54 protein-coding genes and 1 pseudogene (2 of these 55 only partly in view) are annotated in these 57,514 nt (G+C 59.1%); 36 read left to right on the top strand and 19 right to left on the bottom strand.

Annotated elements, in window-relative coordinates; translation table 11 throughout:
• The 11 genes and pseudogenes from HBN61_RS22530 to HBN61_RS00655 form a co-directional block, all read left to right on the top strand.
• Positions 1-4, top strand: a pseudogene (locus HBN61_RS22530) (type II toxin-antitoxin system RelE/ParE family toxin); it begins 298 nt to the left of the window's first position.
• A 3-nt stretch (positions 5-7) separates the two neighbouring features.
• Positions 8-298 (top strand): addiction module antidote protein, encoded by a 291-nt coding sequence (locus tag HBN61_RS00700; protein WP_170045970.1) that lies wholly within the window; start codon positions 8-10, stop codon positions 296-298.
• A gap of 107 nt (positions 299-405) precedes the next feature.
• Positions 406-804: a DUF2946 domain-containing protein gene (locus HBN61_RS00695; RefSeq protein ID WP_169963773.1), complete on the top strand. Its 399-nt coding sequence runs from the start codon at positions 406-408 to the stop codon at positions 802-804.
• Between the two features lie 48 nt (positions 805-852).
• Entirely contained in the window at positions 853-1,347 is a 495-nt protein-coding gene (locus tag HBN61_RS00690) for a copper chaperone PCu(A)C (RefSeq protein WP_524539057.1), read from the top strand.
• Between the two features lie 21 nt (positions 1,348-1,368).
• Positions 1,369-1,764: a DUF2946 domain-containing protein gene (locus HBN61_RS00685; protein WP_346010206.1), complete on the top strand. Its 396-nt coding sequence runs from the start codon at positions 1,369-1,371 to the stop codon at positions 1,762-1,764.
• 100 nt (positions 1,765-1,864) lie between these two features.
• Positions 1,865-3,955 carry a TonB-dependent copper receptor gene (locus tag HBN61_RS00680; RefSeq protein WP_170045969.1) on the top strand — a complete coding sequence of 697 codons (2,091 nt, stop codon included), beginning with the start codon at positions 1,865-1,867 and terminating at the stop codon, positions 3,953-3,955.
• Positions 3,956-4,047: 92 nt separating this feature from the next.
• The gene (locus HBN61_RS00675; RefSeq protein WP_170045968.1) at positions 4,048-5,424 is read left to right on the top strand and encodes a PepSY-associated TM helix domain-containing protein; all 1,377 of its coding nucleotides are present in this window, start codon (positions 4,048-4,050) and stop codon (positions 5,422-5,424) included.
• A 163-nt stretch (positions 5,425-5,587) separates the two neighbouring features.
• Complete coding sequence (locus HBN61_RS00670; protein ID WP_170045967.1) at positions 5,588-7,714, top strand: TonB-dependent receptor; 2,127 nt, start codon at positions 5,588-5,590, stop codon at positions 7,712-7,714.
• A gap of 18 nt (positions 7,715-7,732) precedes the next feature.
• Positions 7,733-8,521 carry an ABC transporter ATP-binding protein gene (locus HBN61_RS00665; protein WP_094992013.1) on the top strand — a complete coding sequence of 263 codons (789 nt, stop codon included), beginning with the start codon at positions 7,733-7,735 and terminating at the stop codon, positions 8,519-8,521.
• A complete protein-coding gene (locus HBN61_RS00660; RefSeq protein ID WP_094992012.1) occupies positions 8,518-9,468 on the top strand; it encodes an ABC transporter substrate-binding protein in 951 nt (316 codons plus the stop codon). Before HBN61_RS00665 ends, HBN61_RS00660 begins: the two co-directional genes overlap by 4 nt.
• Positions 9,465-10,475, top strand: a complete 1,011-nt coding sequence (locus tag HBN61_RS00655) for a FecCD family ABC transporter permease (protein WP_169963764.1) — start codon at positions 9,465-9,467, stop codon at positions 10,473-10,475. The genes HBN61_RS00660 and HBN61_RS00655 overlap by 4 nt, the downstream gene beginning before the upstream one ends.
• On the opposite strand, the gene HBN61_RS00650 is transcribed toward HBN61_RS00655, so the two are convergent.
• Positions 10,472-13,972 carry a DUF4329 domain-containing protein gene (locus HBN61_RS00650; RefSeq protein ID WP_170045966.1) on the bottom strand — a complete coding sequence of 1,167 codons (3,501 nt, stop codon included), beginning with the start codon at positions 13,970-13,972 and terminating at the stop codon, positions 10,472-10,474. The genes HBN61_RS00655 and HBN61_RS00650 overlap by 4 nt on opposite strands.
• Before the next feature lie 350 nt (positions 13,973-14,322).
• Here HBN61_RS00650 and urtA point away from each other — a divergent pair, with 350 nt between their 5' ends.
• From urtA to HBN61_RS00590, 12 genes are all read left to right on the top strand, one after another.
• Positions 14,323-15,588, top strand: a complete 1,266-nt coding sequence (gene urtA, locus HBN61_RS00645) for an urea ABC transporter substrate-binding protein (RefSeq protein ID WP_094992009.1) — start codon at positions 14,323-14,325, stop codon at positions 15,586-15,588.
• Between the two features lie 70 nt (positions 15,589-15,658).
• Entirely contained in the window at positions 15,659-17,161 is a 1,503-nt protein-coding gene (gene urtB / locus HBN61_RS00640; RefSeq protein WP_094992008.1) for an urea ABC transporter permease subunit UrtB, read from the top strand.
• Positions 17,161-18,240, top strand: coding sequence for an urea ABC transporter permease subunit UrtC (gene urtC, locus HBN61_RS00635; protein ID WP_169963760.1), 1,080 nt, complete (start codon positions 17,161-17,163; stop codon positions 18,238-18,240). The genes urtB and urtC overlap by 1 nt, the downstream gene beginning before the upstream one ends.
• Entirely contained in the window at positions 18,237-19,082 is an 846-nt protein-coding gene (gene urtD / locus HBN61_RS00630; protein WP_094992006.1) for an urea ABC transporter ATP-binding protein UrtD, read from the top strand. Before urtC ends, urtD begins: the two co-directional genes overlap by 4 nt.
• A 41-nt stretch (positions 19,083-19,123) precedes the next feature.
• Positions 19,124-19,822: an urea ABC transporter ATP-binding subunit UrtE gene (gene urtE / locus HBN61_RS00625; RefSeq protein WP_094992005.1), complete on the top strand. Its 699-nt coding sequence runs from the start codon at positions 19,124-19,126 to the stop codon at positions 19,820-19,822.
• Positions 19,823-19,854: 32 nt separating this feature from the next.
• Positions 19,855-20,694 (top strand): urease accessory protein UreD, encoded by an 840-nt coding sequence (locus HBN61_RS00620; RefSeq protein WP_169963758.1) that lies wholly within the window; start codon positions 19,855-19,857, stop codon positions 20,692-20,694.
• An 81-nt stretch (positions 20,695-20,775) separates the two neighbouring features.
• Positions 20,776-21,078, top strand: coding sequence for an urease subunit gamma (locus HBN61_RS00615; RefSeq protein WP_094992003.1), 303 nt, complete (start codon positions 20,776-20,778; stop codon positions 21,076-21,078).
• Between the two features lie 9 nt (positions 21,079-21,087).
• Positions 21,088-21,621: a GNAT family N-acetyltransferase gene (locus HBN61_RS00610; protein ID WP_170045965.1), complete on the top strand. Its 534-nt coding sequence runs from the start codon at positions 21,088-21,090 to the stop codon at positions 21,619-21,621.
• Positions 21,618-22,151 carry a GNAT family N-acetyltransferase gene (locus HBN61_RS00605; RefSeq protein WP_094992001.1) on the top strand — a complete coding sequence of 178 codons (534 nt, stop codon included), beginning with the start codon at positions 21,618-21,620 and terminating at the stop codon, positions 22,149-22,151. Before HBN61_RS00610 ends, HBN61_RS00605 begins: the two co-directional genes overlap by 4 nt.
• Positions 22,148-22,456, top strand: coding sequence for an urease subunit beta (locus HBN61_RS00600; RefSeq protein WP_094992000.1), 309 nt, complete (start codon positions 22,148-22,150; stop codon positions 22,454-22,456). Before HBN61_RS00605 ends, HBN61_RS00600 begins: the two co-directional genes overlap by 4 nt.
• A gap of 77 nt (positions 22,457-22,533) precedes the next feature.
• Entirely contained in the window at positions 22,534-24,234 is a 1,701-nt protein-coding gene (gene ureC / locus HBN61_RS00595; protein WP_094991999.1) for an urease subunit alpha, read from the top strand.
• Positions 24,235-24,383: 149 nt separating this feature from the next.
• Positions 24,384-25,517 carry a sensor histidine kinase gene (locus HBN61_RS00590; protein ID WP_170045964.1) on the top strand — a complete coding sequence of 378 codons (1,134 nt, stop codon included), beginning with the start codon at positions 24,384-24,386 and terminating at the stop codon, positions 25,515-25,517.
• 146 nt (positions 25,518-25,663) lie between these two features.
• Here HBN61_RS00590 and HBN61_RS00585 read toward each other — a convergent pair whose 3' ends face one another.
• Both HBN61_RS00585 and cbpA read right to left on the bottom strand, forming a co-directional pair.
• Positions 25,664-25,981: a chaperone modulator CbpM gene (locus tag HBN61_RS00585; RefSeq protein WP_094991997.1), complete on the bottom strand. Its 318-nt coding sequence runs from the start codon at positions 25,979-25,981 to the stop codon at positions 25,664-25,666.
• A 2-nt stretch (positions 25,982-25,983) separates the two neighbouring features.
• Entirely contained in the window at positions 25,984-26,895 is a 912-nt protein-coding gene (gene cbpA / locus HBN61_RS00580; RefSeq protein ID WP_094991996.1) for a curved DNA-binding protein, read from the bottom strand.
• Between the two features lie 302 nt (positions 26,896-27,197).
• On the opposite strand from cbpA, the gene HBN61_RS00575 reads away from it, so the two are divergent.
• Positions 27,198-28,463, top strand: coding sequence for an Hsp70 family protein (locus tag HBN61_RS00575; RefSeq protein WP_094991995.1), 1,266 nt, complete (start codon positions 27,198-27,200; stop codon positions 28,461-28,463).
• A gap of 56 nt (positions 28,464-28,519) precedes the next feature.
• Here the strand turns inward: HBN61_RS00575 and HBN61_RS00570 are convergent, their stop codons facing one another.
• From HBN61_RS00570 to HBN61_RS00560, 3 genes are all read right to left on the bottom strand, one after another.
• Complete coding sequence (locus HBN61_RS00570) at positions 28,520-29,530, bottom strand: AI-2E family transporter (RefSeq protein WP_094991994.1); 1,011 nt, start codon at positions 29,528-29,530, stop codon at positions 28,520-28,522.
• Between the two features lie 192 nt (positions 29,531-29,722).
• A complete protein-coding gene (locus HBN61_RS00565) occupies positions 29,723-30,013 on the bottom strand; it encodes a PsiF family protein (protein WP_094991993.1) in 291 nt (96 codons plus the stop codon).
• 84 nt (positions 30,014-30,097) lie between these two features.
• Complete coding sequence (locus HBN61_RS00560) at positions 30,098-30,886, bottom strand: AraC family transcriptional regulator (RefSeq protein WP_170045963.1); 789 nt, start codon at positions 30,884-30,886, stop codon at positions 30,098-30,100.
• A 97-nt stretch (positions 30,887-30,983) separates the two neighbouring features.
• On the opposite strand from HBN61_RS00560, the gene HBN61_RS00555 reads away from it, so the two are divergent.
• Positions 30,984-31,862, top strand: a complete 879-nt coding sequence (locus HBN61_RS00555; RefSeq protein ID WP_170045962.1) for a DMT family transporter — start codon at positions 30,984-30,986, stop codon at positions 31,860-31,862.
• A gap of 86 nt (positions 31,863-31,948) precedes the next feature.
• Positions 31,949-32,479 (top strand): ferritin-like domain-containing protein, encoded by a 531-nt coding sequence (locus tag HBN61_RS00550; RefSeq protein ID WP_047273160.1) that lies wholly within the window; start codon positions 31,949-31,951, stop codon positions 32,477-32,479.
• A gap of 113 nt (positions 32,480-32,592) precedes the next feature.
• Here the strand turns inward: HBN61_RS00550 and HBN61_RS00545 are convergent, their stop codons facing one another.
• Positions 32,593-34,659, bottom strand: coding sequence for an AsmA family protein (locus tag HBN61_RS00545; RefSeq protein ID WP_170045961.1), 2,067 nt, complete (start codon positions 34,657-34,659; stop codon positions 32,593-32,595).
• A gap of 274 nt (positions 34,660-34,933) precedes the next feature.
• On the opposite strand from HBN61_RS00545, the gene HBN61_RS00540 reads away from it, so the two are divergent.
• From HBN61_RS00540 to ureG, 5 genes are all read left to right on the top strand, one after another.
• The gene (locus HBN61_RS00540) at positions 34,934-35,212 is read left to right on the top strand and encodes a hypothetical protein (RefSeq protein WP_170045960.1); all 279 of its coding nucleotides are present in this window, start codon (positions 34,934-34,936) and stop codon (positions 35,210-35,212) included.
• 150 nt (positions 35,213-35,362) lie between these two features.
• On the top strand, positions 35,363-35,995 hold the full coding sequence (locus tag HBN61_RS00535; protein ID WP_094991988.1) for a TetR family transcriptional regulator: 633 nt from the start codon (positions 35,363-35,365) through the stop codon (positions 35,993-35,995).
• Positions 35,996-36,168: 173 nt separating this feature from the next.
• Positions 36,169-36,669, top strand: a complete 501-nt coding sequence (gene ureE, locus HBN61_RS00530) for an urease accessory protein UreE (RefSeq protein ID WP_094991987.1) — start codon at positions 36,169-36,171, stop codon at positions 36,667-36,669.
• A complete protein-coding gene (locus HBN61_RS00525; protein ID WP_094991986.1) occupies positions 36,666-37,340 on the top strand; it encodes an urease accessory protein UreF in 675 nt (224 codons plus the stop codon). The genes ureE and HBN61_RS00525 overlap by 4 nt, the downstream gene beginning before the upstream one ends.
• Positions 37,341-37,349: 9 nt before the next feature.
• Positions 37,350-37,961 carry an urease accessory protein UreG gene (gene ureG / locus HBN61_RS00520; RefSeq protein WP_094991985.1) on the top strand — a complete coding sequence of 204 codons (612 nt, stop codon included), beginning with the start codon at positions 37,350-37,352 and terminating at the stop codon, positions 37,959-37,961.
• Positions 37,962-38,042: 81 nt separating this feature from the next.
• Here ureG and HBN61_RS00515 read toward each other — a convergent pair whose 3' ends face one another.
• From HBN61_RS00515 to amaB, 9 genes are all read right to left on the bottom strand, one after another.
• On the bottom strand, positions 38,043-38,948 hold the full coding sequence (locus tag HBN61_RS00515; RefSeq protein ID WP_169963751.1) for a cation diffusion facilitator family transporter: 906 nt from the start codon (positions 38,946-38,948) through the stop codon (positions 38,043-38,045).
• Positions 38,949-39,017: 69 nt separating this feature from the next.
• The gene (locus HBN61_RS00510; protein WP_094991983.1) at positions 39,018-39,785 is read right to left on the bottom strand and encodes an SDR family oxidoreductase; all 768 of its coding nucleotides are present in this window, start codon (positions 39,783-39,785) and stop codon (positions 39,018-39,020) included.
• A gap of 720 nt (positions 39,786-40,505) precedes the next feature.
• Positions 40,506-41,222 carry an ABC transporter ATP-binding protein gene (locus HBN61_RS00505; RefSeq protein ID WP_170045959.1) on the bottom strand — a complete coding sequence of 239 codons (717 nt, stop codon included), beginning with the start codon at positions 41,220-41,222 and terminating at the stop codon, positions 40,506-40,508.
• Positions 41,219-42,094 carry an ABC transporter ATP-binding protein gene (locus HBN61_RS00500; protein WP_094992099.1) on the bottom strand — a complete coding sequence of 292 codons (876 nt, stop codon included), beginning with the start codon at positions 42,092-42,094 and terminating at the stop codon, positions 41,219-41,221. The genes HBN61_RS00505 and HBN61_RS00500 overlap by 4 nt, the downstream gene beginning before the upstream one ends.
• An 11-nt stretch (positions 42,095-42,105) precedes the next feature.
• The gene (locus tag HBN61_RS00495; RefSeq protein ID WP_170045958.1) at positions 42,106-43,389 is read right to left on the bottom strand and encodes a high-affinity branched-chain amino acid ABC transporter permease LivM; all 1,284 of its coding nucleotides are present in this window, start codon (positions 43,387-43,389) and stop codon (positions 42,106-42,108) included.
• Between the two features lie 2 nt (positions 43,390-43,391).
• Positions 43,392-44,306, bottom strand: a complete 915-nt coding sequence (locus tag HBN61_RS00490) for an ABC transporter permease subunit (protein ID WP_094991980.1) — start codon at positions 44,304-44,306, stop codon at positions 43,392-43,394.
• A gap of 166 nt (positions 44,307-44,472) precedes the next feature.
• Positions 44,473-45,609 carry an ABC transporter substrate-binding protein gene (locus HBN61_RS00485; protein WP_094991979.1) on the bottom strand — a complete coding sequence of 379 codons (1,137 nt, stop codon included), beginning with the start codon at positions 45,607-45,609 and terminating at the stop codon, positions 44,473-44,475.
• Between the two features lie 343 nt (positions 45,610-45,952).
• On the bottom strand, positions 45,953-47,236 hold the full coding sequence (gene amaA / locus HBN61_RS00480) for an L-pipecolate oxidase (protein WP_169963745.1): 1,284 nt from the start codon (positions 47,234-47,236) through the stop codon (positions 45,953-45,955).
• A 95-nt stretch (positions 47,237-47,331) separates the two neighbouring features.
• Positions 47,332-48,822 (bottom strand): L-piperidine-6-carboxylate dehydrogenase, encoded by a 1,491-nt coding sequence (gene amaB, locus HBN61_RS00475; RefSeq protein WP_170045957.1) that lies wholly within the window; start codon positions 48,820-48,822, stop codon positions 47,332-47,334.
• A 164-nt stretch (positions 48,823-48,986) separates the two neighbouring features.
• On the opposite strand from amaB, the gene HBN61_RS00470 reads away from it, so the two are divergent.
• From HBN61_RS00470 to HBN61_RS00455, 4 genes are all read left to right on the top strand, one after another.
• The gene (locus HBN61_RS00470) at positions 48,987-49,892 is read left to right on the top strand and encodes a LysR family transcriptional regulator (RefSeq protein WP_170045956.1); all 906 of its coding nucleotides are present in this window, start codon (positions 48,987-48,989) and stop codon (positions 49,890-49,892) included.
• Between the two features lie 118 nt (positions 49,893-50,010).
• Positions 50,011-51,225, top strand: coding sequence for a nicotinate phosphoribosyltransferase (gene pncB, locus HBN61_RS00465; protein WP_170046004.1), 1,215 nt, complete (start codon positions 50,011-50,013; stop codon positions 51,223-51,225).
• 3 nt (positions 51,226-51,228) lie between these two features.
• Positions 51,229-52,056 (top strand): NAD(+) synthase, encoded by an 828-nt coding sequence (gene nadE / locus HBN61_RS00460; RefSeq protein ID WP_170045955.1) that lies wholly within the window; start codon positions 51,229-51,231, stop codon positions 52,054-52,056.
• Between the two features lie 161 nt (positions 52,057-52,217).
• Positions 52,218-53,240 carry a DUF1338 domain-containing protein gene (locus HBN61_RS00455; protein ID WP_169963741.1) on the top strand — a complete coding sequence of 341 codons (1,023 nt, stop codon included), beginning with the start codon at positions 52,218-52,220 and terminating at the stop codon, positions 53,238-53,240.
• A 64-nt stretch (positions 53,241-53,304) separates the two neighbouring features.
• Here HBN61_RS00455 and azu read toward each other — a convergent pair whose 3' ends face one another.
• Positions 53,305-53,751 (bottom strand): azurin, encoded by a 447-nt coding sequence (gene azu, locus HBN61_RS00450; protein ID WP_170045954.1) that lies wholly within the window; start codon positions 53,749-53,751, stop codon positions 53,305-53,307.
• Between the two features lie 325 nt (positions 53,752-54,076).
• On the opposite strand from azu, the gene HBN61_RS00445 reads away from it, so the two are divergent.
• Entirely contained in the window at positions 54,077-54,280 is a 204-nt protein-coding gene (locus HBN61_RS00445) for a hypothetical protein (RefSeq protein ID WP_169963739.1), read from the top strand.
• A gap of 358 nt (positions 54,281-54,638) precedes the next feature.
• On the opposite strand, the gene HBN61_RS00440 is transcribed toward HBN61_RS00445, so the two are convergent.
• Together HBN61_RS00440 and dnaB are read right to left on the bottom strand one after the other, a co-directional pair.
• Complete coding sequence (locus HBN61_RS00440; protein ID WP_047279951.1) at positions 54,639-56,945, bottom strand: YgiQ family radical SAM protein; 2,307 nt, start codon at positions 56,943-56,945, stop codon at positions 54,639-54,641.
• A gap of 189 nt (positions 56,946-57,134) precedes the next feature.
• Positions 57,135-57,514 carry the final stretch of a replicative DNA helicase gene (gene dnaB / locus HBN61_RS00435; protein WP_047273273.1) on the bottom strand. The gene runs 1,015 nt beyond the window's last position, so the window shows 380 of its 1,395 coding nt (coding positions 1,016-1,395); its start codon lies beyond the right edge, outside the window — the gene reads right to left on this strand; it ends in the stop codon at positions 57,135-57,137.

Raw genomic sequence — 57,514 nt, 5'->3', positions numbered from 1 at the left:
CTGAACAATGACCGAACAATTTATCCGTTTCGATACTGCCGACTACGTGAAAAACCCTTCAGAAATGGCTGCATTCCTTGATGCCTGTTTCGATGAAGATCCGGGTGACGGCAGTCTGATTCGTGCTGCCCTTAGCGATATTGCCCGCGCCCAAGGCATGAGTCAGATCTCTCGGGACACTGGATTAGGCCGCGAGAGCCTCTACAAAGCCCTTGGAAGCAGCGGTAACCCAGAGTTCGCGACAATCATGAAAGTCATGAAAGCGCTTGGGCTTAAACTCCACGCAAGCGCGGCCTGAGGTTCGCCAGCAATGCCGGGCGACACTTCGCCGCACCTGGCCTTTTTACTTACGCCGATCATTCAGGCTAAATAGCGCCCTTGATCGCTCCACTCACGGAATTCGTCATGTCTCGACAACGGTTTGCATTTGCCTGGATCGCCTGCTTCGCAGTGCTGTTCAACATGCTCGCCATGTCGACGGCAGGCGCGATGAGCGGTGCCCGTCAGGCGCCCTCCGAGCAGTTCATGTGGAGCAGCTTTTGCACCTCAACCGGCACCAAAATGGTGGCTGTGTCGCTGGGCAAGGTTGATGCGGGCGACAGCCAGAACGACGATCATTCGACCATGCAGCACTGCTGGTGCTGCTCGGGTTCGGCGCCGCTGGTGGCCTTGCCGTCCCATGTCCCGACGCTCTATTTCGCGGCCATCGAGCACGGGCATAGCCAAGTGCCGGATCACCTGAAACGCCCCACCCCGCGCCAGCAATGGCCGAGCCTCAACCCCCGCGCTTCGCCTCTGGCGTGATTCATCCTCGCAACCCTTTTGCGCTTTGAATCACTTCGGAGAATTACCATGTTGAACCTGTCACTGGTCAAGCACGCCCTGATTGCGGCGGCGCTGATGTTGCCTGCCTGTTTCGCCAACGCCCACCAATACACCGTGGGCGCGCTGGAGATCGCTCACCCGTGGTCTCAGGAGCTGCCTCCCAATGCGCCTACCGTGGCGGCGTATTTCATCATCAAGAACACCGGCGACACCGCCGATCGCTTGTTGAGCGCAGACACCCCGATTGCGGAAAAAGCCGAGATTCACGAACACGTCATGCAGGGCGACCTGATGAAAATGCAGCACGTCCCCGCGGTCGATATCCCGGCAGGGGGCACTGTCACGTTTGCCCCCATGGCGTACCACGTGATGCTGTTCAACCCCAAAGACCGCAACCTGCTGCGAGACGGAAAGCGCTTCCCCCTGACCCTGCACTTTGAAAAGGCAGGCGACGTACTGGTCGACGTGAACGTGCAAAAGCAGGCTCCCGGCGCCAGCCAAGGCACCCCGCACGCCCACTAACCGCAAAGGTCTTTGAGCCCCGTGCGCGCCCTTCGCGCCAGGCCATCCACGTCGCAGACACGCGGCAGTTGGTTGAGCCTGTTTGCCATGTTGATGATTTTCATCGGCCCGCTGATCTCCCAGGCGATGCCGATGGATCATCACGCCTCCATGCCGATGCCAATGGACATGCGGATGGCGGCGCACAGCGAGCACGCGGAGCATCAACAACCGGCTGCTGACCATCACGCAATGTGGGAAAAGTGCGGCTATTGCACGCTGCTGTTCAGTTGCCCTGCGCTGCCGGGCAGTATCGGCCTGAACCTGTTCGATGCGCCTGCGCCCAAACGCTACCTGGCGTCCAACCCCCGGCTGGGCCATGCCCGGCAACCGGTCTTCCCCGGGGCCCGCTCACGCGCCCCGCCCGCCTTCCTTTAGTCACCGACACAACAACCTCACCCAGGCCCGTCTGTATGCGCTGCTCAAGACAGCCGCAGGCGCGTGGCCGTGTTGTACTCGCTTGAATATTGGAATGTTTATGTCCCGTTTTACTGCTGTCTCCCGTTTGTCCCAAGCACAGACGGTTTTCCCCTTTGCCCTGAGCGCGCTGTGCTGCGCATTGTTCGCGCCGTTGGCGCAGGCGGCCGCCCCGGTGGATGAGCACGCCGGACACGTGCGTGAACTCAGCCCGACCGTGGTCACGGCCGTAGCACCCAGCTCCCCGCTGACCATCGTCACCAACCCTAAAGACCCGCGCCAGCCGGTGCCCGCCAGCGATGGCGGTGATTACCTCAAAACCATCCCCGGGTTCGCCCTGATCCGCAACGGCGGCACCAACGGTGATCCGGTGCTGCGGGGCATGTTCGGCTCACGCCTGAACATCCTCACCAACGGCGGCGTGATGCTCGGCGCCTGTCCGGGCCGCATGGACGCCCCGACGTCCTACATTTCGCCGGAAACCTACGATCAACTCACGGTCATCAAAGGCCCGCAAACCGTGCTCTGGGGGCCGGGCGCCTCGGCGGGCACCATCCTGTTTGATCGCCAACCCGAACATTTCGGTGAACTGGGTACGCGGGTAAATGCCAGTCTGCTAGCGGGTTCAAACGGCCGCTTCGACAAAACCATCGATGCCGCTGCCGGTGGCCCGTTGGGCTATGTGCGCGTGATCGGCAATACCGCGCACGCCGACGATTACAAGGACGGCAACGGCGACACGGTGCCGTCGCGTTATGACAAATGGAACGGCGATGTTGCCCTCGGCTGGACCCCTGACGCCGACACGCTGCTGGAGCTCACCGCCGGCAAGGGCGACGGCGAAGCCCGTTCGGCCGGCCGCGGGATGGACGGTAGCCAGTACAAACGCGAAAGCCTGGGCCTGCGCTTTGAGAAGTCCAACATCGGGGAAGTGCTCGACAAGGTCGAAGCGCAGGTTTACTACAACTACGCCGACCACGTGATGGACAACTACACCCTGCGCACCCCATCCGGCACCGGCATGATGGCTGGGCCCATGGCCTCCAACGTCGACCGCCGAACCCTGGGTGCACGCATCAAGGCCACCTGGCACTGGGCAGATTTGCAGTTGATCAGCGGCATCGATGCACAGACCAACGAACACCGTAAACGCATGGGAATGGGCATCGACACCTACAAGGACCAGAACTGGAGCAAGGATGCCGATTTCCACAACTACGGGGCCTTTGGCGAATTGACCTGGTACGCCGCTGACCGCGACCGCGTCATTACCGGCGCCCGCCTTGACCGCGCGTCCGCCAAGGATTTCCGCGCCCGTATTGGCTCGGGAATGATGAGCAAGCCCAACCCGACACTCGATAAAACCCGCGCCGACACCCTGCCCAGCGGCTTTGTGCGCTATGAACATGACCTCGCTGACAGCCCGGCCACCGTCTACGCCGGCTTGGGCCACGCACAGCGTTTCCCGGATTACTGGGAACTGTTTTCACCCACCTCAGGCCCCGCGGGCTCGGTGAATGCGTTCGACGCCATCAAACCCGAAAAGACCACCCAGCTCGACATGGGACTGCAATACAAAACCGAGCGCCTCGAAGCCTGGGCCTCGGTCTACGCCGGGGAGATTCGCGATTACATCCTGTTCGATTACGCCAAGGGTTCTTCCCAGGCACAGAATGTCAACGCACGGGTCATGGGCGGTGAACTGGGGGCTGCGTATCAGTTGACCTCCAACTGGAAAGCCGACGCCACCCTGGCGTATGCCTGGGGCAAAAACACCACGGACGGCAAGGCACTGCCACAAATGCCACCGCTAGACACCCGCCTCGGCCTGACCTACAGCGAAGACGACTGGAGCGCCGGTGCCTTGTGGCGCGTGGTGGCCCGGCAGGACCGGATCGATCGCAACGCCGGTAACGTGGTGGGCAAGGATTACGACAAAAGCGCAGGCTTTGGCGTGTTCTCGCTCAACGGCGCCTACCGCATCAACAAAAACCTGAAAGTCAGCGCCGGGGTCGACAACCTGCTGGACAAAAACTACAGCGAGCACCTGAACATGGCCGGTAACGCAGGATACGGCTACCCGGCGACCGACCCGACGCCGATCAACGAACCTGGCCGCACGTTGTGGACAAAGATTGATGTGAGTTTCTAAACAGCCGCGTTGCCTGCCCCCCGTCCCTCTCCAACCGGAAGAGGGATGGGGGCAGGCGTCATTAATACTATTTACCTTGCGGAGCCGCTCACATGAGCCAACCCACTCCTTCTTTTTACAACCTGGCCTGGCGGTGGCATTTCTACGCCGGGCTGTTTGTCGCCCCGTTCATGATCCTGTTAGCCCTGACCGGGATCATTTACCTGTTCAAGCCCCAGCTCGACCCTTTGCTCTACGACCACTTGATCAACGTCACCCCGGGCCATCACAGCCTCAGCGCCGACGAACAACTCACCCGCGTTCAGGCCACTTATCCACAGGGGCATATCAGCCAGTACCTGCCCCCGATCAACCCGCAGCGCAGCGGCCAATTCGTCATCCATAGCGGCGGACGCGAGCTGAATGTGTTTATCAACCCCTACAACGGCGAGGTGCTGGGCGAGCAGGATGCCAAGCTCAACCTGCAAGCCGTGGCGCGGGCGCTGCATGGCGAACTGATGATCGGCACCCTGGGCGACCGCTTGATAGAGCTGGCCGCAGGCTGGGGCGTGGTGCTGGTGATTTCCGGGCTGTACCTGTGGTGGCCGCGCGGGCAATCGGCCGCAGGCGTGCTATGGCCACGTTTGACCCGTCGCGGGCGCGTGCTGTGGCGCGACCTGCACGCCGTCACCGGATTCTGGGGCGCAGCATTGTTGTTGTTTATGTTGATCAGCGGCATGACCTGGACCGGTTTCTGGGGCAAGCAGTACGCCGACCTGTGGAATCAGTTCCCGGCCGCCATGTGGAACAACGTGCCCACGTCCGACACAGAAGCGCGCAGCCTCAACACGGCAACCCGCCAAACCGTGCCCTGGGCGATGGAAAACACCCCAATGCCCGTCTCGGGCGCCCACGCCGAGCACATGGGCCACGGTGCTCATTCCAGCGGCCCTGCGGCGCTGACCATCACCTTGCAGCACGTGGTCGACACCGCGACCCGCCGCAACGTCGAACCCGGTTACAGCATCACGTTGCCGACCACCGCAGAAGGTGTCTTCACCGTCGCAATCTTCGCCGACGACCCGCGTGACGATGCCACCTTGCATGTCGATCAATACACCGGCGAAGTGCTGGCCGACGTGCGCTGGCAGCATTACAGCAACGTCGCCCGTGCCACCGAAATGGGCGTGATGCTGCACGAAGGCAAACTCTTTGGCTCGCTGAATCAGATCGCAATCCTGCTGGTGTGCCTGATGATTTTGCTCAGTTCGATCAGTGGCCTGGTGATCTGGTGGAAACGCCGCCCGCAAGGCAGCCTGGGCGTACCGCCGCTGCGCCATGCACTGCCAACATGGAAAACCGGTGTGCTGATCATGCTTGGGCTGGCGGTGCTGTTTCCGCTGGTGGGCGTTTCATTGCTTGCCGTCTGGGTACTCGATCGGGTGCTGTTGCGGATCCGCGCCAAACAACAACGTGAACAGCACTCATGACCAACGTGAATGGTTCGAGAGGTGCCGGCTAGAGACTCAGGGATAATGGCGCGCTGACAAAAAAGTCCGATAAGCCTGTTATGTGTAACTGCTTCATTGACGCTTCATCACCCGCCGCCAGGAGGCAGCGGGCATCCCTTTAAAAAAGCGACTCATTGCCCCGATGAATAAGTACCTGTTCTCCAGCCTTTGCCTGCTGACCGTCAACCCTGCGCAGGCGGACGACACCGCACCGTCCTTGATGCTGCCCGCCGCGACCATCACGGCCCCTGAAGTCGATAACACTCACATCGACCTTAAGACTGCCACCCGCGCAGGCTCGCGCCTGAACCTCAGCAGCCTCGAAACCCCGGCCAGTGTCGAAAACCTGACCGACGCGCAGATCCGCGCGCGTGGCGATCGCAGCGTTCAGAACGCCGTGACCCGCACCACCGGCATCAGCAACACGGGCACACCGGGTAACGGCGGCTCTGCGTACTCGGCCCGTGGCTTCGTGGGTGAAGGCTCGGTCATGCAGCTGTATGACGGCGTGCGCCTCTACAGCGGCGCAGGCACTGTGACCTTTCCGGTGGACGATTGGTCGGTGGAGCGTATCGACGTGCTGCGCGGCCCGGCCTCAGTACTGTACGGCGAGGGCGCGACAGGCGCGGTGATCAACGTGATCCCGAAAAAGCCGTTCATGGGTGACATCGAAAACCACGTGCGCCTCGGCTACGGCTCGTATGACACCCGACAACAAGCGCTGGACAGCGGCGGCTCACTGACCGACACCCTAAGCTACCGACTGAACCTCAACCACACCCAAAGCAACGGCTGGATCGACCATGGCGATTCAGAAAACACCTTCATCAGCGCTGCCCTGCGCTGGCAGGCCACTGACGACCTGACCTTCACCCTGAGCCACGACTACGGCGACCAGCAACCGCAGAACGACTTTGGCGTGCCGTTGATCAACGGCCGCTACTACAAGAGTCTGCGCGACAAAAATTACAACGTGCGCGACGCCAAACTGCACTACAACGACCAGTGGACGCGCCTGAACACCGAATGGCAGATCAGCGACACCCTGAGCGCCAGCAACGAACTGTATTACCTGAAAGCCCAGCGGCGCTGGCAGAACGCCGAAAACCATGCCTGGGATGAGGGCAGCCAAAGCCTGTTGCGCAGTGGCTTTTTCAGCATCAAGCACCATCAGGAGCAGTTTGGCGACCGTCAGACCTTCACCCTGAATCACGACCTGTTCGGCCTGAAAAGCAAAACCCTGGTGGGCATGGAGTACAACCGCATCCACTTCAACCTGCACAGCAATGCGCCCTACAACGATGTCGCACCGGGCGGTCAACCTGTCGACGTGTACCACCCGGACCGTGGCCAGTTCGAGAGCGCATCCCCGTACCGCGATCAATTCACCACCACGACCCGGCAGGTTGCGCTGTTCGCAGAAAATCGCACTACGTTGACCGATCAACTGTCGCTGGTCACTGGCGTACGCCGCGACATCGTGCGCCTGGATCGCGATGACTTCGCCGAAAGCGGCGTCACCACCCGCAGCGACCGTGGCCTGTCGGCCAACAGCTGGAAAGTCGGGCTGGTGTACGAATTGACGCCGGACATGTCGATCTATGCTCAACAGGCCACCAGTGTCGATGGCGTGGGGGGGTTGATCAGCTTGAGCCAACGTCAGCAAAATTTCGGCCTGGCCCATGCGCGCCAGACTGAAGTCGGCTTCAAACAGATGTTCTGGGAGCAGCGCGGCGAGTGGACGCTGGCGGCTTATCACATCGTCAAAAAGGATTTACTGACCACCGACCCCAGTGATTTCACTCGCACCCTGCAAGTGGGTGAACAATCGTCAAACGGCCTGGAGGCTAGCCTCGACCTGCAGCTGCCGAACCGCTGGGCCCTGCAAGCCAACGCCTCGATCGTGCGGGCTGAATACGACAACTTCAACGACGACGGCGTCTCGCGCAAAGGCAATCGCCCCACCGACGTACCGCGTCGCACCGCCAACCTGTGGTTGAGCACGTTCATCACCGACGATGTGAACGCAGGCGCCGGTGTGCGTTATGTAGATGCGCGTTATGCCGACACGGCCAACACTGTCGAACTGCCGAGCTACACCGTGGTAGACGCCACTGTGAGCTGGAATGCCCTGCCCAATACCACCCTGGGGTTGCGCCTGAACAATTTGTTTAATCGCCAGTACGCCGTAACCCAATACAATGGCGGCCAGCAATGGCTCATGGGCGAGCCGCGCTCGTTCTTTGTAACGGCCGATTACGCCTTTTAACGTTTAACCTGGACCCTTATGCCTCGCCTCACCCTCACGCAACTTGCCTGGTCACCTCTGGGTCACGGCCACTGCCATCACCAGTTTCATCTGCGTGACGCCAACCTGCACGTGGCTGCAGGCGAGTTCGTGGGCCTGATCGGGCCCAACGGCAGCGGCAAGACCAGCCTGCTGCGTTGCGCCTACCGGTTCAGCAAACCCGAGGCGGGCACGGTTCATCTGGAGCAGCACAACCTTTGGCAACAATCCCCCCGTTGGTGCGCGCAACGCATCGCCGTGGTGTTGCAAGAGTTCCCGGATGCCTTCGGCCTGACGGTCGATGAAGTGGTCGCCATGGGCCGCACCCCGCATAAAGGACTGTTTGACGGCGACACGGAAGCCGATCGCCAGTTGGCGCAAAATGCCCTCGCGTCCGTGGGCTTGCACGGTTTTGAAGACCACGCGTTTGCCACCCTGTCGGGCGGTGAAAAACAGCGCGTGATTCTGGCCCGCGCCTTGACCCAGCAACCGGACCTGTTGATCCTCGACGAACCGACCAATCACCTCGACCCGCGTTATCAGCTCGAGCTGCTGCAATTGGTCAAACGCCTGAACATCGGCACCCTCGCCAGCATTCACGACCTGAACCTGGCTGCCGCGTTTTGTGACCGCCTGTATGTGATTAACCATGGCCGGATCGTGGCCAGCGGCACACCTCGCGAAGTGCTGACGGTTGATATGTTACGCGCTGTGTTTGGCGTCGAAGCCCTGATCGATGACCATCCCCTGTCCGGCTACCCGCGCATTACCTGGATAACCCAACCATGAACCTGATCCGCCTCATGCTCTGCTTGAGCGTTATGTGTGCCGCCCAGCTGGCCCAGGCCGAAGCCACGCATTACCCGTTAACGGTCAAAAGCTGCAACCGCGACGTGACCTTCAATGAAGCCCCCAAACACGCGGTCAGCCATGACATCAACATGACCCAAATGATGCTCGCGCTGGGCCTCAAACCGCACATGGCCGGCTACAGCGGCATCAGTGGCTGGAAGGCTGTCACTCCCCAGATGAAGGTGATTCTTGAGGGCCTGCCGGAACTGGCGAGCAAGTACCCCTCCGTGGAAACACTGCTCAATGCCAATGTGGATTTCTTTTTCGCCGGCTGGGACTACGGCATGCGCGTCGGCGGAGACCTGACACCGCACACCCTCACGCCGCTGGGCATCAATGTCTACGAACTGACTGAGTCCTGCGCGTTTGTAATGAAACGCCCGGCAGCCAGCATGGAGGACACTTACAACGACCTGCGCAACCTCGGCAAAATTTTCGACGTGCAAGACCGCGCCAACGAGTTGATTGCACACATGCAGCAAACAATTGCTGACGTTCAGAAAGCCTTGCCGGCCTCAAAGCCGCGGGTATTTCTGTACGACAGCGGCGAAGACCGCGCCATGACCAGCGGCCGTCTGGGCATCCCCCATGCGTTGATTGAAGCGGCGGGCGGTAACGACATCCTCAGCGACATCGACGCCAGCTGGACCCGCATCAATTGGGAAACCGTGGTCGAACGCAATCCAGAAGTGATCGTGATTGTGGATTACAGCGAAGTCACTGCGGAGCAGAAACAGCACTTCCTGCAAACCCACCCTGCGCTGCAATCAGTGGACGCGATTCGTCACAAACGCTTCATCGTCATTCCGTACGTGCAAGCCACGCCGGGTATCGACAACGTGCTGGCGATCGAGACGCTTGCCAAAGGCTTTCATCCGCAATGATGACGGGTCGTTACGCACTGCTGCTGACCAGCCTCGGTGCCCTGTTGCTGGTGTCGTGTGTCGTGTCGCTGGGCTTTGGCCCGGCGCGGGTTCCGGTGGAGGTGGTGTGGCACATCCTGCTGAACAAACTGTTCGGTATCGGTGACGTGAGCTGGACGGCGGGGCAAGCGCACATCGTGTGGTTGATTCGCGTCCCGCGCATGTTGCTGGGAGCGCTGGTCGGTGCCGGGCTGGCCTTGATCGGCACCGTGTTGCAAGCCGTGACGCGTAATCCGCTGGCTGACCCGCACCTGCTGGGCGTCACCAGCGGCGCTACGCTAGGCGCCGTGATCGTGGTGTTGCACGTGGGCGAGATCGTCGGTTTGCTGACCCTGCCCATCGCAGCCTTTATTGGCGCCTTGCTCAGCATGCTGCTGGTACTGGCCATCGCTAGCCGCCACGGGCGACTGGACAGCGATCGCCTGCTGTTATGCGGCGTGGCGGTATCGTTTGTGATGATGGCCGTGGCCAATACACTGCTGTTTTTGGGCGATCATCGCGCCAGTTCCGCCGTACTGTTCTGGATGCTCGGCGGCTTGGGGCTGGCGCGCTGGGAACTGCTGGCCATTCCCAGCGCCAGCGTCTTGCTGGGGCTGGTTTTGCTGCTGGGAATGGCCCGTCCGCTGAATGCTTTGATGGCCGGTGAACAAACCGCCGTCACCCTCGGCCTCAATGCCCGCAATGTGCGACTGCGGGTCTTTCTGATTGCTTCGCTGATGACCGGTGTACTGGTGGCCATCAGCGGTTCGATCGGCTTTGTTGGCTTGATGATCCCGCACATCGCACGCCGTTTGATCGGCGCAGAACACCGACGCCTGCTGCCGGTGTCAGCCTTGCTGGGCAGCGTGTTTCTGGTGTGGGTCGATGTGGCCGCTCGCACCTTGATCGCCCCGGAAGACTTGCCCATCGGAGTGGCCACCGCAGCCATAGGCGGGCTGTTCTTTATCGCGTTGATGCGCAAACGCTAAAGCTCGTCGTGCCACGGCGCTGACGGGATTTCCAGGGTGCTCGCTGCGCCCTGTTGCAGCTTGCTGGCATCGTCCCAGTCAAACGGTGTTTGCTGGGTTTGGCCGGTGATGGTGAGGCTCTGGGCGACATCGCCCTTATGCGGCCAGGTCGGGCTGATCACCACCACACTCAACGTTCCGCTATTAAGGACACGCGTCAGTAACTCGCTGGGTTTGAGCGTCGGTGGAACGTATTCCTCGTAACGTCGAGTGGTGCGGTCCGGTTGATAGTTCTCCGCGAAATACCCCTCATAGGTAAGGTTCGATCCACTGATCGGCTGGCAGAGCTGCTGTGTCGCCGCCGACGTGCCACGCGTGTATTTCAACAGCGCACCATCATCGGTCGAGTGGTAGATCGTCGCAAAGCTGTTGTCGCTGTCATAGGTTTTTAAAAGGTCGGTGGCGTAGCAAATATCCACTGGCCAAAACATGTTGTTGAGCAAGTTGTTCTCAAGCCTGCTGTAGGACGCCTGGAGTGATGGCGCACGAGAAAACACCAGGTGTTTGCGCGTATAGCCCGCTGCAAAAACCGGTAGGGGGTGCAACTGGCCGTCCACGTGTTTGTGGGTGAACAACAGGGTTTCCGGAGCATTGGCCACCTCCCCGCCCGTGAGGGGTTCAATGGCGACAAAGGTGTTGTAGTCAGACGTGCCCAATATGGCTGCGACCAGATTTAACGCGTTGGGGTGCGCAATGCTCGAGTTGACATAGCGGGCGGCATCGTCGGCATGGGCGAAAACAGGGCTCAACGCAAAGCGCCGGGTCTGCGCGACCGGCATGGTCACCGGTTTACGGTAAGGCAGCCAGCTGGCCGTGACGGTCCCCGGGGTGCTCCAGAGCGGGCTTTTGATCAACACATCAAGCTGACCGCTGGCTGCCACTTGATAGACATAATTGGTGACATGCAATGCGCCGGTCAGTATGTCGGTCAGCAACGGGCGGCCCCAGTCGCGAAACAGACCGGAGGTCAATTGCAGCCACAGGTTAACCGGGACATACCTGAGTAGCGCGCCTTCATTGGTGGACAGGTACAGCGGCACCTCGCCCGTAAACGCGCCACGCTGCTGCTTGACCATACTCACCAGCCCCAACCCGTCCGCGAAGTCGTCTGGCGTCACAAACCCCAACAGCGTATTGAGGTTGCGCACCTCTCTCACTTCCCAGGGGGTCGCAAAATAGGTTGCCGGGGCACCCAGATAGACTGCATGAAGCTTGAACCCCGAAGGCAGGGTGTTATTTCGCTCAGCGTGTTCACGCGGAAAAACGCGGTCCAGTAATAACCCGCCGCCCTCCATCGGCAACGTCGCGACAAACTCGTCGCTGTGGACGCTTTTCAAAATAAATCCAAACTGGCGCTTGTGGCGTGCCCCCATGTGGGTATGTGCATACCGGGCCGCGTCACGGGACTGTGTAAATACAGGGCTTAACGCTGGCTGCACAGTGGCCTGCTGAACGTAAACGGGTGCAGGCGAGGGCTTCCATTGTGGGGTGATCCTGGCAGGTTGCCCCCATAAAGGACTCCCCTCGATCACGTACAGATCACCGGTTCGCACCACTTGCCCCACGTACTCGGTCGGCTTAAGCGTATGGGTGCGCAATTTGAGCTGCAGCGTGTTGTGGCGCACGTTTTGCGGGTTGGCCACCGGCGGTGCTAACCGGACAAGGAACTTCTTTTCGCGATCAGAGCCACTGGGCACGTATTTGAGTAACGCGCCGTCCGGGGTGGACAAAAAGCGAGCCGCCGCCCAGTCACGGTCCTGGATAGCGGCGTACAGCTCATGCGGTTCAAACATATTGGCGTACAGCTGTTGCTCAACGCCCGGCGTTGACAACATCGAGTGCTGCGCGTGATGAGCATGATAGAACGCCACAACGCTTGCGCCGGCCGGTGTCAGGTCCAGGCGTTCGCCGGGGATGATGCCCGAGGGGTCGAAGGTTTCGTTGCGCCCTGCCAGAGGCTCGGTCGCCACAAATCGCTTGTCGAGCCGTCGGAAGATCAGCCCACCAAAGATGCGGTCTGTCCGGGCTGAGCGCCTTATTTTCTGATGGACATAACGGGCGGCGTCTTCCGCCGTCACAAATGAAGGGCTCAAGGCTCTGCGACGCAGGCGCGCATACGGCGTCCAATCCGGCTTGACCTGACCCGGCTGCCCCCAGACATCGCTGTGGTACACCACCTGCAAGGTGCCCATTTGCGCCAGCCCGCGGATATAGGCAGTGGGCGTGACATGACCGCTCAACAGGTCGCGCTTAATTGCCAGACCGCCGCCTTCGGCCACGCTGAGCAGGCGCACGTAGGGTTCTTCGGCAAACGTCGAAGAGGGTTGATACGTCAGCAATGCACCATCACGCACTGTGATGTACAAGGGCAACGGCGGTATTGGCCGATCAAAACGCAGGGCCAGCGCCAGGCGCAGGCTGTGCGCCAGCGCGCCGGGCTCGATAAAGCGCTTGTACACCTGAGCCTGTTGAGCCGGAACCTGAGCCGGGTCGTGGTACAGGCTGTCGCAGTAATACTGGGCAATCACATCCAGATTTCTGGGTATGACCACGGCACCCGCTGCGTTAAAGGTAAACACACCCTCAGGGGAGAACGGAGTTGGCGCACCGACTACCGGCTCGGTGGCCAGGTACTGCTCCTTATCCTGGTATTTAAGGATGTAGCCATATTGTTGCTCAGGCTGTTGATACTGACGCAACCGGGTGAATTTCACGGCCTCCAGTAGCGTCGTGAAAACCGGGCTGTAAGCAGGTTGCTGCACGCGTTTGCTCGGCGCATCAATGCCGGCAGCAGGGACGTAAATGCTGAAATCGGCCCCCACCTTTCCGACTTTCCATCCCCAGATGTCGTTGGTTTGAATAACGCTCAGTTCGCCCGCCGCTGACAGCTCGTGCACATATTCGATCAGGCGCTTGGCCCTGATGATTCCTTTTTGATAGGCCTGCACCAGGGCGTGCTCCGCGTCAGACCCACTGGGCACGTATTTGATCAGCGAACCATTAAGCCCGGATAAATAGCCCGCCCGCGCAAACCCTCGCATGCCGACGGTGAAGATCACATCGGGCGGCGAAAAGAAATTCATCGAGGTCTCAACAGACTCTTTCGACCAACTCGGAAAGTACCTTTTAACCTCTTCGTAGTTATTGGGATGGGAATGATAAAACGCGTAGCAGGTGTAGCCCGGCGGGTGCAGAAAATTATTGTCCGCATCCGTCGAGAGCACCCGGTCATGCTGGAACATCCGGCTTTCGCCCTGAACCGGCAAGGTCGCCAGAAACAACCCGTCCTGACGCTGCAAGATGACTCCGCCGTACTCCACCTCACGCCGGTCACCAATCATTTCGTGGGCATATCGGGCCGCGTCATCGGGGTAAGCAAACGGCGGGCTTAACGCAGGCAGCGGCACAGTCTTGGCCGCTGTACCGCGCTCCACGCGCTCGTGAAAAAACTGGCTCACTTTCACACTCCTTGAATCAGATGGTTGAGCGCAACGCCGTTGCGCCTTCCCATCATCAAGAGCGGCCCTGTGCGCAGGTCATATTTAATTACTTAAATGGCGCGTCCCTGCAAAACGCTCTGTTTCAGGCAGCGGTTCACTGCCTGCGCGCCTTCATCGGGCAAAGCACCATGGCGGCGCATCGGCGTGCACGCGGGTTGGTTGCAGGCGCTGTCGTGGTGCGAAAAAAGGCTCACTTTGTGTGCAACCCCCTTATTCAGAGGGCTTTAGCAATCCGGCACAGCCCTTGCTACAGCCCTTGGCAGTGCAGGTATTGGCTCGCCAACCATCAGAACTCTGGAGATCGCACCATGAAGCGTCGCAGCTTGATCAAAGCTTTCACCCTTACCGCCTCAATCGCAGCCATGGGCATGAGCTGGACGGTCCACGCAGCCGAGACCATCAAGGTCGGCATTCTTCATTCGCTGTCCGGCACCATGGCGATCTCCGAGACCTCGCTCAAAGACATGGCGCTGATGACCATTGACGAGATCAACGCCAAAGGCGGGGTGAACGGCAAAATGCTCGAAGCGGTAGTGGTCGACCCCGCCTCCAACTGGCCCCTGTTTGCTGAAAAAGGTCGCCAGCTGCTGACCCAGGACAAGGTCGCCGTGGTGTTCGGCTGCTGGACGTCAGTGTCGCGCAAGTCGGTGTTGCCGGTGTTTGAAGAACTCAACGGTTTGCTGTTCTACCCGGTGCAATACGAAGGTGAAGAAATGTCACCCAACGTGTTCTACACCGGCGCCGCGCCCAACCAGCAGGCCATCCCGGCCGTTGAATACCTGATGAGCGAAGACGGCGGCAGCGCCCAACGGTTCGTGTTGCTGGGCACCGACTACGTGTACCCGCGCACCACCAACAAAATCCTGCGCGCGTTCCTGCACTCAAAAGGCGTGGCCGACAAAGACATCGAAGAGGTTTACACCCCGTTCGGCCACAGCGATTACCAGACCATCGTGTCCAACATCAAAAAATTCTCGGCCGGCGGCAAGACCGCAGTGATCTCCACCGTCAACGGCGACTCCAATGTGCCGTTCTATAAAGAGCTGGCCAACCAGGGCATCAAGGCCACCGACGTGCCGGTGATTGCCTTCTCGGTGGGCGAAGAAGAGCTGCGTGGCATCGACACCAAGCCGCTGGTGGGCAACCTGGCCGCGTGGAACTACTTCCAGTCGGTGGAGAACCCGGTCAACCAGAAATTCGTCGCTGACTGGAAGGCCTATGCCAAGCAACACAACCTGCCGGGCGCCGACAAAGCCGTGACCAACGACCCGATGGAAGCCACCTACGTCGGCATCCACATGTGGGCGCAAGCCGCGGAACAGGCCAAATCGACCGACGTGGACAAGGTGCGCGAGGCGCTGGCCGGACAAACCTTCGCGGCACCGTCGGGTTACACACTGACCATGGACAAGACCAACCACCACCTGCACAAGCCCGTGATGATTGGCGAAATCCAGCCCGACGGTCAGTTCAGCGTGGTCTGGCAGACCGACGGCCCGATCCGTGCCCAACCCTGGAGCCCTTATATCCCGGGCAACGATAAAAAGCCGGATCACGCGGTGAAAGGTAACTAACCACAATAAAGCCCCTCTCCCCGATCCACTCCCGCTGGGAGAGGGAGCCGCGCTTACAGGGACACTCACTATGCCCACCGTCTTTTACCGTTTTATCGTCGCCTGCCTGCTGCTATTGCCCGCAGGCGCGTATGCCGATGACGCCAGTGAGTTTGCTGGCGCCAATCTGCCCATGCAGGTCAAGTTGCTTGAAGGCTGGGCGGCCCAACCCGACCCGGCCCGCATCGCACTGCTCAGCGAACTGCAAAGTGGGCAGGTCACCGTCGATGGCCAGCCCAAGACCGTACGTTTGAACAACCGTCTGCGCGCCTTGATCGACAACGCAGTGGCCAGCCATCAACTGCTGGCGGCTGATCCCCAACAGCGCCTGAATGCCGCGCGACAGGTGCAGAAAACCGCGAAACCCGCCCAGCTGGCACTGCTCAATCGTCGCCTGACCCTCGAAACCGATGACGATGTGCGCGCGGCCTTGAGCCTCGCATTGGCCAATCTGCAACTGGTGGACGCCGACCCCGCCGTGCGTCTGGCAGCGGTGCGTCTGCTGGGTGAAACCGGCGAGCCGCTGGCCCGCACGCGACTTGAAACCCTGCTGCAACCGGACGTTGAAACCGATCACGGCGTGCGCACTGCGGCCGAAACCAGCCTGGCGCAAGTCACACGCAAGCTGCTGATTGGCGACCTGCTGGGCCAGGCGTTCAGCGGCTTGTCACTGGGCTCGATTCTGCTACTGGCGGCCCTCGGGCTGGCGATCACATTTGGCCTGCTGGGGGTCATCAACATGGCCCACGGCGAAATGCTGATGCTCGGCGCTTATTCCACGTATGGCGTGCAGTTGCTGTTCCAGCGTTTCGCACCCGGCGCCATTGAGTTCTATCCGCTGCTGGCACTGCCGGTGGCGTTCTTCGTCACCGCCGGGGTGGGCATGGTGCTGGAACGCACGATCATTCGTCACCTCTACGGGCGCCCGCTGGAAACCCTGCTCGCGACTTGGGGCATCAGCCTGATCCTGATTCAACTGGTGCGCCTGCTATTCGGTGCGCAGAACGTCGAAGTGGCCAACCCCGCATGGCTTTCGGGCGGGGTTCAAGTGCTGCCCAATCTGGTGTTGCCGTTCAACCGGCTGGTGATCATCTGCTTCGCACTGGCCGTGGTGTTCCTTACCTGGTTGTTGCTGAACAAAACCCGTCTGGGGCTCAACGTGCGTGCCGTCACCCAAAACCGCAACATGGCCGCTTGCTGCGGCGTGCCCACCGGGCGCGTGGACATGCTCGCCTTCGGCCTTGGTTCGGGGATTGCCGGACTGGGCGGCGTGGCCTTGAGCCAAGTCGGCAACGTAGGCCCCGACCTGGGCCAGGGCTACATCATTGATTCCTTTCTGGTGGTGGTGCTGGGCGGTGTCGGCCAATTGGCGGGCACGGTGTACGCGGCGCTGGGACTGGGCATCGCGAACAAGATTCTCGAGCCGCAGATCGGCGCCGTACTCGGCAAAATCCTTATCCTGGGGCTGATCATTCTGTTCATTCAGAAACGCCCGCAAGGCCTTTTCGCGCTGAAAGGACGGGTGATCGACTGATGAATCAGCCATTGCTAATGACCGCGACACAAAAAGCCGGCCCGACCGCAACGGCAGTGATCGGCGCTGTTGTTCTAGTCATCCTGCTGGCCATGCCGGTGCTGTCGCTGTTGCCTGCCGACAGCCCGTTTCAGGTATCGGCGTATACCTTGACGCTGGTGGGGAAAATCCTCTGTTACGCCATCGTCGCCCTGGCACTGGATCTGGTGTGGGGGTACGCCGGCCTGCTGTCATTGGGCCACGGACTGTTTTTCGCCCTCGGCGGCTACGCAATGGGCATGTACTTGATGCGTCAGGCGGCGGGCGATGAACTGCCTGCCTTCATGACTTTCCTGTCGTGGACCGAATTGCCGTGGTATTGGGTGGGCACCGAGCACTTCGCCTGGGCAATGTGCCTGGTGGTACTGGCGCCGGGTTTAGTAGCGCTGGTGTTCGGGTTCTTCGCGTTCCGCTCGCGCATCAAGGGCGTGTACTTTTCGATCATGACCCAAGCCCTGACGTTCGCCGCGATGCTGCTGTTTTTCCGCAACGAAACCGGTTTTGGCGGCAACAACGGCTTCACCCACTTCCGCTCCATTTTGGGCTTCGGCATCACCGAACCCGGCACCCGCGCGACGCTGTTTTTCGCCACAGTGCTGCTGTTGGTCAGCAGCCTGTTGCTGGGCTGGCGCCTGGCGCGCAGCAAATTCGGACGCGTGCTGACCGCCGTGCGAGACGCCGAAAATCGCCTGATGTTCTGCGGCTACGACCCGCGTGGTTTCAAGCTGTTCGTGTGGGTCTTGAGCGCGGTGCTGTGTGGTCTGGCGGGTGCGCTGTATGTGCCGCAAGTGGGGATCATCAACCCCGGCGAGATGTCGCCCACCAACTCCATCGAAGCCGCTGTGTGGGTGGCATTGGGCGGGCGCGGCACGCTGATTGGCCCGTTACTGGGCGCAGGCGTGGTCAACGGCATGAAGAGCTGGTTCACCGTGGCCTTCCCCGAATACTGGCTGTTCTTCCTCGGTGCGCTGTTTATCGTCGTCACGCTGTACCTGCCCAAGGGTGTCATCGGGCTATTGAAGAAAAGGGGTGATCAATGAGGAATGTCTTGCTCGAACCCATGCTCGACCCCAACAAGGATCAAGGCAGCAGCCGCGATGCCATTGGTCTGGGGCAGACCGCTGGCAAGGGGCTCGACACCCGCCACGGCACGATCCTGACCCTTGAGGGCATCAGCGTCAGCTTTGATGGCTTCAAGGCACTGAACAACCTCAACCTGTACATCGGGGTCGGCGAGTTGCGCTGCATCATCGGGCCTAACGGCGCAGGCAAGACCACGATGATGGACGTTATCACCGGCAAGACCCGCCCCACTGAAGGTCAGGCCTGGTTTGGTGAAACCCTCGACCTGCGGCAGATGAGCGAAGTGCAGATTGCCCAGTCGGGGATTGGCCGCAAGTTTCAAAAACCCACGGTGTTCGAAGCGCTGAGCGTGTTCGAAAACCTGGAGCTGGCGCAAAAAACCGACAAGTCGGTGTGGGCCAGCTTGCGCGCCACACTGACCGGCGAACAAAAAGACCGCATCGACGAGGTGCTGCAAACCATCCGTCTCGCCAACGCGCCGCATCGCCCGGCGGGGCTGTTGTCCCACGGGCAAAAACAGTTTCTGGAAATCGGCATGTTGCTGGTGCAAGACCCGCAGTTATTGCTGCTGGATGAGCCCGTGGCGGGCATGACCGACGCCGAAACCGAGTTCACCGCCGAGCTGTTCAAAAGCCTGGCGGGCAAGCACTCACTGATGGTCGTGGAGCACGACATGGGCTTTGTGGGTTCGATTGCCGACCACGTCACCGTGTTGCATCAGGGCAGTGTGCTGGCCGAGGGTTCGCTGGAGCACGTGCAAGCCGATGAACGCGTGATCGAGGTGTATCTGGGCCGTTGAGAGAGCAGGCACAGATCGGCGTCGTCAAAAGGGGATCAAACATGTTGAAGGTTGAAAAACTGCATCAGTTCTACGGCGGCAGCCACATCCTGCGCGGCTTGTCGTTTGAGGCCAGGGTGGGCGAAGTCACGTGCCTGCTGGGCCGTAACGGCGTCGGCAAAACCACCTTGCTTAAGTGCCTGATGGGTTTGCTGCCCGTCAAAGAGGGTGACGTGCGGTGGGAAGACCGGCTCATCACCTCGCTCAAACCTCACCAAAGGGTTCATGCCGGCATCGCTTATGTGCCGCAGGGCCGGGAAATCTTCGGGCGTCTGACGGTGGAAGAAAACCTGTTGATGGGCCTGTCCCGCTTCCCCGGTGCCGAAGCCAAAGCCGTACCGGCGTTTATCTACGAACTGTTTCCGGTGCTGCTGCACATGAAGCATCGGCGCGGCGGCGATTTGTCCGGGGGGCAGCAACAACAGCTGGCGATTGGCCGTGCATTGGCCAGCCGCCCGCGGCTGTTGATCCTCGACGAACCCACCGAAGGCATCCAGCCCTCGGTCATCAAGGAAATCGGCACCGTGATCAAGCAATTGGCCGCACGTGGGGACATGGCGATTTTGCTGGTGGAACAGTTTTACGACTTTGCCGAGGAGCTGGCCGATCAGTATCTGGTGATGTCACGGGGCGAAATCATTCAGCAAGGCCGGGGTGAAAATATGCAAACAGACGGTGTACGTGGCCTCGTGACGATTTAATCTGTAACCCTTTATTGCCAAGCTGAGCCCCTATGAATTTACCCGCCAACACTGCCCTGTTTACCCCCAACTGGCTTGCCGAGCTGGAGCTGGGCTATGGGCGTTTTGGCGACAGCACACGCCCGACCCTGCGCCGTCACCTCGGCCCCTTGCGCGTGCAAAAACACCTGTACGCCGAAGGGCCACAGGTGTGCCAACACATCATCGTGCACCCGCCCGGCGGGATTGCCGGTGGCGATCAGCTCGATATTCGCGCCAGCGTCGGCCCTGACGCCTGGGCCCAGCTCACCAGCCCCGGCGCAGCAAAGTGGTACCGCGCCGCAGGCCCGGCCTATCAACGTGTTGAATTAAAGGTCGCGGCGGGGGCCACGCTGGAATGGTTGCCCCAAGAAACCATCGTCTTCAGCGCGGCGCAGGCCGAACTGAGCACCCGCATCGAACTTGAAGGCAATGCACGCCTGTTTTACTGGGACATGATTGCGTTGGGCAGGCAGGCCAGCGGGGAACGTTTCGAGCACGGGTACTTTCAATCGCATCTGGATATCCGCCGTGATGGCCAGTTGCTCTGGCATGAGCGCCAGCGCATTGTAGGCGGCGACGGCCTGCTGGACTCGCCCATCGGGCTGGACGGCAACCCAGTGTTTGCGACGCTGCTGGTGACCGGAGAGGTCAGCCCTGAACGGCTTGAAGCCTGTCGCTCGCTGCCTCACCCGGTACGCGGCGATCTGACCCAACTGCCGGGCTTGCTGGTGGCCCGCTGCCTGGCGGGCGAAGCGTTACAGGCGCGCAGCTGGCTGATTGATCTGTGGCGACTGCTGCGCCCGGCCCTGCTGGGCCGTGAAGCGGTTACACCACGAATATGGAGTACCTGAAGTGCCCTTGCCCCAGCGCTCTTCCTATGGGAACGGGGCATAAGGATCGCTACTTTTTAACTGCCGAATACGGACCCTTACATGGACCTGACCCCACGCGAAAAAGACAAGATGATGATCTTCACCGCAGGCCTGCTGGCTGAACGAAGGTTGGCGCGCGGCGTGAAACTCAATTACCCGGAAACCATTGCCTACATTTCGGCCGCCTTGCTTGAGGGCGCGCGCGACGGCAAAACAGTCGCCCAGCTCATGCATGAAGGCACCACCCTGCTGACGCGCGAGCAAGTGATGGAGGGCATCCCGGAAATGATCCCTGACATCCAGGTGGAGGCCACGTTCCCGGACGGCACCAAACTGGTCACCGTCCATCAACCCATCGCCTGAGGCCGAGCCATGTCTTACGTCATTCGCGAAGCAATCCCGGCCGACCTGCCGGCGATACGCGAGATCTACAACGATGCCGTGCTCAACACCCTGGCTATCTGGAACGAACAGACCGTCGACCTGCACAACCGCGAGCAATGGTTTGAAGCCCGGCAAAAACAGGGCTACCCCATCTTGGTGATTGTGGACGACGCCAACGTGCCTTTGGGCTACGCCTCGTTTGGCGACTGGCGCCCGTTTGAAGGGTTTCGCCACACGGTCGAGCACTCGCTCTACGTACACCCCGATCAGCGCGGCAAACGCCTGGGCCCGCAACTGCTCACGGCGCTGATCGAGCGTGCCCGCAGTGGCGGCAAACACGTGATGGTCGCCGCCATTGAAAGCGCCAATGCCGCGTCGATTCATGTGCACAAACAACTCGGTTTCGTGACCTGCGGCCGCATGCCGCAAGTGGGGATCAAATTCGGCCGCTGGCTTGACCTGACCTTCATGCAACTGATGATCAACCCCGGCGCCCTTCCCCCGCAGGAGCACGCTCAATGAGCCACGAGCAGGTGTTACAGGTCACCCCGCAAACCTTCAATAACTACCGGGAAGGGCTGATAGCCCTGCTGGTCGATGCCGTGCACCACGGCGCTTCGGTCGGCTTTATGGACGATCTGGACGTGCCGCAGGCCAGCGCTTACTTCTGCGAGGTGCTGAGCCAACTGGAACAAGGCAGCCTGTTGCTCTGGGTGCTGGTCGAAGATCAACGGGTGCTGGCCAGCGTGCAGCTGGCCCTGTGCCAGAAAGCCAATGGCCTCAACCGCGCCGAAGTGCAAAAGCTGCTGGTACTCAACGAAGCACGCCGCCGGGGGCTGGGCCAGGTATTGATTCAAGCGCTGGAAAACGGCGCGCGTCAGCAAAAACGCGGTTTGTTGCACCTCGACACCGAGGCCGGTTCGCCCGCTGAAAATTTCTACAGCGCATTGGGCTACACCCGCGTCGGCGAGCTACCCAACTACTGCCGCAGCCCCGACGGCCATTACAGCCCGACCGCCATCTACTTCAAAACCTTGAGTGAACCGCAATGATTCCAGGCGAATACCGCATCGAGTCAGGGGATATCGAGCTAAACGCCGGCCGACGCACGCACACCCTGAAAGTGTCCAACCGTGGCGATCGGCCGATTCAAGTCGGTTCGCACTACCACTTCTTTGAAACCAACGATGCGCTGATGTTCGAGCGCGGCGAAAGCCGGGGCATGCGCCTGAACATTCCGGCTGGCACCGCCGTGCGTTTTGAACCGGGCCAGAGCCGCGACGTTGAGCTGGTTGAACTGGCCGGTCTGCGCCGGGTATTCGGCTTTGCCGGGCGGGTCATGGGCGATCTGGACTGACAGTGGCATTGGCATGTAAACGCCCGCTCGCCGCCCTCGGCAGCAACCGGGTTTGACTTAACGCTCAGGAACGCATCATGAAAATATCCCGCCACGCCTATGCCGATATGTTCGGCCCGACTGTAGGTGACAAGGTTCGTCTGGCTGACACGGAGCTGTGGATTGAGGTCGAGCAGGATTTCACCACCTACGGGGAAGAAGTGAAGTTCGGCGGCGGCAAAGTGATCCGAGACGGCATGGGCCAAAGCCAATTGCTGGCGGCCGAGGTGGTGGACACGTTAATCACCAACGCGCTGATCATCGACCACTGGGGCATCGTCAAAGCCGACGTGGGCCTGAAGAACGGCCGCATTCACGCCATCGGCAAAGCGGGCAACCCGGACGTGCAGCCCAATGTCACCATCGCCATTGGCGCCAGCACCGAAGTAATTGCCGGTGAAGGCATGATCCTCACGGCTGGCGGCATCGACACCCACATTCATTTCATCTGCCCGCAGCAGATCGAAGAAGCGCTCAACAGCGGCGTAACCACCATGATCGGCGGCGGCACCGGCCCGGCCACCGGCAGCAACGCCACCACCTGCACCCCTGGCCCGTGGCACATGGCGCGCATGCTGCAAGCGGCAGACGCGTTCCCGATGAACATGGGATTTACCGGCAAGGGCAACGCGAGCTTGCCGCAACCGTTGATCGAACAAGTCGAAGCTGGCGCCATCGGCCTCAAGCTGCATGAAGACTGGGGCACCACCCCCGCGTCCATCGACAACTGCCTGACCGTTGCCGACCAGTACGACGTGCAGGTGGCGATTCACAGCGACACCTTGAACGAATCCGGCTTTGTGGAAACCACCCTCGCCGCCTTCAAAGGCCGCACCATTCACACCTATCACACCGAAGGCGCGGGCGGCGGCCATGCACCCGACATCATCAAGGCCTGCGGCCTGACCAATGTACTGCCCAGTTCCACCAACCCGACCCGCCCCTTCACCCGCAACACCATCGACGAACACCTCGACATGCTGATGGTCTGCCATCACCTCGACCCGAGCATCGCTGAAGACGTGGCCTTCGCAGAAAGCCGTATCCGCCGCGAAACCATTGCCGCCGAAGACATCCTGCATGACCTCGGCGCATTTTCGATGATCAGCTCCGACAGCCAAGCCATGGGGCGCGTGGGAGAAGTCATCACCCGCACCTGGCAGACCGCCGACAAGATGAAGAAACAACGCGGCCCGTTGCCGGAAGACGCGATTGGTAACGACAACTTTCGTGCCAAACGCTACATCGCCAAATACACCATCAACCCCGCTATTACCCACGGCATCAGCCATGAAGTAGGCTCGGTCGAGGTGGGTAAGTGGGCCGACCTGGTGCTGTGGCGCCCGGCGTTTTTCGGGGTCAAACCGACATTGATTCTCAAAGGCGGCGCGATTGCGTCGAGCCTGATGGGTGACGCCAACGCCTCAATACCGACGCCACAGCCGGTTCACTACCGACCGATGTTCGCCAGCTACGGCGGCTCGCGTCACGCCACGTGCCTGACCTTTATCAGCCAGGCCGCAGCCGAAGCCGGCGTGCCTGAAACCTTGGGCCTGAAGAAACAGATTGCCGTGGTCAAAGGCTGTCGCGATGTGCAAAAGACCGACCTGATCCACAACGGTTACCTGCCCGACATTGAAGTCGACCCGCAGACTTATCAGGTCAAGGCGGACGGCGTGTTGCTGTGGTGTGAGCCGGCCGACGTGTTACCGATGGCGCAGCGTTACTTCCTGTTTTGAACCTGCACCCCGGCCGTGAAAGGCACTGCCCTGCACAAGCTTTGCCCTTCACGTGACGAAACAAGCCAGCGGTAGTACTGAAGCGCGCTATTAGGCGCTAATATGCGTCACCTTTTTTGACTACCGCTCTTGCAGCAAGGTGTTTGGGCATGCGCCTTTCCGAATTCATCGTGCAAAACGCCAATCGTATCGTCGATGAGTGGGAGCGCTTTGCCGAAACCATCACACCTGCGGCCGAGAACATGGACAGCGTGGCCTTGCGCGACCACGCCAAAGCCATTCTGTTGGCAGCCTCGCGTGACATGACCACTGCGCAAACAGCCAGTGAGCAACAAGCCAAGGCCGAAGGCGAAGGCCCGGATAAAACCCCGAGCCTGGACGAGGCAGCCGCCAGCCATGGCGAGTTGCGTCATACCGTCGGTTTCGATCTGGTGCAAATGACGTCCGAGTTCCGGCACTTGCGCGCGTGCGTCATCCGGTTGTGGGTCGATAGCCTGCAAGCCCCGGAACATGAGCACTTTCAAGACATGATCCGCTTCAACGAAGCCATTGATGAAGCGCTGGCCGAATCCACGGCCGCGTATGCGGACCAGGTCAATCGCTCGCGGGATATCTTTCTGGCCATTCTGGGCCACGACCTGCGCGCCCCGCTGCAAGCAGTGAGCATGTCCACCGAGATGCTGGAGCGCAAAGCCAAGCTCGACGCCGACGCCTTGAACTATGTGAGCGCCATCAAAAACGGTGCACGCCACATGGGCTCAATGGTCAGTGATCTACTGGCATTTGTACGCAGCCGTCTGGGCAGCCAGCTCCCGATTGAACCGGTGAAGCTGGATCTGGGCGAGGCCTGCCACGCGGCCCTGGCCGAAGCCTGTGCCGGTCAACCGGACTGCGAGCCCGTATTGACGATTGACGGGCCGGTAGAGGGTGAGTGGGATCGCGGTCTGATTAATCAGTTGCTGCAAAACTTGATTGGCAATGCGCTGCAACATGGCAGCAAAAGCCGCGTGGTGACGGTGACTCTGACTGGCGGTGCAGAGCAGGTTCTGCTCTCGGTCCACAACCGCGGTACGCCCATTGATGAAAGTTCACTGGCGACCTTGTTTGACCCGCTGGTGCGCAGCCCGAGTGAAGACCTGAGCGTACCGGGCACCTCGACCAGTCTGGGTCTGGGCCTGTATATCGTCAAAGAGGCGGTCAGCGCCCACAGTGGCACCATCGAGGTCACATCGACCCTCGCTGAAGGCACAACGTTTACCGTGATGCTGCCCAAAAAAGCTTGAGACACCGCACTGTTCGGCAGCGACGACACGCCGGGGCATCGACCCCGTGTCGTCGCCGTCGAGGAACAACTGCGCCGCCGATGGCCCGGCAATGCTGCAGCCACACCCGCAATTAGCTCGTTGCCAAGGGTGCGCCCACAGACCGGTCACACGTTGGGATTACTGCCCACAAACCGCCCCAATTGCTGCTTCAAACGGCGGTTTTCGGACCGCAGGTGCTGCACTTCGTCGAGCAGGTCCAACGCCAGCGCAACACCTTCCCATTCCAGTTCAAGGTCCCGGTGCAGCTTGGCTGCACGCTTTGCGATGACCAGTTCATAGTCTTCAAAACGCCACGCCTCCGGTGCGTGGCCCTGAGGTTCGATAATTCCGTGTTCGACGATCTCTATCACGTAAGTGGCCGGTAAATTGGCCTCTTCGCAGAACCTTTCCATGTCCAGCTGAACGATCAGGGTGCTGCTCATGATCAATTACTCCATTGGGCTCTCGGATCAAAGGCGGCTTTGTCAGCCAGCTCTTGCCACAAGGTTTTGCTCGCTTCGTCAGTGTGTTTGGGCATGACCACTTTCAACTGGGCATACAAATCGCCGCGCTGACCTTTCTTGTCCATCAAACCATGGCCTTTGATGCGCAAACGCTGGCCGCTCTGGCTGTCCGGACGAATGGTCAGGTTGATCTTGCTGGTCAGCGTCGGTACGGCGACCTTGGTGCCCAGCGCAGCTTCCCACGGTGCCAGAGGCACAGTGATCACCAGGTCGTGGCCTTCGACGTCGAACTTCGGATGCGGTGCAAACCGAATGATCAGGTATAGATCACCATTGGCCCCGCCGCCCATGCCCGGGCCACCCTGACCTTTGAGGCGAATCCGCTCACCGTCGGTGACGCCAGCCGGGATCTTCACGTTCAGGGTCTTGCTGTTGCCGCCCACCTGAAAGCTGATCTGCTTGGACTCGCCTGACAGGGTTTCTTCCAGAAAGATCGGCAATTCCATTTCAACATCCTGACCGCGACGCCCTGCGCTGCGGCTTGATTGACCACCAAAGCCATTACCGCGCGAACCGAAGATCGAGCTGAAAAAGTCCGAAAAATCGCCAGCATCCTCGAAACCGCCGCTGGAACGGCCTTGCCAGCCAGGAGGGCCCTGGAAAGGTTGGCCGTGCTGACCGTACTTGCGAATCTCATCGTACTCGGCACGTTTGTCGGCGCTTTTGAGGGCTTCATACGCCTCGTTGACGTCCTTGAATTTACTCTCGGCGTCCTTCTCTTTGCTGACATCCGGGTGATATTTGCGCGCCAGCTTGCGATAAGCGGTCTTGATCGTCTTATCGTCGGCTGTGGGGTCTACACCCAGAATCTTGTAATAGTCTTTGAAGTCCATGTAAGGATCACCATCCGTTATCAATATCGCGCCACTCAGACCACCCACAATGCTTGGGTTGGCCAGTCTGTCGATTGACCGATCTCAATCTTCCGACGCTACGGCGCTGCAAAAAGTTTATCGGCAGCCTACGGGCTTCACTGAGTTGCCTTACAACCACCAAGCCAATGTCTGGAAGTTTGGGGGTGAAGGATAGTCTTTCAAGGGCATTAAAACCTGCGAATTAACGAATAAGCACACTTCGATTCTGAGAGCGTCTGACATACACTGCGCGGCCGTTTTTTAACCGGAACACGACAGACATGAAAAACGCCTCTCCGGCCCGTGCCTGCGGCATCGACTTCGGCACGTCAAACTCCACCGTCGGCTGGCTGCGCCCAGGCGTGGAAACCCTCATTGCGCTGGAGGACGACAAGATCACCCTGCCCTCGGTGGTGTTCTTCAATATTGAAGAGCGCCGCCCGGTGTATGGCCGTCTGGCGCTGCATGAGTACCTGGAAGGCTACGAAGGCCGCCTGATGCGCTCGCTCAAAAGCCTGCTGGGCTCCAAGCTGATCAAGCACGACACCAGTGTTCTGGGCACCGCCATGCCCTTCAAGGACTTGTTGGGGCTGTTTATCGGCCAGCTGAAAAAACGCGCCGAAGCGACCGCCGGTCGTGAATTTGAGGAAGTGGTCCTGGGCCGCCCGGTGTACTTCGTCGATGACGATCCGCTGGCTGACCAGGAAGCCGAAAACACCCTCACCGACGTGGCCCGTGCCATTGGCTTCAAGGAAGTGTCGTTCCAGTACGAACCCATCGCCGCGGCCTTCGACTACGAGTCGACCATCGAACGTGAAGAGTTGGTGCTGATTGTCGACATCGGCGGTGGTACGTCCGACTTCTCGCTGGTGCGCCTGTCGCCAGAGCGGCGCGGCATGGACAACCGCCAGGACGACATTCTGGCCACCGGCGGTGTGCACGTGGGCGGCACCGACTTCGACAAACAGCTGAGTCTGCACGGCGTAATGCCGTTGTTCGGCTACGGCAGCCGCATGAAAAGCGGTGCGTACATGCCAACCAGCCACCACATGAACCTGGCGACCTGGCACACCATCAACTCGGTGTACTCGCAGAAATCCCAACTGGCCTTGGGCAGCATGCGTTATGACATCGAAGACACCGGCGGCATCGACCGCCTGTTCAAGTTGATCGAACAGCGCGCCGGACACTGGCTGGCCATGGAAATCGAAGAAACCAAAATCGAACTGACCCGCAACGACAGCCGCCACGTGCCGCTGGACCGTATCGAAGCAGGACTCAATGTTGACCTGAGCCGTGCGATGTTCGAAGCCTCGATCGACAACCAGCTCGAACGCATCCGCAACAGCGTGACCCAACTGTTGGGCAATGCCGGGGTAGGTGTAGAGCAGGTGGACACTGTGTTCTTCACGGGCGGTTCGAGCGGTATTCCGGCATTGCGCCAGAGCGTTTCGGCCATGCTGCCCAATGCACGTCATGTCGAAGGCAACATCTTCGGCAGCATCGGCAGCGGTCTGGCGATTGAGGCCAAAAAGCGTTACGGCTAAAAGTCCCTCACACTGGCCCTCTCTAGAAGGAGAGGGTCAGGCGTGAAGGCAAGCAGTTAGACCAACTCCACCTGCTTCAACTCACTCTTCAAATACGCGTAATAAATCGGCCCTGCCACCACACCCGGCAGGCCGAACGCGGCCTCGAATACCAGCATCGCCAGCAGCAACTCCCACGACTTGGCACTGATCTGCCCGCCCACAATCTTGGCGTTCAAAAAGTATTCCAGCTTGTGGATAACGATCAGGTACGCCAACGCCCCCACCGCCACCCAAATCGACAGCGACAAACCCACAATGGTGATCAGTGTGTTGGAGATCAGGTTGCCAATCACCGGCAACAGACCCAGCAGGAAGGTCAACACGATCAGGGTTTTGGTCAACGGCAAGTGAACGCCAAACAACGGCAGCACCACGGCCAGGAAGACCCCGGTAAACGCGGTATTGAGCAGTGCGATTTTGATCTGCGCGAAGACAATGTTGCGAAACGCTTGAACCAGCAGGTGCAGGCGCTCGAACAGTGCGGCGGACAAGGGCTTGCGGCGGCTCACGTCAGGGATGCGCTGCAAGGCAATGATGGCGCCCAGCACCATACCGATCAGCAACGTCACGAACATGTGCGCCGCGTCTTTGCCGACCAGTTGCAGGTCGCTCAGGTGCTTGTTCATCCATGCCCCGATGGCGACGCGGAACTCCGCCGCACTGGCGGGCAAGTAGCTGTCTAAAAATGGCGGTAACTGGCCGCGGGCCTTGTCGACCACGGCCATGAACTTATTCAAAGAGGCACCAGGATTTTCGGCCTCATGCAGCAAAAAGCTGATGGCCCCGGCAAAAATCAGCGCCAGCACGCTGACCACTAATGTGCCCAGCAGCATCACCGCCAGCCAGCGCGCACGGCGCCCGGCGATCAGGCGTTGCAGTTGCGGGGTGAGCATGTTTACCAGCTCGTACACCAGCAAACCCGCCAGCAGGCTGGGCAACAGCCGCAAAGGAAATACCAGCAACAAGCCGCCCGCAATAATGATGTAGCTGGCCAGCACGATGTGACGCTGAGAAAACGATGGCATACAGCCTCAAAACAAGCAGGGTGAAAGGACAGGCAGTCTGCCAGCCTTCGACCGGGATCACTACAGAATGTGACTCAAGGAGGGTGGCGTCAGGCTCTCTGTTTGGCGCTGCGGGAAGCCGCGAAGGGTTTGCTGACGCCTGGCGCGGCAACGCTTCGCAGCCTCCCGCAGCCACCACAGGCCGGTTACGGGTTACTTTTTCTTCAGGCAATCGCTCATGAACGCTTTACGCGCATCGCCTTTGAGGGCTTGGGTGGTTGCCGTGGCATTGCAGGTTTTCATTTTTTCCTGCTGGGTCATGGCAGCGGCCGGCTTGGCTTTGAGGCAACTGCTCATGAAGGCTTTACGCGCATCGCCTTTGAGGGTTTTGGCACTGGCCTCGGCGTTGCACGCGGTCATTTTGTTTTGTTGGGCCGTGGCCGCAAAGCCTTGGGAACACAGCAACATACCCACCATCAGCAAAGGAACACGCAGCATCTTCATGGAGTTTTCTCCTTGTGGCCGCAGCGGACGCGGCGGACTTCATCGCAGTGTAGACAAACTCTGTTACAGCTTCCTCATGCGCGCCTAAACATGCCGCGCCTTGCGCCGATACTGCTCGGGCGTACAGCAAGCCAGACGCTGAAACATCGCAATAAACGCCGACGCGGTGCTGTAACCCATGTCGAAACCAATGTCTTGCACACTACGCGCAGACGACTCCAGCGCTTCAATTGCCGCCAAAAAACGCAGGCGTTGGCGCCACTCTCCAAAGTTCATGCCCAACTCGCGCACAAACAGCCGCGCCAGCGTGCGCTCACTGACATGCACCTGCGCGGCCCACTGCCCCAACGGGCGGTTATCACCCGGTTGTTGCTGCAGCGCTGTAAGCACCCCTTGCAAGCCGGGGTGATTGGCGTAAGGCAAAAAGCATTGATGCACCGCCGCCTGGCGCAGTTGATCCACCAGCACGTGCGCAAGGCGCTGATCGGCCTCGCCTTCGGGAATGTTGACATCGCGGCGGGCAAAATCGCTGAGGATGGCTTTAAGGATGTCGCTGATCGCCAGCGTGACAGGCTGAGTCGGCAGGTGCTGGCAATGCGCCGCATCCAGATACACCGAGCGGTAAACAATCGCCTGGGCATTGTAGGCACTGTGCTCAGTATTGGGCGGGATCCATAACGCGTACTGCGGCGGCGACATGAAACGCTGCCCCTCAACCTCAAAGCGCATGACGCCATGGGCTACATAATCCAGCGAACCCCAAGCATGCCGGTGAGGGCACGCGTGGCTGTGCGCGTCGATTTCGGCATAGCGAAAGTAGACCGGAGCCGGTAATTCATCGAACTCGGGAACGCTGATCAGGTTCTTGCGCATGCTGTCTGGATTCACGAAGAGGTTGGCCGGATCGAAGTATAGGCCTGCGAACAGACAAGCGGATAATCGCCGCTCATTAATCCTGTGGTTGTTCCTGATGCAATACGCTTACCCGCTTCTGGCCATTTTTATCTGGGCCGGCAATACCGTGATCAACAAACTTGCCGTGGGCGCGATCTTCCCCTCGGAGATCGGTTTTTATCGCTGGCTATTGGCCGGCCTGTTGTTTACTCCGTTCATGATCAAACCCGTTCTGGCCAACTGGTCAATCATCCGCCCCAACCTGGGCAAGATCTTTATCCTCGGCGTGCTGGGCATGGCGGTGTATCAAAGCCTTGCGTACTACGCGGCCGCCCGCACCTCGGCCACCAACATGGGCATCATCTTGTCGCTGATGCCGTTGATGGTGCTCACCTTGTCCATCATTAGCCTCGGCCAGCGCCTGACCGCCGGTGCGTTGGTGGGCGCCGTGCTGTCGTTTTTTGGCGTGCTGGTGGTGGTTTCCAGTGGCAGCCTCGGCACCCTGCTCGATCAAGGTTTGAACCTCGGTGACGCCATGATGCTCGTCGCCACCCTCGCCTACGCGATTTACAGCACCCTGCTCAAGAAGTGGCAATTGCGCTTGCCGCCGCTGCAAATGCTCTACTTGCAAGTGCTGGTGGCGATTGTGGTGCTGCTGCCGCTGTACCTGATCTCACCGAAGGTCGGCCCGACCGTGCACAACATCGGGCTGGTGCTGTACGCCTGCGTCCTGGCATCGATGATCGCACCCTTGGCCTGGATGAAGGCCGTAGCGCTCCTGGGGCCGAGCCGCACCACGCTGTTTTTCAACCTGCTGCCCTTGATCACCGCCCTGATCGCCGCCGTGGTACTTAAAGAGCAGTTGCACCTGTTTCATCTGGTGGGCGGAGCATTGACACTGGGCGGGGTGATTCTGTCGGAACGCTGGACCACCCCGGTGCGCAACATCCGATAAAACTTTCTCGGCGCGCTGAACTCACACCCTATGAACCGACTTCGCCAGCAGAGCGAGGCGGCAACCGGATTAGTGAGGAGATTGAAATGACCGAGATCACGTTGTCAGACAAGCAAACCCTTCGCGAACGCGCTCGTAAGAACGTCGAAGAAGGTGCCGTAACAGAAGGCTACAGCGCAGACCGCGAAGAAATTTTGCGCTTGCTCAACGAGTCGCTGGCCACTGAGTTGGTGTGTGTTCTGCGTTACAAGCGCCACTACTTCATGGCCAGCGGCCTGAAAGCCAGCGTCGCGGCGGATGAGTTCCTGGAGCACGCCAATCAGGAAATGGAACACGCCGACAAACTGGCCGAGCGCATTGTTCAGCTGGGCGGTGAGCCCGAGTTCAACCCAGACTTGCTGTCCAAGAATGCCCACGCCCAATACGTGGCGGGTACGACCTTGAAGGAAATGGTTTACGAAGATTTGGTTGCCGAGCGTATTGCCGTCGACAGCTACCGTGAAATCATTCAGTACATCGGCGACAAAGACCCGACCACACGCCGGATCTTTGAAGACATCCTCGCGCAAGAGGAAGAGCACGCCGACGACATGGCAGACATTCTGCAAGACCTGTAAGCCATCTCAAGTGTTACAAAGCCCGCCCACAGGCACCTGGGGGCGGGCTTTTTTGCGTATACCCAAAAGTGCCCTAACCCTCTTCCATGCAGAAGGTCAGGGTTGGGCAGCCTTTATTTCACCGTCTTAGGCACTTTCCCTTGCTGCATCTGTTGCAGCAGCGGTGCGCACTGGTTGGGCTCGTCGCCACTGGGCGCGATCAACGCCAGCAACCCGGCAGCCGGACCTGCAATCACACCCAAGGCGACCATGCCTGCCCCCCGTAGCATCAACGGCACGGCTTGCACACCTGCCGACGGGTTGCCAAACGTTCCGCGGACATACAACGGCGAACGCAGTGAGAACAACCGAAGCCCTTTGGACTCAGGGGTGATTTTCAGGTCCAGTTGCTCCGTGGCGAAGTTGGCGGTGCCGTCGATGTAGATGATCGCGTTCTCCGTGTCGAACACGAACAGCTGCGAGGTCGCCAGGCCGTTCTTGATGCCGACATCAGCCGCCGCGCAGTTGATCTTCACGTCTTCGTCACCAAAGATTTTACCTACGATGTAGTTACCCACGTTGAGCCCGGCAATTTCCATCAAGCTTCGGCTGATGGCGCCATCGTTGACGATCATCTTCAAGCCGCCATTGGAGGTGCCCAACAACTTGGCTACCGAATTGCCACGGCCCGAGATTTCCGCATCGCCATTAAGCTCACCAAAGCTGGTTTTCATAGGTTCAAAGGTGGGGAACAGTTGTTTGAGTTTGAAGTTACGCGCGGTCAATTTGGCCCGGCCTACGAGCGGCGTGCTACGCCCGTTGAGGCGAATCTGAGCATCCAGCTTGCCTCCCGCCACGCCGAAACGCAGGGGCTCCAGGCTTAGCTCACCCTCGTTCAACACCAGATGCGTGTAGAGATCGGTAAACGGCAACTCGGCGCTCTGCACGATGCGTTTGCCGGTGAATTCCACGTCGGCGTCCATGTCGCGCCAGCGCTCGGTACGGAACTCTTCCACTGGCAGCACCTTGCCTGCGGGCTGTTTGCTCGCACCGCCCGCAGTCTTGGGTTGTTGTTTGCTGTCAACGCCAATCAACGGCCCAAGGTCAGCCATCAATAGCTGGTTGGAGACCAGCTTGCCCGACAACTTGGGTCGCGGCTGGCTGGCAGCGTATGTCAGGTCGCCGTGGATATCACTGTTGCCGATCTTGCCGTTGAAGTTTTCATAAGTGAATACTGCCCCGCCCGGCTCATGCAGCCGGGCGATCAAGTGGCCATCTGTGGAATAGGGCGGCGAGTCGGGCAGTGTCACGCCTGTCAGGGGGTAGAGGTTGCTCAGGCTGCTGCCCGCCAACTTCAGGCGCAGATCAAGCGCCCCCAAATTGAGCGGGTCCGTGAGTGTCCCGGCCAAAGCGACCTTGGTGTCAGCAATGCTGACTTGAGCCTGCAACGGAAATGGCCTGTTCCCATCCTGAAGCGCTAACAGGCCACCTATCTTGCCCGTGCCATCAAGTTTCTGACCGTGATAATCACCTTTGACCTTCAACGCAAAGGCATAGTCTTGCGGAGCAGCGCCCTTTTCCTGCGTCTTTTTCGCTTCTTTCTCACCGACGATTTCACTGAACGGAATCGGCTTGCCCAGTGGATCAATCAACACATCCAACCGGGTTTTCAGGGTCTGGTCATTCAGGGTCACGTGGCCCTTGTCGAATTTGATGGCGCCAATGTCCACCGTCCAGTTTGAGGGCTCGGCGTCCGGGTCCTTGGGATCGAAGGTGAATGTCCAGTTAGCCCGGCCATCAGCCAAACGCACCAGGTCAGCACTGGGCTGAACCAAATCAATGCGCGGAATGGCAACGGTCTGTGTCAGCAAGGCCAGTGGCGACAGACGAGCCTCGACCTTGTTCAGGCTGGCCATCTGTGGGGTTTTCGACCACTCGGGATTGCCCAGCGTCAGGTCTTCAGCGATCACGTGCGGCCACGGCACCCACGCGCGCCAGCCACCTTCATCGGGTTCACGCTGCCATTGCACAGCCAGATTGCCGTTGATGGCAAACGGGCGATGCAGGATTTCAGAAACCTTGGTGTTAATCGTCGGCTTGAGGCGGTTCCAGTCGAAGGTGGCGATCAGCACCACCAGCACGGCTACCAGCAGGACAAACAGGCCCACAACCCAGGCAAGAATTTTACGGGTGCGCGTCATGACACGGCTCCTTATTTCGTCTGAACGTCCAGATTGCGACGCGTATAAAAGTACGACCGGCAAAGGCGGCCCAAGGTTTAACCCGTGTTCCGCTTTGCCGCAAAAAAGGCCTGGGCACTCTTTTACCTGCCCGCAAAGCTACGGGCTAGAGGCCTTTGGTTGAACAATCAATTGTGTCGATTATCACCATTGGCCTTATGAACTTTGTTATCGAAAATCCAAGCGTAGCATTGCCCCCGTACCTACTACTGCCTTGCTACGGAGCACCCGCCTCATGAAACGCCCAGCCATGTTTGGTTTGACCCTATCACTGTTTGCCTTTAACGCCTTCGCCCTGCCCGCTGAAGATCAGTCTGCGCCGTTGGTTCAACCGGCTTCGGGCTCGATGAGCGAGCCCCTTGATCCGGTCGCGGAAGACGGCGCCCAACGCACGCTGGACCAACACAATCGTGTGGCCGAAGACGGTTACGACCGCACCCAGAAACAGCAGCAAAACCGTCTGGCCGAAGGTGGCGCAGAGCGTCTGGCCGAAAGGAATCAACGTGTCAGCTAAGCGCTGCGTCGTGGTCGCTGCCCCGCAACCCGCGGCTCGCCAGCGACCACCACGTTACGTTTGCCCTGCCCCAGCATTTAACTGCGTTCGACGTCATCAAAGCTGATTTGCTAGAGTGCGCCGCTGCACTTGTCAGGAAGACCAGCCCAGATGCTCCCCCGCGCTGAACAGAAGCAACAAACCCGCCTTGCGCTGATGGACGCCGCCCGCCACTTGATGGAATCGGGTCGCGGCTTTGGCAGCCTGAGCCTGCGCGAAGTCGCAAAAACCGCGGGCATCGTGCCCACCGGCTTTTATCGCCACTTCAGCGACATGGACCAGTTGGGCCTGGCGTTAGTCAGCGAGGTCGGTCAGACCTTTCGCGAAACCATCCGCCTGGTACGCCACAACGAATTGTTCATGGGTGGAGTGATCAACGCATCGGTGCGAATTTTCCTCGATGTGGTCGAGGCCAATCGCTCGCAGTTTCTGTTCCTCGCGCGTGAGCAATACGGCGGCTCGCAACCGGTTCGGCAGGCCATCGCGGCCTTGCGCGAAGACATCACCTCCGACTTGGCCGCCGACCTGGGCTCCAAGCCAAAATTGCGTCATCTGAACCCGGCTGCCCTGACCGTGATTGCCGATCTGGTGGTCAAAAGCGTATTTGCGGCGTTGCCCGATGTGATTGACCCGCCTGCCGAACCGCTGCCGGACTACCTGCAACCGCAGGCCAAAATCAGTCAGCAACTGCGCTTTATCTTCATTGGTCTAAAACATTGGCAAGGCCTGGGCAGCACCGAGTAAGCGCCCTTGCACCCCGTTGGTGCAGCAAGGCCCTGTGCGCGCACTTGTTTAGATCATGTTTCATCTTCCTGCTCTGTTTTTGAGCATAGGATTCACGAAATCAGCGATGCCCGGCAAGGTTGGCAAGCCCCTTGCTCTGAGCATGCCTATCGTTAATCGCAGGAAGCCTACCGATGCTGGTCATTCACCGAAGAGTCGACGCCCACCCCGTGTGGAGCGCCGAGGTGCACCTCAACTTCGAAGCCCGGAGCAAAAGCCGTCTGCGCTGTTTCAGCAGTGACGGTGAAGATGTCGGGTTGTTTCTGGACCGCGGGCAGACGCCCTTGCATGACGGCGAATTTCTTCAGGCGCAGGACGGGCGCATCGTGCGCGTGTGCGCCAGCCCTGAAAAACTCCTGCACGTGACGTGTGACAACGCGTTCGAACTGACCCGCGCCGCTTATCACTTGGGCAATCGGCACGTGGCGCTGCAAGTGGGTGACGGCTGGCTGCGACTGCTGGATGACTACGTGCTCAAGGCGATGCTCGATCAACTGGGCGCCTGCACCGAATCCATCGAAGCCCCGTTCCAGCCTGAGCATGGTGCCTACGGCGGCGGCCATCACCACTCCCGGGCGGGCGAAGAAGACTTCAACTACGCGCCCAGACTTCATCAGTTTGGTGTGCGTTTGTGAGCCCGGCCTGGGCGCTGCTGCGTCTGGCCAGCCCGCAACTGCCCATTGGCGGCTACAGCTATTCCCAAGGGCTGGAAATGGCGGTGGAGCAAGGCCGGGTGCGCGATCCGGCCAGCGCCGCTCGCTGGATCAACGACCAGCTACTGCTCAACCTTGCACGTTTCGAAGCCCCGCTGTTGCTCGCTCACTGCGAGGCCGCCGCCCAAGCGGACTGGCCCGCCCTGCAACGGTTTTGTGACGAACACCGCGCCAGCCGTGAAACCCGCGAGCTGCATCAGGAAAGCCGGCAAATGGGTTATTCCTTGCAACAGTTACTGACAGGTTTACCTGAACTGGATGATCCCGCTCGGCAATTTCTCTTACAGCAAGGCGAGCCGCATCTGGCGCTTGGCTGGGCACTCGCAGCGCGTGCGTGGGGCATCAGCCCACAGGATGCGTTGGCGGCATGGCTCTGGAGCTGGCTGGAGAACCAATTGGCTGTCTTGATGAAAACCATGCCGTTGGGCCAACAAGCGGCGCAGCGCATGACCAGCGAGTTATCCCCAAGCCTGCAACTGGCGCAACTGCACGCCAGTAACCTGGATTTATCCCACATGGGCAGCGCCGCTTTTGGCCTGTCCTTAGCGAGCATGGCCCACGAGCGCCAGTACAGCCGACTGTTTCGGTCTTAGGAGATTTGAATGAACACACACCCTCTGCGTGTCGGCATTGGTGGCCCGGTCGGCTCGGGCAAAACCGCACTGACGTTGGCGTTATGCCTGGCGCTGCGGGAACGCTACAACCTGGCGGTCGTGACCAACGATATTTATACCCGCGAAGATGCCGACTTTTTGGTGCGCAACGAGGCATTGGCGCCCGAGCGCATCATAGGCGTGGAAACCGGCGGCTGCCCCCACACAGCCATCCGCGAAGACGCCTCGATTAACCTCGAAGCGGTGGATCAATTGAACCGCCGTTTTCCGGGGTTGGACGTGATTCTGGTGGAGTCGGGTGGGGATAACTTGTCGGCCACGTTCAGCCCGGAACTCTCCGACCTGACGATTTACGTGATCGACGTGTCGGCAGGTGACAAGTTACCGCGCAAAGGCGGGCCCGGGATCTGCAAGTCGGACTTGCTGGTCATCAACAAAATCGACCTGGCACCGCTGGTGGGAGCATCTCTGGCGCTGATGGACAGCGACACACGCCGCATGCGCGGCGATAAGCCATTTGTGTTCAGCAACCAGAAAACCGGCCTTGGCCTCGATGCGATCGTGGCTTTTATAGAGCGCCAGGGGCTGTTGATAACTTAATAGTGCGAGGTATCAGGGGGATTTGAGCGCTTCGCGCCTGATCGCAGCCGAGTGTGGCTGCGATCCGTCATTACGCAATGATTACGCAATCCACTTGCGGTCGCCGGTAAAGCAAATGGTCAGCCAGCGCGCGCTGTCAGCCTTGCCCAGCATCGCGGATATTTCCTCACGAATGGCATCAAGGGTATTCACACTGGTCAGTGGATAACCCGAGGGCAGCACGATGTGAATTTCGATGAAGCGCGCGCGCCCATGTTTCTGCACGTAGGTTTTGTAACCTTCAAAACCATGACGCGCCGAGGCGATTTCCAGTGCATCGCGCACCTTGTCGTCCAGCGCGTCAGGGGCAATCCCCAGCACGTCGCGCAAGGCAGGCTTGAGGATCTTGAACGCCGGCGGGAGCATGCTCAAGGCCAGCAAAATCAGGATCGCCGGGTCCACGTAGGCCGCCCACTGTGCATAACCCTGATGCTTCAAAAGCAGCGCCGTGATGAAACTTATCAACAGGCCCACCGACAACATGGCGTCCACCAGCCAACTGATGTTGTCGAACTGGATCAGTGTCGATTTCAATTTGCGATTTTTGCGCCGTACCCAGAAGTAGTAGGCAAATTCGATAACGGTAAATACCGCTGCATAGAGGATCACCAGCCCCAGTTCAATCTCGCGGCCGCCATTGATGATGCCGAACACGCCATTCAAAAAGGCGTAGATCGCAATCAACAAGAGGAAGCTGCCTTCGATCAACAACACCATCGGCTCCAGGTGCCAGAAACCGAACTGGAAACGCTGGTTGCTCTCCTTGGCGATGAGTTGCGCCGTTATGAGCATCAGTACTTTGATGAACGTCGCGATAAGCGAAAAGAACCCATCAAACAAGATGGATTGTGAACCCGAAATAAAACCCGTCACGATGCCCGCAATGGCCACCGCAAACATTAGAACTGTCGATTGTTTGAGCAGATTCTGCTCACCACGGTTACTCACAAAAACTCCTTTCAGCCCCATTGAATGCGACCCCCTCAGGAGGTCGCGGGTGGGCTGTCAGGGGCGAGTTTACTCCTTGGCGTGCCTTTCGATAGCGAAACCGCTCCAGGACTGCGTGACGGGCATCAGCTCAAGGCGATTAATGTTGATGTGGGCCGGGGTGTTGAGCACCCAAAAAATGGTCTCGGCGATATCTTCTGGCTGAATCGGATCAGCGCCCTGATAGGTCGCGTCATAGCGCGCCTGATCGCCGCCGAAGCGCACCATCGAGAATTCGCTTTCGCACAAGCCCGGCTCAATATTGCTGACGCGCACGCCCGTGCCTTGCAAGTCGCAACGCAGGTTCAGGGAGAATTGCTTCACAAATGCCTTGGTGCCGCCATACACGTGGCTGCCGGGGTACGGATAATTACCGGCGATGGAACCCAGGTTGACGATCCCGGCACCGCGCCCGTAGGCAATCAGGCGCGGCAACAACAGATGGGTGGTGTACAGCAGCCCTTTGATATTGGTGTCGACCATGGTTTCCCAGTCGTCGAGCTTGCACTGCGGAGCCGGGTCGGTGCCGACCGCCAGCCCGGCGTTGTTGATAAGTCCGCGTAGCTTGCTGAACGAGGGCGGCAAGTTGGCAATCGCCTCCTCCATCGCTCCACGGTCTCGCACATCGACCACCAGGCCATGCACCTCTGTGTGCCGGGATAATTCCTCGCACAGTGCGTCCAGACGTTCTTTACGACGGCCCGTCAGCACCAGTTTCCAGCCTGCTTGTGCAAACTTGCGTGCGCACGCCTCACCAAATCCAGAAGTCGCGCCGGTAATAAACAGGGTGGAAGTCATCGTGTTCTCCTTGGCTGGCGGGCAGTGTCCGCCGTGGTAATGGGACGGCCAGCAGAATGCCCCGAGTGGGTTTGGGCGGCAAGCGGGTTGCGTGCGTTGCAAGGCGCTGTGCAAAAATCAACCAACTACCTCCAGACCTTGCTGCACAAGGGATAGCGCCATATGCACTCACCTTATCCACAGGCCCGTCCACAGTCTTTGGGGGCAACTCGAAACGCGCTAAGCCCCGGCGCGCAAGGCGTGCAGGCGATTAACCAAGGTTTTTTGCTTGACCTGAAGACGCAGTCCATGCACACGCCCCAAAAAGGTGCGTACTGATGAACATGCAGGGATAGCCAGAGGCCAGTAATTACGCCACTCAGGGCATTCTTTCCAGAGTTTAACCACAGACTTATCCACAGGCAGAAAGGCTTTTTTCAAGACCCTATCTATATCAACAAAGCTGTTGACAAATCGGTCGCGTGGTCGAGGAAAACTCAGCGATCAAAAAACAACCACACCTCTACAGCCCTCATAAATAAAGGGCTACAGCCAACTACTCCCACGTTACCCACAGCCACCTCCACAGCAAACGGGGACAAGTCAAAACGATGACAAAACAGCGATTTACAGCGTCTTTATGTCGCGCTTTCGCAGGGTTGCAATTTTGTTTTCCACAATTTCAGGCGGGGTAAGAAGGCTCGCCCCATGGGGCGAGCAGGGTCATGCTGACGTCGAGGTCTAATGGCCACCCAAATAGGCGTTGCGCACATCTTCATTGCTCAACAATTCTTTGCCCGTGCCGGTCAGGCGGATTTCTCCGTTGACCATCACATAGGCGCGGTCCGACAACCGTAGCGCATGGTTGGCATTTTGCTCGACCAAAAAGATGGTCATACCGGTTTGCGCGAGCTCCCGCAGAGTGGCAAAAATTTGCTTCACCACAATCGGCGCCAGCCCCAGGCTCGGCTCATCCAACAGCAACAACTTCGGCCTGCTCATCAACGCACGGGCAATGGCGAGCATCTGCTGCTCACCACCGGACATCGTCATGGCGCGCTGATTACGGCGCTCCTTGAGGCGCGGAAACAAGTCGAACATGCGCTGCATGTCCTCTTTGGCATGTTTGTCACCAATGGGGATGGTGCCCATGAGCAAGTTCTCTTCAACCGTCATGTCCGGAAACACACGACGTCCCTCGGGCGATTGGGCAATCCCGTTGGAGGCGATGTAGTGCGAGGACTTTTGGGTGATGTCCACGCCCTGGTAAAGAATCTGGCCACCACTGGCGCGGGGCTGACCAAAAATCGACATCAATAAGGTGGATTTTCCGGCACCGTTGGAACCAATCAAGCTGACGGTTTCGCCCTCTTCGATGTGCATCGAGACCTTTTTCAACGCCTGAATCGGCCCGTAGTGAACGTCCAGTTCCTTGAGTTCGAGGATCGTGCTCGTCATATCAGCTCCTCTTCGTCAGCGCCCAGATAGGCGGCGATGACTTTAGGGTCGTTGCGAATGGCGTCGGGCCCGCCCTCGGCGATCACGTTACCGTGGTCAAGCACCACGATGTGGTCGGAAATGCTCATGACCATGCCCATGTCATGCTCGATCAGCACCACTGTCAGGTCATGCTCGTCCCGCAACAAGCGAATCATCCCGCTCAGGGCCTCGGTTTCCTGAGGGTTAAGGCCCGCCGCCGGTTCGTCGAGACAAATGATTTGCGGCCGCGTACACATGGCCCGGGCAATCTCCAGACGCCGTTGCTGCCCGTAGGACAATTCACCCGCCAGCCGGTTGGCGCAGTCCACCAAGTCCACCACTTCCAGCCAGTAGAAGGCATGGTCCAGCGCATCGCTTTCAGCCTTGCGGTAGCCCTTGGTGTTGAGAATGCCCGCCAACAGGCTGCGGTTGACCCACATGTGCTGGGCCACCAGCAAGTTTTCCAAAACAGACATTTCCTTGAACAGGCGAATGTTCTGGAAGGTGCGCGCCAGACCGGCACGGTTAACCAGGTGAGTGCCGCCGAACATTTTGTAATACAGCCGGCTGCCAAACGCTTTGGGCGAGACAAAATCTGTCACCCGAAACGCCTCGCCGAGCAGTTTGATCACATTGGTGCGAGTGCCGCGCGCGTTGAGTTCGATCCTGCCGCCGGTGGCTTTATAAAAGCCGGTTAAGCAGTTGAACACGGTAGTCTTCCCCGCCCCGTTAGGGCCGATCAGGGCAAAGATTGAATTGCGTTTGACCTTGAGGCTGACATCGCTCAGGGCCTTGATCCCGCCAAAGTGCATCATCAGTTTGTCCACCGAGAGCACAACGTCTTTATCCATCGAACGCTCGCTCATGGCGCGACCCCCTTGCGTGGTTTAACCCCGACACGGCTGATGCGGATCAGGCCCCGTGGCCGCCAAATCATCATCAACACCATCAGCACACCGAACAGCAGCACGCGGTATTCAGCAAAGCTGCGCAGCAGCTCCGGCGCGACAGTCAGCACGAACGCGGCAATCACCACGCCGACAGTCGAGCCCATGCCACCGAGCACCACGATGGCGAGGATCAGCGCCGATTCAAAGAAGGTGAACGACGACGGGTTTACAAAGCCCTGATAACTGGCAAAGAACACGCCCGCCAGGCCTGCCGTGGACGCACCCAGCGTGAATGCCGACAGTTTGACCAATACGTGATTGAGCCCCATGGCCCGACAGGCAATTTCGTCTTCGCGCAGGGCTTCCCATGCGCGGCCGATGGGCATACGGGTCAGGCGATGCTTGATGTACAGCACCAGCAGCACCACCAAAAACAGCACGATGAAAATGAACAGGAACTTGATGTTGGGGTTGTATTCGAGCCCAAAGAACTCGTGAAACGGCACCCCGCCGTCTTTGGCGCGGCGCCCGAATTCAAGCCCCAGAAAGGTCGGCGATGGCACCGGCATGCCATTCGGCCCGCCCGTGAAAGACAACCAGTTATTGAGTACCAGACGAATGATTTCCCCGAAACCCAAGGTCACGATGGCCAGATAATCGCCATGCATTCGCAACACCGGGAACCCGAGAATGCACCCGGCCATGGCTGCCGCAATCGCCGCCAGTGGCAGCACCGACCAGAACCCCAGCCCCAGGTACTGATAGCCGAGGGCCAGGCCGTAGGCGCCGATGGCGTAGAACGCCACGTAGCCAAGGTCGAGCAACCCCGCCAGCCCCACCACAATGTTCAGCCCAAGGCCGAGCAACACGTAAATAAGACCGAGGATCACCACGGTCAGCAGGTACTTGTTGGCAAAGAACGGAAACACAATGGCAATGACGATCAGCAGTGGCACGATCCAGCGCAACCGCGTCTTGTAATCCGGCGGCAACACATGCACACCCGACCCCGTGGATTCAAAACCCTGGAGCACTTTGAGGCCGCGGGGCGTTTGCAAAAACAGGCTCAAGGCAAAGCGCCCGATCATCACAATCGCCACCAGCCAGCCAACACGCGCGGGCTGCAAGTTGAAGCTGTACCCGTCGAGCACCACCCCGACAATCGGGCCGAACACAATCAGTGAGATCAACCCGGCCAGGATCGAATCCACGACACTTTTTTTCACATCAATCGGTTTGTTAAGGGCTACAGACATACTTACACCTTCGCCACTAGTGGACGACCCAGCAGGCCTTGAGGACGGAAAATCAGGATCAGCACCAGCAGCGAGAAACTGAACACGTCTTTGTAGTCAGAGTTGACCAGACCGGCGAACAGCGACTCGGAGATGCCGAGGATGATGCCGCCGAGCATGGCGCCGGGCAGTGATCCAATCCCGCCGAGCACGGCGGCAGTGAACGCCTTGATACCGATGATGAACCCGGCATAAAAGTCGAACGTGCCGTAGTTCATGGTAATCAGCACACCGGCCAGTGCCGCCATGGCTGCACCGATCACGAACACGTAGGAAATCACCCGGTCGGTGTTGATGCCCAGGATCGACGCCATCTTGCGGTCCTGTTGCGTGGCGCGGCACATGCGACCCAGCTTGGTGTACTTGATGATGTAGGTGAGCAGGCCCATACCTACAAAGGCAGCGATCAGAATGAAGACCTTGGTGTAGGTGAGCTGGACGAAACCGGTCCCGATATCGACCCGCCACGCACCGCTGAGCAGCGTGGGTACGCCTTGCTGGCGCGAACCTTGTGCGATTTGGACGTAGTTTTGAAGGATCAGGGAGATGCCGATGGCACTGATCAGTGGGGCCAGTCGTGTGGAATTTCGTAAGGGTTTGTAGGCCACTCGCTCAATCACCCAGCCATACACCCCGGTTACGACCACGGTAAAAATCAGGGTGCCAAGCATCAGCAGCGGGAAGGACTCAATACCGAAGTATGCCAACAGAGCCAGACTGATCGCCGCGAGGTAAGCAGAGATCATGTACACCTCGCCGTGGGCGAAGTTGATCATGCCGATGATGCCGTAGACCATTGTGTAGCCGATGGCGATCAGGCCGTAGACAGACCCGAGGGTCAGGCCGTTCAGCAGTTGCTGTAGGAAAATACCGTCCATAACGCAATCTCACGCACTGGAGCCAATCCGCAGACACACGCCTCCCACACCGTCCGAAGACAGTTTGAATGACTGTGTTTACGGGGCTCCTGGAAAAGAAGACAGGTGATGCAAAGCCTCACCCGCCCGACCGGCACTCAGGCGACGGTCGGGCAGGTGATTCAACTCACTTCTGTTTTTCCAGCTGGTGATATTTGCCGTCTTTGTCCCACTGATACATCACGTAGTCAGAGACTTTGAGGTCGCCTTTGCTGTCCCAGGCCTTTTCCCCCATGACGGTTTTCACCGGGTTGGCCTTGAGCCACTTGGCAGCGTCTTCGCCTTTGTTGGATTTGGCGCCATTGAAAGCATCTGCCAGGGCCTGGATCGATGCGTAGGCATACAGGGTGTAGCCTTCAGGCTCGGTGCCGCTTTTGCGGAATTGCTCTACCACGGCCTTGCTGTCAGGCAACAGGCGCGGGTCGGCGCCGAAGGTCATGAACACGCCATCAACGTATTGTGGACCACCGGCGGTGGTGACCAACTCATCGGTAACCACGCCATCGTCAGACATGAACTTCACGTCTTTAAGACCGTTCTCACGCATCTGACGCACAAGCGGGCCAGCTTCCGGGTGCAGACCGCCGAAGTACACGACGTCCGCGTCTGCGGCACGGATCTTGGTCACCACGGCGCTGAAGTCTTTTTCACCCCGGGTCAGGCCTTCATACAACACGGGGGTTACACCGCGTTTTTCAAGCTGGGCCTTGGTCGCGTCGGCCAGGCCTTGGCCGTAGGTGTCCTTGTCATGCAGGACCACCACTTTTTTACCCTTAAGCACATCGACGATGTAGTCGGCCGCTACGATGCCTTGCTGGTCATCCCGGCCGCACATGCGGAACATGGCGCTCAGGCCGCGTTCGGTCACCTGCGGGTTGGTGGAACCCGGCGTGATTGCGATGACACCCGCCTCGTCGTACACCTCGGACGCCGGAATCGTGGACGAAGAACAGAAGTGCCCCACCACTGCCGCTACTTTGTCCTGATCGACCAGACGGTTGGCCACGGCAACCGCTTGCTTTGGCTCGCATGCATCGTCGCCTTTGATCAGCACGATTTTTTCGCCGTTGACGCCACCCGATGCGTTGATTGCATCCGCCGCCGCTTGCGCCCCTTTCATGTATTGCTCACCAAATGCCGCGTTGGCGCCGGTCATGGGACCGGCTACCCCGATTTTTACATCTGCCAGAACAAACGAAGACATGCCCATCGCAGCCGAAACGGCGAGGGCCAGAAAACCTTTCTTGTAGAACGTCTGCGACATGAGGTGGTGCTCCTGAGGTTTTTTTAGTTGGCACTTCGACTTCACATAAAGCGCTGAGCAAGGCGCGTGCCATTGGTTTTTTATTCTTGAAAAAGCCGTGGTCTTATTGTTCTGTCGACTGTTTCGAGCCCATTTTTATTGGGCGTGCAACCGTCTAAACCGAGGAAGGTGTAACTGTTTGTTTTCTACAGGCGCCACCTTCAGCCACACCGCTTGCAACCGGGTTGCCCTGCAACGTCCAACCGACCTGTAACCCGCGACGTCACCGAACTGCACACTCGCGGTGCGTGGCTGCTACAGGGCGCACCATTAAAGGCTAGCCGTTACACGCATAAACGGCAGGCTAAATCACGATCCGTAAACATTGCCCGGCGTGGTAGAGGGAAAATCCTGCTTCGTATAAACAACTGCGCAAACCCGCGCCGGAGAGCGGCTGCATGGGCGAAAAAGGGATGGGCAGCGCTTTGGCATCGCCGTGACACAAATAATCGGCAAACGCCTTGCCCACCACGCTGCCCGTGGTGACCCCGCGGCCGTTGTAACCGGTGACTGCTACAAGACCGGGCGCCGGCTCAAATAAACGCATCAAGTGGTCGGGGGTGAACGCGATGCATCCCGTCCAGGTGCATTCCCATTCCACGCCTTTCAAATACGGAAAGTAGTGCTGCTGGACGCGATCGGCCCACGCCTTGAGGAACCAGCCGGGTTTCTGATTGCCATTGCCGAGGCTGCCCAGCAATAAACGCCCGTCAGCATCCCGCCGAATACTGCTGAGTACTTGGCGTGTATCCCACGAGCCTTGTCCTCCGGGCAGGATGCGTTGCGCGGTTTCGTCTGTCAGAGGTTTGGAGGCAACCTGATAGTAATAGCCTGGGAAAAAGTTACGTCGCAGGTCAGTCCATTCGCCCTCTGTGTAGGCATTCGAGGCAAGTACCACTTGCTCGGCACTCACGGCGCCGCGGCCGGTTTGCACTGACCAGCGTCGTCCCTGGCGTTCCAGCCCGGTGACCGGGGAGTGGTCGAACAACCGCCCGCCCAGATCGCCAGCGGCTTTGGCCAGCCCCGAGGTGTAGGCCATAGGGTTGAGTGTCCCCGCACGGCGATCCAGCAAGGCCGCGGCAATTTTTGACGTGCCGGTGGCTGCTTCGCAGGCCGCACCGGTGAGCAACTCCACTGGAGCACCGCGCAGCCTCCATTGCTGTTCGCGGCTGCGCAGATCAGCCTCACCCTTGGCGTTGTGGGCCATGTGCAGTGTGCCTTCACGGCGCAACTGGCAATCAATGCGGTATTTGTCGATGAGGCTGAATACCAGCGCTGGCGCGGCCCCAAGCATGCTATTGAGCTGACTGCCGACAGCTTTGCCAAACCCGGCTTCGATTTCGTCAGGCGCAATCCACAGCCCCGCATTAACCAGCCCCACGTTGCGCCCCGATCCCCCCTGCCCCGTGCGATGTGCCTCCAGCACACACACGCTTTTGCCCTGTTCGAGCAAGTGAATGGCGGCTGACAATCCCGTGATACCTGCACCGATCACACAAACGTCAACGCTCAATTCGCCCTTGAAGGCAGGCGCTTGAGGACGTTGCGGTGTGAGGTTTTCCCACAGACATTCTTCGCGTAAAGGCATTGCCAAGCTCCAGACATGACACCTAACCAGAATCCTTGAGCCCTTGCCCTGAACAAGGCCGGGTGAGGGCTCAGACGCACTGCACGTCAGTCCACTCAGTCAAACGTAATACCCTGAGCCAGCGGCAGTTCCTGTGAATAGTTCACGGTATTGGTCTGGCGGCGCATGTAACCACGCCAGGCATCCGAACCCGATTCACGCCCGCCGCCGGTTTCTTTCTCGCCCCCGAAAGCCCCGCCAATCTCGGCGCCGCTGGGCCCAATGTTGACGTTGGCAATCCCGCAATCACTGCCTGTGGCTGACATAAACCGTTCCGCCTCGCGCACATCGGTGGTGAAGATGCACGACGACAAGCCTTGCGGGACAGCATTGTTGAGGCGCAGCGCTTCCTCAAAATCGGTATAGCCAACCACGTACAAGATGGGCGCAAAGGTCTCGCTGCACATCACCTCGCTCTGCTCAGGCATTTCAACAATTGCCGGGCTGACGTAGTACGCATTCGGGTATTGGCGTGTCAGCTGGCGTTCACCCCCAAAGACCTGCCCGCCTTCGCTCAACGCTTGCTCCAGCGCATCCTGCATGCTGTCAAAACTGTGTTTGTCGATCAGAGGGCCGACCAGGTTTCCTTCCAGCGGATGGCCGATGCGCACGTTGGCATACGCCGCTTTGAGGCGGGTGAGGATTTCTGCTTTCACCGACTCGTGCGCGATCAGGCGGCGCAAAGTGGTGCAACGTTGCCCGGCAGTGCCCACGGCACTGAACAAAATGGCGCGCACCGCCATGTCCAGGTCAGCGCTAGGGCCGAGGATCATGGCGTTGTTGCCGCCCAGTTCGAGGATGCTGCGGGCAAAGCGCGCAGCAATTTTCGGCGCCACTTCGCGCCCCATGCGGGTGCTGCCAGTGGCGCTGATCAAGGCCACGCGCGGGTCATCGACCAACGCCTCGCCCGCTTCACGACCGCCGATAATCACTTGGCTCAAGTAGGGAGGCGCGTCGCTGAAGGTGCTCAGCACCCGGTCGAACAATGCCTGACACGCCAGCGCCGTCAGCGGCGTTTTTTCGGAGGGCTTCCAGATCACTGCGTTGCCGCACACCAGCGCCAGCGTAGTGTTCCACGCCCAGACCGCGACCGGAAAATTGAACGCGCTGATGACACCGACTACGCCCAGCGGGTGCCAGGTTTCGCGCATGTGGTGGCCGGGGCGCTCGGAGGCAATGGTCAAGCCATACAGTTGACGCGAAAGGCCGACTGCGAAGTCGCAGATGTCGATCATTTCTTGCACTTCACCCAAACCTTCCTGGGTGATTTTGCCGGCTTCCCAGGACACTAACTCGCCGAGATCCGCTTTGTATTCACGCAACAGGTCACCGAATTGGCGCACCAGTTCACCCCGCCGCGGGGCCGGAACGTTGCGCCATGCATCAAATGCGTGCTCGGCACGGGTCACGTGCTGTTCGGTTTGAGCGGCACCTTCCCAATGCACAGCGCCCAGCTGGCTGCCATCAATCGGTGTGTAGACGGGCTGTTTCCCCTGTTGGTACAGCGCAGGGTTCACTCCTAAACGATCCAGCAATGCAGCAATCATGTGGGCACTCCTTCAACCTGAAAACGTTCGCCGCCGGCTGCGGCTCAGGTCTTTAGTTGTAGCTGGCACATCCCGCGCCAACAAACGACCTTTAAGCGAGATATCATTCCGAAAATTCATGCTGCGCTGGTAATGTCGGCGAACAACAAGACGCAGAGGCTGCCATGCTCAACAAACGCTACCTGCCCTCGATCACTGCCTTGCAGTGTTTTGAAGCGGTGACTCGTCACCTGAGCTTCACCCGCGCGGCTGAGGAGTTGAACCTGACTCAGAGCGCAGTCAGCAAACAGGTCGCTCAACTGGAAGAGTTGTTACAACACTTGCTGTTTCGACGGGTGCGCCGTCGCCTGCAACTGACGCCAGCCGGTGATTTGTACCTTGTAGAAGTCCGAAAAATCCTGACCCAAGTGGAAATGTCGACCCACACGCTACGTTCCTACGGCGGCGAAACGGAAGTCCTGCGCGTCTCGACACCATCCACCTTCGGCGCCCGCTGGCTCGTGCCACGTCTCAAAGGTTGGGGCCTGCGCCACCCACAGATTCATCTGGATTTGTGCAATGAACAGCCAGCCGATGAGCTGCTGCAAGGGCGCAGCGATCTGGCGTTCTACTTTGGTCAGGGTGCCCGTCCCGGGGCGGAATGCCTGAAGCTGTTTGGCGAATCGCTGGTGGCGGTATGCGCGCCATCGAGTCTGCCCGGCAAGCCCTTTACCGACCCGACGCACCTGACCGAGCTGGTCCTGCTGCAAAACGCTTCGCGACCGCAAGCGTGGCATGAGTGGTTTGAAAGCCAGGGCTACCACACTGACCACAGTTACCATGGCCCACGCTTTGACACGTTCTATATGTGCATCCGGGCAGCGCAGGTGGGGTGTGGCGTTGCACTGCTGCCGCGCTTTCTGGTCGAAGAGGAATTGGCGGACGGCAAACTGGTGATTGCCTGGCCCTACGCCATGCCCAGCCATGACGCGTACTATCTGGCGTATCCGGAGCATTCGGCCGGCGTGCCGAAAGTGAGAGCGTTTGTGAGCTGGATGATGGAGCAATTGGATGAGCAACAGGCTCTGTAGCCCTTGTTTAAGCAGAAACCGCTGGCAAAACCGCACGCGAATATGCGCCACTAGCGTCATTCATTGAAAGAGCTGAGCGCCGTGGCAATCAGGCACGGCCAGCATGGAGATTCGCGTTATGAGCGAGAGTGTGTTTGCCGATCGCATCGTGCAGAACTTGCTCGACACCGACTTCTACAAATTGACCATGATGCAGGCGGTGCTGCACAACTACCCCAATGTGGAAGTTGAATGGGAATTTCGGTGCCGTAATCACGAAGATTTACGTCCGTACCTGAGCGAAATCCGGCATCAGATCGAACGATTGGCCGACTTGAATATGAGTCAGGACCAGCTCGGCTTTCTGGAACGGATTACGTTTATGAAGCCTGACTTCATACGCTTCCTCGGGTTGTTTCGTTTCAACCTGCGCTATGTCCATACGGGGATCGAAAACGGCGAACTCTTCATTCGTCTGCGCGGCCCGTGGCTGCATGTGATTCTGTTCGAGGTACCTCTGCTGGCGATTGTCAGTGAAGTGCGCAACCGCTCGCGGTATGCCAACACAGTGCTGTCCCAGGCCCGCGAACAGCTCTATCGAAAGTTTGACTGGTTGCAGGCCAACGCCAGCGCCGATGAATTGGCTGGCTTGCAGGTAGCCGATTTCGGAACCCGGCGTCGGTTTTCGTACCGGGTGCAAGAGGAAGTGGTCAACGTACTCAAACATGACTTTCCCGGAAAGTTTGTGGGCACCAGTAACGTCAACCTGTCCCGCGAACTGGACATGAAGCCGCTGGGCACCATGGCCCACGAATGGATCATGGCGCATCAACAGCTCGGCCCGCGCCTGATCGACAGCCAGAGCGCTGCGCTGGACTGCTGGGTGCGCGAATACCGTGGACTGCTGGGGATTGCACTCACGGACTGCATCACTACCGATGCCTTCCTTAAAGATTTCGATCTTTACTTCGCCAAGCTGTTTGACGGTTTGCGTCACGACTCGGGCGACCCCGTGGTGTGGGCTGAAAAATGCATCGCGCATTACCATCAGTTGGGCATTGATCCGATGAGCAAAACGCTGGTGTTCTCCGACAGCCTGACCCTGCCCCGCTCACTGGAGATCTTTCGCGCGTTACGGGGCCGGATCAATGTCAGTTTCGGTATCGGAACCAACCTGACCTGCGACATCCCTGGGGTTGAGCCCATGAGCATCGTGCTTAAAATGACCGGCTGCAACGGCTCACCTGTGGCGAAAATTTCAGATGAGCCGGGCAAGACTCACTGCTCTGATCCTAACTTCGCCGCCTATTTGCGCCACGTTTTCCAAGTTCCTGAACATTCTCCCAAGGAGTGAATCATGCAGGCCGTACAGCTCCAGATCGCCAAAGACCTCAAGGTCCAGCCGCCGTTTAAAGACGACGCGGCCCTTGAGGCGGAAGTCGCACGCCGCATTACCTTTATCCAGTGCTGCCTGCACAATGCCCGGCTCAAAACCCTGGTACTGGGCATCAGTGGTGGTGTCGATTCATTAACCGCCGGCCTGATGGCGCAACGCGCGATCAAGCAACTGCGCGAGCAGACCGGCGATGAGAATTACCGTTTTATCGCCGTGCGCTTGCCTTACGGTGTCCAGCACGACGAAATCGACGCGACCGCTGCGGTGGACTTCATCAACCCGGACGAACGCCAGACCGTGAACATCGGCCCTGCAGTCAAGGCGCTGGCCGCCGAAGTTGCCTCGTTCGAAGGCAAACCGCCAGCCACGGTAGACTTTGTGCTGGGCAATACCAAGGCGCGGATGCGCATGGTGGCGCAATACACCATCGCTGGCGCAACGGGCGGGCTGGTCATCGGCACCGACCACGCAGCAGAAGCGGTGATGGGCTTCTTCACCAAGTTCGGAGATGGCTCGTGTGACCTGGCACCGCTCAGCGGGCTGGTTAAAAATCAGGTCCGGGCCATTGCCCGCTATTTCGGTGCCCCCGAGTCGCTGGTCGAAAAAGTCCCGACTGCGGACCTCGAAGACCTGGAGCCGGGCAAGCCCGACGAAGCGTCCCACGGCGTAACCTATGCCGAGATTGATGCCTTCCTGCACGGCGAACCGGTGAGTGAGCAAGCGTTCAACATCATCTGCAACACGTATGAAAAAACCCATCACAAGCGCGAAATGCCGTTTGCGCCGTAAGACCGAAGCCACTCTTGCCTCACTCCAGCCCTCTTCACTCAGGAGAGGGCTGACTGTCCAGCCAGAAAAAACGGAATGACCCCCGCATTTTTTTTCGCTTGTGACTGTTTGCCTCAAGGGCTTTGATAGACGCTCGTTTCGTCCCCAGAGCCCTGTCCGCCATGTCTGAATTCGATGGTCTGTTTTCGCTGGTCGAGTCCGTAATCGGCCAACCCGCCGCTCGCTGGTTGCGCGAGCATGTCGAGGTCCCCCAAGGCCTGCTGGATTTCAGCTGGCACCCGCAAGCGCTCCATCGGGCATGGCTCGCTGAGGCGCTAAATCTGTGCCTGCTGCACAAACTGGTCGACGCCGTGCCGGATGGCCGACGCTATGTGCACGAGCAAGCGCAGCACGGTCGCAAAGTTGTTTTTGATCATGGTGCCATTCGCACGGTGGACTGGCCGCTGAATGGCGAGTTGCCTCGCGGTCGTCTGGCGTTCTCGCGGTTGCTGGAGCCGCTCGGCTTTACCGACACGCGCACTTATCCCCTGACCAAATTGAACATGACGGGCTGGGGCTACCGACACATGGACTTGCCTGAAGGCATTGCGCAATTTTTTGTATCGGAATTGCACCCCGGTCGTTTCAGCGTGGCGTTTCAACAGGCCGTCACCCGCGTGGTCCGAAGTAGCCGCGACCCTCTCCTGGCTGAGCACCTGAGCATCCTCAACCGCCTGCAACTCACCCACCATTGCAGCCTGAGCGATGCGCAACGCGTTTTGCCGGGGTTGTACCAGGCATTTGATCGCCAGCATGGCGCCGTGCAAGAAGCCGATTATCAGTGCCTGTTGAAGGAAAGCGCCGAAATGGCGTGGATCGCCACCGAAGGCAATAGCTTCAACCACCTGACCGACCGTGTCAGCGATCTGCACGCCACCGTGGCGCAACAACGCGACCTGCAACGACCGATGAAAGACGCCATTGAGGTGTCGGCATCAGGACGGGTGATGCAAACCGCGTACCGCGCCTGCAGCGTAACCCGCGGTCTGCTTGATGCGCACGGGATGTACCGGGAGCATCAAGTGCCGGGGTCTTTCGTTGAATTCATTCAACGTGAGATCAACCCACAGACGCAACGACTGGACCTGGACTTCGACAGCAGCAACGCCCAGGGAATTTTCAAGATGACCGCATCTACAGCCTGATCCAAAACGTAAACAGCCCTGACGGCGTGAGCGCGTCAGGGCTGTTTTTAAGCGTTGCGCGGCCTTATTTAAGTACCACAGCGCCTTTCATCATCGAGTTGTGGCCCGGGAAGGTGCAGAAGAACTCATATTCCTCACCCGCTTTGAGCTTGGAAACGTCAAACGTTACCGAATCTTTCTCGCCCGCACCGATGATCTTGGTGTGAGCAATGACGCGCGTGTCGCCGTCTTTCAGGTAGTTCTTGTCCAGACCTGCAGCGATACCATCAGTCGCAATGCCCTGCATGTCGGCTTTTGTGCTCAGCACCCAGTTATGACCCATGACGTTCTTCGGCAGGTTGCCGGAGTGAGTCAGTTCTACCGTGAACGTTTTGCAGGACTTGTCGATGGGGATTTCTTTGGTGTTGTACGACATCTGATCGGTCGAATCGACAGTCACTTTGCATTCAGCAGCCAGCAATTGGCCGCTGGCCAGGGTCAAAAGGGATACCGCAACAACTTTGGCAAACATGATGTATCTCCAAGGCAGGGTATAAAAAATCCACAATTTGTATACAGGTTGCCCGAAAATCGTCTCAATTCCAATGACCTGAGTCATGGCAAAACGTTTTAATCCGGTGTAATAGCCTGCTAGACGAACGGACGGCTTATAACCTTAGGTCATTTTTTTGAGGTTTGGAGAATAAGTCGGCGGGGTATACCCCAGTTTTCACCACTGCCAGCGCCATATTTCAGACGAGAAAAACAGCCTTGCAAAAACCCGGCTAACGGCTAGGCACTAATACAGGGCAGAATACCCACCGCTCACCTCATCTTCGAGCGCAAGAGGATCGCCCATGGCCAAACCAAACTATAACTTCGCAAAGCGTCAAAGAGACCTGGCTAAAGAGCAGAAGAAAGAAGAGAAGCTGCAACGCAAGAAGGCTGCCGCTGAAGGTGGCGCCACAGACGTGGAGCAGGACGTCGACACTGAAGGTGACGTTGACGCGCAAGAGACTGGCGCAACAGACGGTACAGACGATAAAGCACCGAACGCGTAACACCCTCGGCCCGGTTATCCACAACCCGGCCCACAGGATCTGTGATCAGGATCAGCAGCCCGGCTGTTGATCCTCGCAGTCACCCTGACCGCCTTGTAACGCCCTCAGACGCTCTTCATGATCCGTTCCTGGAGCAGGTATCACTCTGGCCGCAGGCCCGCGTGGCAAGCCTCTCAGCGCACACTCTGTAAACCCTGTCGCCACAGTCGGGCAGCACAAGGCTGTGCTGGCATTGAAGCCGCTTATTACGTTTTCAGGTAGAGAGTCGGCTCAGCAAGGGCGAACGCTGCGCGTCCGGTTGCAGACCTGCGCCTGGAAAGCGGCTACAGACGCCATGCTGTAGCCGCTGCCCGGACTGTTAGCGCGGCACGACGGGCTTGCGGGCAGGCTTTTTGCCTTTGCCGCCTTTGGCCGCTTCATGCCGCTCTTTGGCTGCCTGTTTGTTACGGGCAAAGGCCGCAGCCTTGGCTTGCTCACGCTTGTCCCACGGATTGCCACCGTCACTGGCACGTGGCGGCAAGCCAGTATGCTGGGTGAGGATTTTGGTGGTCGAATCCTTGGCCACTTTGTGGCTACCGGCAGGTGTCGAGTTTTTACGACGGGCACTTTGATAACTGTCAGTGGCCGGCTGGTGCAGCGGAATCAGTTGATCCTTGCCCGAGCCGATCAGGTCGGCGCGGCCCATGCGGGTCAAGGCTTCACGCAGCATCGGCCAGCCTTTAGGGTCGTGATAACGCAAGAACGCCTTGTGCAGACGGCGCTGCTCTTCGCTCTTGACGATGGTCACCGAGTCACTTTTGTACGTGACCTTACGCAGCGGGTTCTTGCCCGAGTGGTACATCGCCGTGGCCGTGGCCATAGGCGACGGGTAGAACGCCTGCACCTGATCCGCCCGGAAACCGTTGCCCTTGAGCCACAGCGCCAGGTTCATCATGTCTTCGTCTTTGGTGCCGGGGTGAGCAGCAATAAAGTACGGAATCAGGTACTGCTCTTTGCCCGCTTCCTTGGTGTACTTCTCGAACATGCGCTTGAACTTGTCATAGCTGCCAATGCCCGGCTTCATCATCTGGTTGAGCGGCCCTTCCTCGGTGTGTTCCGGGGCGATCTTCAGGTAACCGCCGACGTGGTGGGTCACCAGCTCTTTCACGTACTCCGGCGACTCGACCGCGAGGTCGTAACGCAGGCCGGAAGCGATCAGGATTTTCTTCACACCCGGCAAGGCCCGGGCACTGCGATACAGCTGAATCAGCGACGAGTGGTCGGTGTTCAGGTTCGGGCAAATGCCGGGGAACACGCACGACGGCTTGCGGCACGCGGATTCGATTTCCGGGCTTTTGCACGCGATGCGGTACATGTTCGCGGTCGGACCGCCAAGGTCGGAAATGACCCCGGTAAAGCCAGGCACCTTGTCACGAATCTCTTCGATTTCCCGGATGATCGACTCTTCGGAACGGTTCTGGATGATTCGACCTTCGTGCTCAGTGATTGAGCAGAAGGTACAGCCGCCAAAGCAGCCGCGCATGATGTTCACCGAGAAGCGGATCATGTCGTAGGCAGGAATTTTCTCCTTGCCATACGCAGGGTGCGGAACACGTGCGTAAGGCATGCCGAACACGTAGTCCATCTCTTCAGTGGTCATCGGAATCGGAGGCGGGTTGAACCAGACGTCCACTTCGCCATGCTTCTGTACCAGTGCACGGGCATTGCCCGGGTTGGTTTCGAGGTGAAGCACGCGGTTGGCGTGTGCATAAAGCACCGCATCGGCACGAACTTTTTCGACAGACGGGAGACGGATCACCGTTTTGTCACGGGTCATGCGCGGGCTAGCCAGGATCTGCACAACCTTGGCTTCGCTCGGGTCTTCAACCGGGCCTTTTTCCTGCTCGATAGCGCAGGCCTGGGTGTCCTGCGTATTCACGTACGGGTTGATGATCTTGTCGATCTTGCCCGGACGGTCGATGCGCGTGGAGTCGACTTCGTACCAGTCTTTAGGCGTGTCACGGCGAATGAACGCGGTGCCGCGTACATCGGTGATGTCTTCGATCTTGTGACCGTATGACAGACGTTGGGCCACTTCGACAATCGCGCGTTCGGCGTTGCCGTACAGCAGGATGTCGGCACAGGCGTCGATCAGGATCGAGTTGCGCACGCGGTCTTGCCAGTAGTCGTAATGCGCAATGCGGCGCAGGGAAGCCTCAATACCGCCCAGAACAATAGGCACATGCTTGTAGGCTTCTTTACAGCGCTGGCTGTACACCAAACTCGCGCGATCCGGACGTTTACCCGCCATGCCACCGGGGGTGTAGGCGTCATCGGAACGGATTTTCTTGTCGGCGGTGTAGCGGTTGATCATCGAATCCATGTTGCCAGCGGCCACGCCGAAGAACAGGTTCGGCTCGCCAAGCTTCATGAAGTCGTCTTTGGACTGCCAGTTCGGCTGGGCAATGATGCCCACACGGAACCCCTGGGACTCCAGCAAACGACCGATGATCGCCATGCCGAACGACGGATGATCGACATATGCATCACCGGTAACGATGATGATGTCGCATGAATCCCAGCCAAGCTGATCCATCTCCTCCCTGCTCATTGGCAGGAATGGCGCTGGCCCGAAACATTCGGCCCAGTACTTCGGATAGTCAAAAATTGGCTTCGCTGCTTGCATGTCGATGACCGGTGTTGAGTGCAAAAAAAGGGCGCGACATTTACGGAGAAATTCGCGGGCGCGGAATATAGCACAAAAAATAACCAATTCCGACGGCAATGGTCGGAATTGATAAGAAGCTTAAGGCACCTGACGGCCATGAATCTGCGCAGGACTCAGCAGACCAGCCCGTCAGGAGGTGACGAACGTTTACTCGTCGTCGAAGTTGTAACTGCCCGGCGCCAGGTTTTCAAAGCGTGTGTATTTCCCGATGAACGCCAGGCGGGCCGTACCGATCGGGCCGTTACGCTGCTTGCCGATGATGATTTCAGCAACGCCCTTGTGTTCGGTTTCAGGGTGATAGACCTCGTCCCGGTACACGAACATGATGACGTCGGCGTCCTGCTCGATGGCTCCGGATTCACGCAAGTCGGAGTTGATCGGGCGTTTGTTGGGCCGTTGCTCAAGCGATCGGTTGAGCTGTGACAGTGCGACCACTGGGCAGTTGAATTCCTTGGCCAACGCTTTCAAGGATCGCGAGATCTCGGAAATTTCGTTGGTTCGGTTATCGCCGCCCGAGCCTGGAATCT

Origin of the sequence: Pseudomonas sp. WS 5071 (assembly GCF_012985765.1) — a bacterium.
GTDB lineage: Bacteria > Pseudomonadota > Gammaproteobacteria > Pseudomonadales > Pseudomonadaceae > Aquipseudomonas > Aquipseudomonas lundensis_A.
The sequence above is the reverse complement of the archived record's forward strand: the minus strand, read 5'-3'. Positions and strand labels throughout refer to the sequence as shown.

Bases quoted from the DNA above. Each gene is read 5' to 3' on its own strand.
- HBN61_RS00680 (WP_170045969.1), top strand. From the start codon at position 1,865: ATGTCCCGTTTTACTGCTGTCTCCCGTTTGTCCCAAGCACAGACGGTT.
- HBN61_RS00510 (WP_094991983.1), bottom strand. From the start codon at position 39,785: ATGACTTCCACCCTGTTTATTACCGGCGCGACTTCTGGATTTGGTGAG.
- HBN61_RS00505 (WP_170045959.1), bottom strand. From the start codon at position 41,222: ATGACGAGCACGATCCTCGAACTCAAGGAACTGGACGTTCACTACGGG.
- HBN61_RS00535 (WP_094991988.1), top strand. From the start codon at position 35,363: ATGCTCCCCCGCGCTGAACAGAAGCAACAAACCCGCCTTGCGCTGATG.
- urtC (WP_169963760.1), top strand. From the start codon at position 17,161: ATGAATCAGCCATTGCTAATGACCGCGACACAAAAAGCCGGCCCGACC.
- HBN61_RS00565 (WP_094991993.1), bottom strand. From the start codon at position 30,013: ATGAAGATGCTGCGTGTTCCTTTGCTGATGGTGGGTATGTTGCTGTGT.
- urtE (WP_094992005.1), top strand. From the start codon at position 19,124: ATGTTGAAGGTTGAAAAACTGCATCAGTTCTACGGCGGCAGCCACATC.
- HBN61_RS00590 (WP_170045964.1), top strand. From the start codon at position 24,384: ATGCGCCTTTCCGAATTCATCGTGCAAAACGCCAATCGTATCGTCGAT.
- HBN61_RS00600 (WP_094992000.1), top strand. From the start codon at position 22,148: ATGATTCCAGGCGAATACCGCATCGAGTCAGGGGATATCGAGCTAAAC.
- HBN61_RS00605 (WP_094992001.1), top strand. From the start codon at position 21,618: ATGAGCCACGAGCAGGTGTTACAGGTCACCCCGCAAACCTTCAATAAC.
- HBN61_RS00585 (WP_094991997.1), bottom strand. From the start codon at position 25,981: ATGAGCAGCACCCTGATCGTTCAGCTGGACATGGAAAGGTTCTGCGAA.
- urtD (WP_094992006.1), top strand. From the start codon at position 18,237: ATGAGGAATGTCTTGCTCGAACCCATGCTCGACCCCAACAAGGATCAA.
- HBN61_RS00455 (WP_169963741.1), top strand. From the start codon at position 52,218: ATGTCTGAATTCGATGGTCTGTTTTCGCTGGTCGAGTCCGTAATCGGC.
- urtB (WP_094992008.1), top strand. From the start codon at position 15,659: ATGCCCACCGTCTTTTACCGTTTTATCGTCGCCTGCCTGCTGCTATTG.
- HBN61_RS00575 (WP_094991995.1), top strand. From the start codon at position 27,198: ATGAAAAACGCCTCTCCGGCCCGTGCCTGCGGCATCGACTTCGGCACG.
- ureC (WP_094991999.1), top strand. From the start codon at position 22,534: ATGAAAATATCCCGCCACGCCTATGCCGATATGTTCGGCCCGACTGTA.
- HBN61_RS00440 (WP_047279951.1), bottom strand. From the start codon at position 56,945: ATGCAAGCAGCGAAGCCAATTTTTGACTATCCGAAGTACTGGGCCGAA.
- HBN61_RS00620 (WP_169963758.1), top strand. From the start codon at position 19,855: ATGAATTTACCCGCCAACACTGCCCTGTTTACCCCCAACTGGCTTGCC.
- amaA (WP_169963745.1), bottom strand. From the start codon at position 47,236: ATGCCTTTACGCGAAGAATGTCTGTGGGAAAACCTCACACCGCAACGT.
- HBN61_RS00570 (WP_094991994.1), bottom strand. From the start codon at position 29,530: ATGCCATCGTTTTCTCAGCGTCACATCGTGCTGGCCAGCTACATCATT.
- ureG (WP_094991985.1), top strand. From the start codon at position 37,350: ATGAACACACACCCTCTGCGTGTCGGCATTGGTGGCCCGGTCGGCTCG.
- azu (WP_170045954.1), bottom strand. From the start codon at position 53,751: ATGTTTGCCAAAGTTGTTGCGGTATCCCTTTTGACCCTGGCCAGCGGC.
- HBN61_RS00695 (WP_169963773.1), top strand. From the start codon at position 406: ATGTCTCGACAACGGTTTGCATTTGCCTGGATCGCCTGCTTCGCAGTG.
- cbpA (WP_094991996.1), bottom strand. From the start codon at position 26,895: ATGGACTTCAAAGACTATTACAAGATTCTGGGTGTAGACCCCACAGCC.
- ureE (WP_094991987.1), top strand. From the start codon at position 36,169: ATGCTGGTCATTCACCGAAGAGTCGACGCCCACCCCGTGTGGAGCGCC.
- nadE (WP_170045955.1), top strand. From the start codon at position 51,229: ATGCAGGCCGTACAGCTCCAGATCGCCAAAGACCTCAAGGTCCAGCCG.
- urtA (WP_094992009.1), top strand. From the start codon at position 14,323: ATGAAGCGTCGCAGCTTGATCAAAGCTTTCACCCTTACCGCCTCAATC.
- HBN61_RS00675 (WP_170045968.1), top strand. From the start codon at position 4,048: ATGAGCCAACCCACTCCTTCTTTTTACAACCTGGCCTGGCGGTGGCAT.
- amaB (WP_170045957.1), bottom strand. From the start codon at position 48,822: ATGATTGCTGCATTGCTGGATCGTTTAGGAGTGAACCCTGCGCTGTAC.
- HBN61_RS00655 (WP_169963764.1), top strand. From the start codon at position 9,465: ATGATGACGGGTCGTTACGCACTGCTGCTGACCAGCCTCGGTGCCCTG.
- HBN61_RS00610 (WP_170045965.1), top strand. From the start codon at position 21,088: ATGTCTTACGTCATTCGCGAAGCAATCCCGGCCGACCTGCCGGCGATA.
- HBN61_RS00485 (WP_094991979.1), bottom strand. From the start codon at position 45,609: ATGTCGCAGACGTTCTACAAGAAAGGTTTTCTGGCCCTCGCCGTTTCG.
- HBN61_RS00500 (WP_094992099.1), bottom strand. From the start codon at position 42,094: ATGGATAAAGACGTTGTGCTCTCGGTGGACAAACTGATGATGCACTTT.
- HBN61_RS00490 (WP_094991980.1), bottom strand. From the start codon at position 44,306: ATGGACGGTATTTTCCTACAGCAACTGCTGAACGGCCTGACCCTCGGG.
- HBN61_RS00660 (WP_094992012.1), top strand. From the start codon at position 8,518: ATGAACCTGATCCGCCTCATGCTCTGCTTGAGCGTTATGTGTGCCGCC.
- HBN61_RS00545 (WP_170045961.1), bottom strand. From the start codon at position 34,659: ATGACGCGCACCCGTAAAATTCTTGCCTGGGTTGTGGGCCTGTTTGTC.
- HBN61_RS00560 (WP_170045963.1), bottom strand. From the start codon at position 30,886: ATGCGCAAGAACCTGATCAGCGTTCCCGAGTTCGATGAATTACCGGCT.
- HBN61_RS00700 (WP_170045970.1), top strand. From the start codon at position 8: ATGACCGAACAATTTATCCGTTTCGATACTGCCGACTACGTGAAAAAC.
- pncB (WP_170046004.1), top strand. From the start codon at position 50,011: ATGAGCGAGAGTGTGTTTGCCGATCGCATCGTGCAGAACTTGCTCGAC.
- HBN61_RS00555 (WP_170045962.1), top strand. From the start codon at position 30,984: ATGCAATACGCTTACCCGCTTCTGGCCATTTTTATCTGGGCCGGCAAT.
- HBN61_RS00670 (WP_170045967.1), top strand. From the start codon at position 5,588: ATGAATAAGTACCTGTTCTCCAGCCTTTGCCTGCTGACCGTCAACCCT.
- HBN61_RS00550 (WP_047273160.1), top strand. From the start codon at position 31,949: ATGACCGAGATCACGTTGTCAGACAAGCAAACCCTTCGCGAACGCGCT.
- HBN61_RS00690 (WP_524539057.1), top strand. From the start codon at position 853: ATGTTGAACCTGTCACTGGTCAAGCACGCCCTGATTGCGGCGGCGCTG.
- HBN61_RS00495 (WP_170045958.1), bottom strand. From the start codon at position 43,389: ATGTCTGTAGCCCTTAACAAACCGATTGATGTGAAAAAAAGTGTCGTG.
- HBN61_RS00470 (WP_170045956.1), top strand. From the start codon at position 48,987: ATGCTCAACAAACGCTACCTGCCCTCGATCACTGCCTTGCAGTGTTTT.
- HBN61_RS00445 (WP_169963739.1), top strand. From the start codon at position 54,077: ATGGCCAAACCAAACTATAACTTCGCAAAGCGTCAAAGAGACCTGGCT.
- HBN61_RS00665 (WP_094992013.1), top strand. From the start codon at position 7,733: ATGCCTCGCCTCACCCTCACGCAACTTGCCTGGTCACCTCTGGGTCAC.
- HBN61_RS00540 (WP_170045960.1), top strand. From the start codon at position 34,934: ATGAAACGCCCAGCCATGTTTGGTTTGACCCTATCACTGTTTGCCTTT.
- HBN61_RS00615 (WP_094992003.1), top strand. From the start codon at position 20,776: ATGGACCTGACCCCACGCGAAAAAGACAAGATGATGATCTTCACCGCA.